Origin of the sequence: Rhodoferax sediminis (assembly GCF_006970865.1) — a bacterium.
Taxonomy (GTDB): domain Bacteria; phylum Pseudomonadota; class Gammaproteobacteria; order Burkholderiales; family Burkholderiaceae_C; genus Rhodoferax_A; species Rhodoferax_A sediminis.
The window spans coordinates 2139034-2195280 of the sequence record NZ_CP035503.1 but is presented as its reverse complement, the minus strand read 5'-3'; the positions used below and the strand labels follow the sequence as shown (position 1 = coordinate 2195280).

At 64.1% G+C, this 56247-nt stretch carries 53 protein-coding genes and 1 pseudogene (2 of these 54 cut by a window edge); 37 read left to right on the top strand and 17 right to left on the bottom strand.

The window, feature by feature from the left end; genetic code table 11:
• Positions 1 to 823, top strand: partial view of a phosphoribosylformylglycinamidine synthase gene (gene purL, locus EUB48_RS10575; protein WP_142818948.1) — the final stretch only. It extends 3299 nt beyond the left edge of the window; only the last 823 of its 4122 coding nucleotides appear in the window; its start codon lies beyond the left edge, outside the window; the stop codon is at positions 821 to 823.
• A gap of 16 nt (positions 824 to 839) precedes the next feature.
• Here the strand turns inward: purL and EUB48_RS10570 are convergent, their stop codons facing one another.
• On the bottom strand, positions 840 to 1940 hold the full coding sequence (locus EUB48_RS10570) for an NAD(P)-dependent alcohol dehydrogenase (protein ID WP_142818946.1): 1101 nt from the start codon (positions 1938 to 1940) through the stop codon (positions 840 to 842).
• A gap of 139 nt (positions 1941 to 2079) precedes the next feature.
• Between EUB48_RS10570 and EUB48_RS10565 the strand changes: the two are divergent.
• Positions 2080 to 2262, top strand: a pseudogene (locus EUB48_RS10565) (MFS transporter); the annotation flags it as partial.
• Positions 2263 to 2345: 83 nt separating this feature from the next.
• Here EUB48_RS10565 and EUB48_RS10560 read toward each other — a convergent pair.
• Positions 2346 to 3098 carry an alpha/beta fold hydrolase gene (locus tag EUB48_RS10560; protein WP_142818944.1) on the bottom strand — a complete coding sequence of 251 codons (753 nt, stop codon included), beginning with the start codon at positions 3096 to 3098 and terminating at the stop codon, positions 2346 to 2348.
• Between the two features lie 80 nt (positions 3099 to 3178).
• Between EUB48_RS10560 and EUB48_RS10555 the strand changes: the two genes are divergently transcribed.
• Entirely contained in the window at positions 3179 to 3964 is a 786-nt protein-coding gene (locus tag EUB48_RS10555) for an acetyltransferase domain-containing protein (RefSeq protein WP_142818943.1), read from the top strand.
• A gap of 59 nt (positions 3965 to 4023) precedes the next feature.
• Here the strand turns inward: EUB48_RS10555 and EUB48_RS10550 are convergent, their stop codons facing one another.
• The 5 genes from EUB48_RS10550 to EUB48_RS10530 form a co-directional block, all read right to left on the bottom strand.
• Positions 4024 to 4809 carry a peptidylprolyl isomerase gene (locus EUB48_RS10550; RefSeq protein WP_142818941.1) on the bottom strand — a complete coding sequence of 262 codons (786 nt, stop codon included), beginning with the start codon at positions 4807 to 4809 and terminating at the stop codon, positions 4024 to 4026.
• A gap of 72 nt (positions 4810 to 4881) precedes the next feature.
• On the bottom strand, positions 4882 to 5160 hold the full coding sequence (locus tag EUB48_RS10545) for a BolA family protein (protein ID WP_142818939.1): 279 nt from the start codon (positions 5158 to 5160) through the stop codon (positions 4882 to 4884).
• 11 nt (positions 5161 to 5171) lie between these two features.
• A complete protein-coding gene (locus tag EUB48_RS10540; protein WP_142818937.1) occupies positions 5172 to 5717 on the bottom strand; it encodes a septation protein A in 546 nt (181 codons plus the stop codon).
• Positions 5714 to 6124 carry a peptide-methionine (R)-S-oxide reductase MsrB gene (msrB, locus tag EUB48_RS10535; RefSeq protein ID WP_142818935.1) on the bottom strand — a complete coding sequence of 137 codons (411 nt, stop codon included), beginning with the start codon at positions 6122 to 6124 and terminating at the stop codon, positions 5714 to 5716. The genes EUB48_RS10540 and msrB overlap by 4 nt, the downstream gene beginning before the upstream one ends.
• A complete protein-coding gene (locus EUB48_RS10530; protein ID WP_142818932.1) occupies positions 6121 to 7623 on the bottom strand; it encodes a protein adenylyltransferase SelO in 1503 nt (500 codons plus the stop codon). Before EUB48_RS10530 ends, msrB begins: the two co-directional genes overlap by 4 nt.
• 120 nt (positions 7624 to 7743) lie before the next feature.
• On the opposite strand from EUB48_RS10530, the gene EUB48_RS10525 reads away from it, so the two are divergent.
• From EUB48_RS10525 to EUB48_RS10450, 16 genes are all read left to right on the top strand, one after another.
• A complete protein-coding gene (locus EUB48_RS10525; protein WP_142818930.1) occupies positions 7744 to 9387 on the top strand; it encodes a 3-(methylthio)propionyl-CoA ligase in 1644 nt (547 codons plus the stop codon).
• A 133-nt stretch (positions 9388 to 9520) separates the two neighbouring features.
• Positions 9521 to 10765, top strand: a complete 1245-nt coding sequence (locus tag EUB48_RS10520; protein ID WP_142818928.1) for a branched-chain amino acid ABC transporter substrate-binding protein — start codon at positions 9521 to 9523, stop codon at positions 10763 to 10765.
• A gap of 99 nt (positions 10766 to 10864) precedes the next feature.
• Positions 10865 to 11812 carry a branched-chain amino acid ABC transporter permease gene (locus EUB48_RS10515; RefSeq protein ID WP_142818926.1) on the top strand — a complete coding sequence of 316 codons (948 nt, stop codon included), beginning with the start codon at positions 10865 to 10867 and terminating at the stop codon, positions 11810 to 11812.
• A 4-nt stretch (positions 11813 to 11816) separates the two neighbouring features.
• Positions 11817 to 13109 (top strand): branched-chain amino acid ABC transporter permease, encoded by a 1293-nt coding sequence (locus EUB48_RS10510; RefSeq protein ID WP_142818924.1) that lies wholly within the window; start codon positions 11817 to 11819, stop codon positions 13107 to 13109.
• Entirely contained in the window at positions 13106 to 13876 is a 771-nt protein-coding gene (locus EUB48_RS10505) for an ABC transporter ATP-binding protein (RefSeq protein WP_077561011.1), read from the top strand. The genes EUB48_RS10510 and EUB48_RS10505 overlap by 4 nt, the downstream gene beginning before the upstream one ends.
• 88 nt (positions 13877 to 13964) lie before the next feature.
• Positions 13965 to 14660, top strand: coding sequence for an ABC transporter ATP-binding protein (locus tag EUB48_RS10500; protein WP_142818922.1), 696 nt, complete (start codon positions 13965 to 13967; stop codon positions 14658 to 14660).
• Positions 14661 to 14771: 111 nt separating this feature from the next.
• Positions 14772 to 16874, top strand: coding sequence for a 3-hydroxyacyl-CoA dehydrogenase NAD-binding domain-containing protein (locus tag EUB48_RS10495; protein WP_142818920.1), 2103 nt, complete (start codon positions 14772 to 14774; stop codon positions 16872 to 16874).
• An 8-nt stretch (positions 16875 to 16882) separates the two neighbouring features.
• Complete coding sequence (locus EUB48_RS10490) at positions 16883 to 18058, top strand: acetyl-CoA C-acyltransferase (RefSeq protein ID WP_142818918.1); 1176 nt, start codon at positions 16883 to 16885, stop codon at positions 18056 to 18058.
• 75 nt (positions 18059 to 18133) lie between these two features.
• Entirely contained in the window at positions 18134 to 19966 is a 1833-nt protein-coding gene (locus EUB48_RS10485) for an acyl-CoA dehydrogenase (RefSeq protein WP_142818916.1), read from the top strand.
• Positions 19966 to 20196, top strand: a complete 231-nt coding sequence (locus tag EUB48_RS10480) for a hypothetical protein (RefSeq protein ID WP_142818914.1) — start codon at positions 19966 to 19968, stop codon at positions 20194 to 20196. The genes EUB48_RS10485 and EUB48_RS10480 overlap by 1 nt, the downstream gene beginning before the upstream one ends.
• A gap of 54 nt (positions 20197 to 20250) precedes the next feature.
• The gene (locus tag EUB48_RS10475; RefSeq protein ID WP_142818912.1) at positions 20251 to 21042 is read left to right on the top strand and encodes an SDR family oxidoreductase; all 792 of its coding nucleotides are present in this window, start codon (positions 20251 to 20253) and stop codon (positions 21040 to 21042) included.
• A 24-nt stretch (positions 21043 to 21066) separates the two neighbouring features.
• Complete coding sequence (locus tag EUB48_RS10470; RefSeq protein WP_142818910.1) at positions 21067 to 21495, top strand: PaaI family thioesterase; 429 nt, start codon at positions 21067 to 21069, stop codon at positions 21493 to 21495.
• A 99-nt stretch (positions 21496 to 21594) separates the two neighbouring features.
• The gene (locus EUB48_RS10465; RefSeq protein ID WP_142818908.1) at positions 21595 to 22611 is read left to right on the top strand and encodes an NADP-dependent oxidoreductase; all 1017 of its coding nucleotides are present in this window, start codon (positions 21595 to 21597) and stop codon (positions 22609 to 22611) included.
• A 23-nt stretch (positions 22612 to 22634) separates the two neighbouring features.
• Positions 22635 to 24284, top strand: coding sequence for an isovaleryl-CoA dehydrogenase (locus tag EUB48_RS10460; RefSeq protein ID WP_142818906.1), 1650 nt, complete (start codon positions 22635 to 22637; stop codon positions 24282 to 24284).
• 29 nt (positions 24285 to 24313) lie between these two features.
• Positions 24314 to 25252 carry a glutathione S-transferase family protein gene (locus tag EUB48_RS10455; protein ID WP_142818903.1) on the top strand — a complete coding sequence of 313 codons (939 nt, stop codon included), beginning with the start codon at positions 24314 to 24316 and terminating at the stop codon, positions 25250 to 25252.
• Entirely contained in the window at positions 25249 to 26154 is a 906-nt protein-coding gene (locus EUB48_RS10450; RefSeq protein ID WP_142818900.1) for an SDR family oxidoreductase, read from the top strand. Before EUB48_RS10455 ends, EUB48_RS10450 begins: the two co-directional genes overlap by 4 nt.
• Positions 26155 to 26194: 40 nt before the next feature.
• Here EUB48_RS10450 and EUB48_RS10445 read toward each other — a convergent pair whose 3' ends face one another.
• Entirely contained in the window at positions 26195 to 26884 is a 690-nt protein-coding gene (locus EUB48_RS10445) for a DUF1223 domain-containing protein (RefSeq protein WP_244618403.1), read from the bottom strand.
• Positions 26885 to 27333: 449 nt separating this feature from the next.
• On the opposite strand from EUB48_RS10445, the gene EUB48_RS10440 reads away from it, so the two are divergent.
• The 4 genes from EUB48_RS10440 (at position 27334) to EUB48_RS10425 (ending at position 32584) form a co-directional block, all read left to right on the top strand.
• Positions 27334 to 28077: a LuxR C-terminal-related transcriptional regulator gene (locus EUB48_RS10440; protein WP_142821201.1), complete on the top strand. Its 744-nt coding sequence runs from the start codon at positions 27334 to 27336 to the stop codon at positions 28075 to 28077.
• A 139-nt stretch (positions 28078 to 28216) separates the two neighbouring features.
• Positions 28217 to 29551, top strand: coding sequence for a sensor histidine kinase (locus EUB48_RS10435; RefSeq protein ID WP_168226737.1), 1335 nt, complete (start codon positions 28217 to 28219; stop codon positions 29549 to 29551).
• A 107-nt stretch (positions 29552 to 29658) separates the two neighbouring features.
• Positions 29659 to 32019: a Tex family protein gene (locus EUB48_RS10430; protein ID WP_142818894.1), complete on the top strand. Its 2361-nt coding sequence runs from the start codon at positions 29659 to 29661 to the stop codon at positions 32017 to 32019.
• A gap of 70 nt (positions 32020 to 32089) precedes the next feature.
• Positions 32090 to 32584: a LapA family protein gene (locus EUB48_RS10425; protein ID WP_142818891.1), complete on the top strand. Its 495-nt coding sequence runs from the start codon at positions 32090 to 32092 to the stop codon at positions 32582 to 32584.
• Between the two features lie 34 nt (positions 32585 to 32618).
• Here EUB48_RS10425 and EUB48_RS10420 read toward each other — a convergent pair whose 3' ends face one another.
• Complete coding sequence (locus EUB48_RS10420) at positions 32619 to 33755, bottom strand: iron-containing alcohol dehydrogenase (protein WP_142818889.1); 1137 nt, start codon at positions 33753 to 33755, stop codon at positions 32619 to 32621.
• Between the two features lie 159 nt (positions 33756 to 33914).
• Between EUB48_RS10420 and EUB48_RS10415 the strand changes: the two genes are divergently transcribed.
• The 3 genes from EUB48_RS10415 to EUB48_RS10405 are packed head-to-tail and all read left to right on the top strand — an operon-like array spanning position 33915 to position 38729.
• On the top strand, positions 33915 to 34829 hold the full coding sequence (locus EUB48_RS10415) for an alpha/beta hydrolase (protein ID WP_142821200.1): 915 nt from the start codon (positions 33915 to 33917) through the stop codon (positions 34827 to 34829).
• Between the two features lie 10 nt (positions 34830 to 34839).
• Positions 34840 to 35697: a YbgC/FadM family acyl-CoA thioesterase gene (locus EUB48_RS10410; protein ID WP_142818887.1), complete on the top strand. Its 858-nt coding sequence runs from the start codon at positions 34840 to 34842 to the stop codon at positions 35695 to 35697.
• 26 nt (positions 35698 to 35723) lie between these two features.
• The gene (locus tag EUB48_RS10405; protein WP_244618402.1) at positions 35724 to 38729 is read left to right on the top strand and encodes a transglycosylase domain-containing protein; all 3006 of its coding nucleotides are present in this window, start codon (positions 35724 to 35726) and stop codon (positions 38727 to 38729) included.
• A gap of 67 nt (positions 38730 to 38796) precedes the next feature.
• On the opposite strand, the gene ygfZ is transcribed toward EUB48_RS10405, so the two are convergent.
• Positions 38797 to 39762, bottom strand: coding sequence for a CAF17-like 4Fe-4S cluster assembly/insertion protein YgfZ (gene ygfZ / locus EUB48_RS10400; protein ID WP_142818885.1), 966 nt, complete (start codon positions 39760 to 39762; stop codon positions 38797 to 38799).
• 46 nt (positions 39763 to 39808) lie between these two features.
• Here ygfZ and mltG point away from each other — a divergent pair, with 46 nt between their 5' ends.
• The 8 genes from mltG (at position 39809) to EUB48_RS10360 (ending at position 47136) form a co-directional block, all read left to right on the top strand.
• The gene (gene mltG, locus EUB48_RS10395) at positions 39809 to 40837 is read left to right on the top strand and encodes an endolytic transglycosylase MltG (RefSeq protein ID WP_420821444.1); all 1029 of its coding nucleotides are present in this window, start codon (positions 39809 to 39811) and stop codon (positions 40835 to 40837) included.
• Entirely contained in the window at positions 40834 to 41511 is a 678-nt protein-coding gene (gene tmk, locus EUB48_RS10390; protein WP_142818880.1) for a dTMP kinase, read from the top strand. The genes mltG and tmk overlap by 4 nt, the downstream gene beginning before the upstream one ends.
• Positions 41508 to 42503 carry a DNA polymerase III subunit delta' gene (locus tag EUB48_RS10385; protein WP_142818878.1) on the top strand — a complete coding sequence of 332 codons (996 nt, stop codon included), beginning with the start codon at positions 41508 to 41510 and terminating at the stop codon, positions 42501 to 42503. Before tmk ends, EUB48_RS10385 begins: the two co-directional genes overlap by 4 nt.
• A 13-nt stretch (positions 42504 to 42516) precedes the next feature.
• Entirely contained in the window at positions 42517 to 42876 is a 360-nt protein-coding gene (locus EUB48_RS10380) for a PilZ domain-containing protein (protein WP_077560975.1), read from the top strand.
• Positions 42877 to 42948: 72 nt separating this feature from the next.
• Positions 42949 to 43755: a TatD family hydrolase gene (locus EUB48_RS10375; RefSeq protein ID WP_142818876.1), complete on the top strand. Its 807-nt coding sequence runs from the start codon at positions 42949 to 42951 to the stop codon at positions 43753 to 43755.
• The gene (locus EUB48_RS10370; protein WP_142818875.1) at positions 43752 to 44411 is read left to right on the top strand and encodes an ankyrin repeat domain-containing protein; all 660 of its coding nucleotides are present in this window, start codon (positions 43752 to 43754) and stop codon (positions 44409 to 44411) included. Before EUB48_RS10375 ends, EUB48_RS10370 begins: the two co-directional genes overlap by 4 nt.
• A complete protein-coding gene (locus tag EUB48_RS10365) occupies positions 44411 to 45682 on the top strand; it encodes an efflux RND transporter periplasmic adaptor subunit (protein WP_244618400.1) in 1272 nt (423 codons plus the stop codon). The genes EUB48_RS10370 and EUB48_RS10365 overlap by 1 nt, the downstream gene beginning before the upstream one ends.
• Before the next feature lie 2 nt (positions 45683 to 45684).
• Positions 45685 to 47136, top strand: coding sequence for an efflux transporter outer membrane subunit (locus tag EUB48_RS10360; protein WP_142821198.1), 1452 nt, complete (start codon positions 45685 to 45687; stop codon positions 47134 to 47136).
• 587 nt (positions 47137 to 47723) lie between these two features.
• On the opposite strand, the gene EUB48_RS10355 is transcribed toward EUB48_RS10360, so the two are convergent.
• Entirely contained in the window at positions 47724 to 47918 is a 195-nt protein-coding gene (locus EUB48_RS10355) for a hypothetical protein (RefSeq protein ID WP_142818871.1), read from the bottom strand.
• A complete protein-coding gene (locus EUB48_RS10350) occupies positions 47918 to 48190 on the bottom strand; it encodes a hypothetical protein (protein WP_244618398.1) in 273 nt (90 codons plus the stop codon). Before EUB48_RS10350 ends, EUB48_RS10355 begins: the two co-directional genes overlap by 1 nt.
• Before the next feature lie 278 nt (positions 48191 to 48468).
• Between EUB48_RS10350 and EUB48_RS10345 the strand changes: the two genes are divergently transcribed.
• Together EUB48_RS10345 and EUB48_RS10340 are read left to right on the top strand one after the other, a co-directional pair.
• Complete coding sequence (locus tag EUB48_RS10345; RefSeq protein WP_142818866.1) at positions 48469 to 49014, top strand: phasin family protein; 546 nt, start codon at positions 48469 to 48471, stop codon at positions 49012 to 49014.
• Between the two features lie 118 nt (positions 49015 to 49132).
• A complete protein-coding gene (locus tag EUB48_RS10340) occupies positions 49133 to 49747 on the top strand; it encodes a thioredoxin fold domain-containing protein (RefSeq protein ID WP_142818864.1) in 615 nt (204 codons plus the stop codon).
• Between the two features lie 4 nt (positions 49748 to 49751).
• On the opposite strand, the gene EUB48_RS10335 is transcribed toward EUB48_RS10340, so the two are convergent.
• The 4 genes from EUB48_RS10335 to EUB48_RS10320 all read right to left on the bottom strand — a co-directional run bounded on the left by EUB48_RS10335 (position 49752) and on the right by EUB48_RS10320 (position 55184).
• The gene (locus tag EUB48_RS10335; RefSeq protein ID WP_142818861.1) at positions 49752 to 51398 is read right to left on the bottom strand and encodes a SulP family inorganic anion transporter; all 1647 of its coding nucleotides are present in this window, start codon (positions 51396 to 51398) and stop codon (positions 49752 to 49754) included.
• A gap of 28 nt (positions 51399 to 51426) precedes the next feature.
• Positions 51427 to 53934, bottom strand: coding sequence for a penicillin acylase family protein (locus tag EUB48_RS10330; RefSeq protein ID WP_142818859.1), 2508 nt, complete (start codon positions 53932 to 53934; stop codon positions 51427 to 51429).
• A gap of 29 nt (positions 53935 to 53963) precedes the next feature.
• The gene (locus EUB48_RS10325; RefSeq protein WP_142818857.1) at positions 53964 to 54923 is read right to left on the bottom strand and encodes an adenylate/guanylate cyclase domain-containing protein; all 960 of its coding nucleotides are present in this window, start codon (positions 54921 to 54923) and stop codon (positions 53964 to 53966) included.
• A 63-nt stretch (positions 54924 to 54986) separates the two neighbouring features.
• On the bottom strand, positions 54987 to 55184 hold the full coding sequence (locus EUB48_RS10320; protein ID WP_142818854.1) for a hypothetical protein: 198 nt from the start codon (positions 55182 to 55184) through the stop codon (positions 54987 to 54989).
• A gap of 116 nt (positions 55185 to 55300) precedes the next feature.
• Here EUB48_RS10320 and EUB48_RS10315 point away from each other — a divergent pair, with 116 nt between their 5' ends.
• A complete protein-coding gene (locus tag EUB48_RS10315; protein WP_142818852.1) occupies positions 55301 to 55621 on the top strand; it encodes a hypothetical protein in 321 nt (106 codons plus the stop codon).
• A 44-nt stretch (positions 55622 to 55665) separates the two neighbouring features.
• Here the strand turns inward: EUB48_RS10315 and EUB48_RS10310 are convergent, their stop codons facing one another.
• A protein-coding gene (locus EUB48_RS10310; protein WP_142818850.1) for an LD-carboxypeptidase crosses the window boundary here: on the bottom strand, positions 55666 to 56247 show its 3' portion. Its footprint extends 429 nt past the window's final position; 582 of the gene's 1011 nt are visible here — the last part of the coding sequence; its start codon lies beyond the right edge, outside the window; its stop codon occupies positions 55666 to 55668.

Here is a 56247-nt window from a genome sequence, read left to right as displayed (position 1 = left end):
CCATGTCCAGCTTGCACCAGGCGCTCTTGATAATGTAGCAGCGCCATATCTGAACCTGAGCCGGCCCAGGGTGGCCGTGCTGCGCGAGCAGGGCGTCAACTCGCATGTGGAAATGGCCTATGCCTTCACTGAGGCGGGTTTTGAAGCCTTCGACGTGCACATGACCGACCTGCAGACCGGCCGCGCCAACCTGCGCGACTTCAAGGGCGTCGTGGCCTGCGGGGGGTTCAGCTACGGCGACACGCTGGGCGCGGGCATCGGCTGGGCCCGCTCCATCACCTTCAACCCGGCGCTGGCGGAGCAGTTCAAGGCTTTCTTTGCGCGGCCCGACACCTTCGGCCTGGGCGTGTGCAACGGCTGCCAGATGTTTGCCGAGCTGGCCGACATCATCCCCGGCGCGCAGGACTGGCCGCGCTTCACCACCAACCAGAGCGAGCGTTTCGAGGCGCGACTGTCGATGGTGGAAGTGCTCGATTCGCCCAGCCTGTTCTTTGCGGGCATGGCCGGCAGCCGCCTGCCGATCGCGGTGGCGCACGGCGAAGGCCTCGCCAATTTCAGGCACCGGGGCGACGCCGCCCGCGCGATCGCCGCGATGCGATTCACCGACAACACAGGCAGAGCCACCGAGGCCTACCCGTTCAATCCCAACGGCAGTCCCGGCGGGCTGACGGCGGTCACGACGCAGGACGGCCGCTTCACGGCCATGATGCCGCACCCCGAGCGCGTGTTCCGCAATATCCAGATGAGCTGGACCTCGGGCGACCCGAGTGCCTTCAGCCCCTGGCTGCGGCTCTGGCAGAACGCGCGGCGCTGGGTGGGCTAGTGTCGCGGCCGGCGTGTCAATGCGGCTTGATGGCCACCTTTAATACACCGTCGCGCTGGTTGGCAAACAGCTCGTAGGCAGCCACGATGTCGTCGAGCCTGTAGCGGTGCGTCACCATCACGCCCAGGTCCACGCGGCCCGATGCCACGATGTTGAGCAGGCGCCGCATGCGCTCCTTGCCGCCGGGGCACAGCGCTGTGTTGATCTTGTGATCGCCCAGGCCGGCGGCGAAGGCCGATAGCGGGATCGTCAGGTCGCTCGAATACACGCCCAGGCTGGACAACGTGCCGCCGGGCTTGAGCACGCGCAGTGCCGACTCGAACGTGCCCTGCGTGCCCAGCGCCTCGATCGACGCATCCACGCCGCGCCCGCCGGTCAGCTTCATGATCTCGTCGACCACGTCGCAGTGCTTGAAGTTCAGCGTGACGTCGGCGCCCATCTTCTTCGAGATGGAGAGCCGGTGCTCGTTGCTGTCCACCGTGACGATGGTGGATGCGCCCAGCAGGCGCGCGCCCGCCGTGGCGCACAGGCCGATCGGGCCCTGCGCGAACACGGCCACGGTGTCGCCGATCCGGATGTTGGCGTTCTCCGCGCCCTTGAAGCCGGTGGACATGATGTCGGGGCACATCAGCACCTGCTCGTCCGTCAGGCCGTCGGGGATCGGTGCGAGGTTGGCCTGTGCGTCGGGCACCAGCACGTATTCGGCCTGCGTGCCGTCGATCAGGTTGCCGAAGCGCCAGCCCGCCGTGGCCTTGTAGCCGTGGCAGCCGCACAGGCCGCGCGCCACCAGGTAGCTGCCGTCCTGCGAGGGCACGCCATCCTGCGCGGCGTAGGAGTTGAAGTTGGGACAGATGGCGCCGGCGATCACGCGCTGGCCTTCGCTGTAGCCCTGCACGGCGCTGCCGAGCTTTTCGATCACGCCGACGGGCTCATGACCAATCGTCAGGCCCTTGGCCACCGGATACTCACCCTTGAGGATGTGCACGTCCGTGCCGCAAATGGTTGTGGTGGTGATGCGGATCAGCGCATCGTTCGGGCCCACGCCGGGAATCGGCTTGTCGGCCAGCTCGATGCGGCCCGGTTCGATGAATATGGCGGCTTTCATCATGGCAACCATCGGTATCTCCTTGTCCGTGATGCACGGTATGCGGAAGAGGTCAATCTAGCACCGGCGTGGGCGGCGCGGCGCATCCCCGATCGCCAGCGTCTGACCCATGTCAAACACCCAGGCGAAAAGGTCGCTCATCACCATGCGGAATATCGGCGCGATCATTGGCGGGCCGATCTTCGGTTCGCTGTCGGAAAAGCTGGACCGGCGGCGCGCGATCTGCATCGCCGCGTTGATCGCGCTGCCGGTGATACCGTTGTGGGCGTTTGCCAGCGGCGTGCCCGCACTTGCACAGGGAACCTTCCTGATGCGGGTCTCCGTGCAGAGCGGCTGAGGCGTGATTCCGGTCAGAACGGGTCGCAACGGCGCATTGACGGCGCCTCGCAATATACCGGCAGTCCCAAAGCCGTCCCGTCAGCCGCGCAGGAATTTCTCGATGCTCGTGGCCAGCGCGATCGGCGTCTCGTTCATGGGGTAGTGGCCCGCGTTGCCCATCACTTCCAGCGTGGCGTTGGGGTACCACTGCATGTAGGTGTCCGCCATCGCCCCGGCGCCCAGGAGCGGGTTGTGCTCGCCGACGATGACCTTGATCTGCACCGGGTTGCCCTCGATCTGCGCGTGAAAGTCGGTCTTCGCCCAGGCCGTCAGGTAGGCCTCATAGGCCGCCTCGTCGGACTCGGCCAGCGACGAGGCCACCATCTGGTCCAGCCAGACGCTGGTCAAGCGCAAGCCGGTGGTCATGTCGAGGAGGCGTTTGCGCGCCTCTGCATCCTTCGTTGTACGCGAGAAAAAAGCCCAGCTCGCATTGTCAAGCGCCATGCCGCTGGGTGACACCGGTGCGATGGCCACCAGTTTCTCGACGCGGGCCGGCGCATCCACCAGCACGCGCTGGATCGCACTGCCGCACATCGAATGGCCTATCAGGGAAAAGCGCTGCCAGCCCAGGCCATCGGCCAGCGCCAGCGCGTCCTGTGCGATTTGGTCCAGCGTGTAGGGGCCGCCGCTGCCCCTCATGCCGCCGTAGCCGCGGCAATCCATGAAGGCGTAGCTGAAGTCTTGCGTATCCAGCACGTCCACCAGCGGCCCCCAGCCCCTGGCGTGGCCAAACCAGCCGTGCAGGGCAATGACCTTGCGCGGGCCCGTCCCGATCAGCAGATGTGTGTTCATGGAGTGAGGTCTCCTTGGGCTGTTGGTGTGAAGTGAATTATCCGCATCCTGATCGACCATGGATCGGTTATGGTTTGCCGATGAACCCGGCGCCCATTTCACCGACTGCGTCCCGTCACCGCTTCGACGGCGTGGATGCCCTGCGCGGGTGCGCCATCGTCTGGATGACCGTATTTCATTTCTGTTTCGACCTCAACCATTTTGGCTACCTGCGGCAGAACTTCTATGCCGACCCGTTCTGGACCTGGCAGCGCACGGCCATCGTGAGCCTGTTCCTGTTCTGCGCCGGGCTGGGGCAGGCCATCGCCGTGCAGCAGGGGCAGAGCTGGCCGCGCTTCTGGAAACGCTGGGCGCAGGTCGCGGGGTGCGCGGTGCTGGTCACGGCGGGCTCGTGGTGGATGTTTCCCGATAGCTTCATCTATTTCGGGGTGCTGCATGGCATCGCCGTGATGCTCATCGTGGTGCGCCTGTCCGCACCTTGGGGGCGCCGCCATCCGCTGGGCCTGTGGCTGCTCGGGGCGCTCGCCATTGCTTCTAGATTCATAGCCGCCTATGCACTCGGGACAGGGGCTTTGGCTCATTTTGCTGAAATTTTCAACGCCAGGTCGCTGAACTGGCTGGGCCTCATCACACGCAAGCCCATCACCGAAGACTACGTGCCGGTGCTGCCCTGGCTGGGCGTGATGTGCTGGGGCATGGCCTGCGGCCAGTGGCTGTTTCGAGCCCGCCCGCACTGGCTCGGCGCCGCTATTCCCCGCCCAGCGGCGCAGCTGGCCTGGCTGGGCCGCTGGAGCCTGTCCTGGTACATGCTGCACCAGCCGGTGCTGATCGGCCTGGTGGCGCTGGCGGCCTGGGTGGCGCCATAAAAAAACGCGACCCAAGGCCGCGTTTTCAAGGACCACCGGGGCGAGGGGCCCCGCAAGGCTTATTCGATCTTCGCTTTGGCGCGCAGCTCTTCCTGGAATGCGGCCAGCTTTTGCTGCTCCAGCTGCTGCACGATTTGCGGCTTGACGTCTTCGAGCTTGGGCAATTGGGCGGTCCTGACGTCGTCCAGACGGATGATGTGGTAGCCGAACTGGGTCTTCACGGGCGTGTCGGTGGTCTGGCCTTTCTTCAGCTTGACCATGGCGTCCGAGAACTCCTTGACGTAGCTGCCGGCATTCGCCCAGTCCAGGTCGCCGCCCTTGGCGCCCGAGCCCGTGTCTTTCGACGATTTTTTGGCGATGTCTTCAAACTTCGCGCCCTTCTTGAGCTGGGCAATGATGGCCTTGGCCTGGTCTTCGGTGTCCACCAGGATGTGACGCGCGTGATACTCCTGGCCGCCGTTGGTGGCCGCGAACTTGTCGTACTCGGCCTTGACGTCGGCATCGGTCACCGGGTTCTTTTTCTGGAAGTCGGCAAACAGGTCGCGAATCAGGATGGTCTGGCGCGCCAGCTCCATCTGGTTCTTGAAATCAGGGGTGACGTCCAGGCCGCGCTTTTGCGCCTCCTGCATGAAGACTTCGCGGGCGATGACTTCGGTCTTGATTTGCGCGGCAATTTCAGGCGTGATGGGCCGGCCCGAGGCGGCCACCTGTTGCGCCAGCGCATCCACGCGCGCCTGCGGGACGGCCTTGCCATTCACGATGGCCACGTTTTGCGCGGCAGCGGGCAGGGCCAGTGCGCCCATGACAGCAGCGGCTGCAAAGGCGGACAGAAAATGCTTCTTCATAAAGTTTCCTCAAGGATGCTGGGGGGATAAAACGTGGGATGCCGCCGGGGCGGCAGTGTTCAGAGTGCGACGTCAGAGCACTTCAATGGCGATGGCGTGGGCGCCCTGGTCAATGAATTCTTGCAGCGCATCATACACAAGGCGATGCTGCGCCACGCGAGTGCGGCCGGTAAACAGGGGTGACGAAATGCGCACCCTGAAATGCGAGCCGAAACCCGCCTCGTTGGCACCGGAATGACCCGCGTGGGCGGCGCTCTCGTCGAGCACCTCCAGTTGCGTGGGCACCAGCACCTGCTGCAGTTGCCGGGCCATTGCCTGCGCGCTGACCGGCGCGATTTTGGTGGGGGGCATGTTGGTGCTGCTCATGAGCCGCTGGCCTCGTCGGTCTTGATGTATTTGCCCAGGAACAGCGCCTGGCCGATGACGAACAGCGCCATCAGCCCGAGCCCGCCGAACAGCTTGAAGTTGACCCAGGTGTCCAGGTCATAGTGAAAGGCCACCCACAGGTTGAGCACGCCCATGGCCGCAAAGAAGCCGGTCCAGCTCCAGTTCATCATGCGCCAGGCGCTCTCGGGCAACTCCATCTGGGCGCCCATCAGCGATTTGAGCAGGTTCTTTTTGAAGATGAGCTGCCCCACCAGCAGGGCGCCGCCCATGATCCAGTACAAAACGGTGGGCTTCCACTTGATGAAGGTGTCGTTGTGCGAGATCAGCGTGGCGCCGCCGAACAGCACGATCACCCCCAGGCTGATCCATTGCATGGGCTCGACCTTGCCGTGCTTGTAGTGCAGGTAGCCGATCTGGATCAGCGTGGCGGCGATGGCCACGGCCGTCGCGACATAAATGCCCGCGAACTTGAAGGCCACGAAGAACAGGATGATGGGGAAAAAGTCGAGGAGGAGCTTCATTTGGGCTTGAAGTCCAGGGACGCCGAGTTCATGCAGTAGCGCAGTCCGGTCGGGGCCGGGCCGTCTTCAAACACATGGCCGAGGTGCGCGCCGCATGCAGCGCACAGGGTCTCGGTGCGCTGCATGCCCAAGGTGCGGTCCACGTGCTCCTCGATGGCGGTGGGCTCGGCCGCCTGCGAAAAGCTCGGCCAACCGCAGCCGGCATCGAATTTGGTGCTGGAGTCGAACAATTTGGCGCCGCAGCAGACGCAGGCGTAACTGCCGGGTTGCCAATGGTCGTCGTACTTGCCGGTGTGGGGCCGCTCGGTGGCGGCGTGGCGCGTGACCTCGAAAGCGACCGGTTCGGCCCCTTTTTGCGCCAGCAGCGCCTTCCATTCGGCGTCGGTCTTCTCAATCTTGTGGCTCATGATGAACAGCTGATCTCGATGGTGGATGCCCAGTCGGGCGGGAAGTCGGCGTAGCTGTCAAACCCCGGGTGCTCGTCGAACGGGGTTTCCAGCAGGTTTAGCAAAGTATGGACTCCGGAAAAGTCCTTTAGTTTCGCCTGGCGAATGGCTTGCTCGCCCAAGTGGTTGCGAAGGACGAATTTCGGGTTGGTTTTGAGCATCAAATCGGCCGCTAGACCATAACCTACCTTGGCAAGCCGCTCTGAATATTGTAGTAACCAAGTGTCAAATGCGGGTCGATCCAGAAACAGGTCGCGCACCGAATCGTCGGGCACCGGGGCATCACTCATCGCACGGCCACCGACCCAGTGGCTCAGCCGGCGCCAGAAAATCGTGTAGTCGACATTGTCTTTGGCGAGCAGCTTGAAAATGGACTCGATCAGTTCCATGTCGCCGGGCTGCTCGTCGGTCAGGCCCAGCTTGGCCCGCATGCGCGCGCCCAGCTCGGCCGGGAACACGGTTTTGTACGATTCGAGCGCGGCCAGCGCCAGTTCCTGCTCGCCAATCAACGGCAGCAGCGCCTGGCCCAGGCAAAACAGGTTCCAGTAGGCGATGTTGGGCTGCTTGTTGTACGCGTAGCGGCCCTGATGGTCCGAGTGGTTGCAGATGTGCGCCGGGTTGAAGGCGTCGAGAAACTGGAACGGGCCGTAGTCGATCGTCAGGCCCAGGATGCTCATGTTGTCGGTGTTCATGACGCCGTGGCAAAACCCCACGGCCTGCCATTGCGCCAGCATGCGCGCGGTGCGCTCGCTGACCATTTCCAGCAAGGCGGCGTAGGGGGTGCCGGCAAACTTGTCTGTCTCCCGGCACGCCGGGTAAAAACGGTCGATCACGTAGTCCGCGAGCGTCTTGAGCTGCGCATATTGCTCGCGCGCCGAAAAGTGCTCGAAATGGCCAAAACGGATGAAGCTCGGCGCAGTGCGGGTGACGACCGCGGCGGTCTCGACTTCTTCGCGACGCACCGGCGCATCCGAACCGGTCACGCATAGCGCACGCGAGGTCGGAATGCCAAGCCCATGCATGGCCTCGCTGCACAAAAATTCGCGGATGCTGGAGCGCAGCACCGCGCGGCCGTCGCCCATGCGGGAGTAGGGCGTCAGGCCGCTGCCCTTGAGCTGCACCTCGTAGCCCGAGGCGGTCTCGCCCAGCAAAAGGGCGCGGCCGTCGCCCAGTTGGCCGGCCCAGACGCCGAACTGGTGCCCGCTGTAGACGCTGGCCAGCGGCTGCGTGCCCGCAATGGCCTGGTTGCCCGAAAACGCCTCCAGGGCATCCTGTGATTCGAGCCACGACGGGTCCAGCCCCAGCTCGCGCGCCACGCTGGCGCTGCGCCCGACCCAGTAGGGCGCGCTCAGGGGGCGCGGCGGCAGCAGGGTGTAAAAGTCGGTGCCCAGCGCCGCAAAGCTGTTGCGCCAGTTCAAACCAAGCTCCACTTCCGGGGCAAAATCTTCAACCATGTTCATGCCCGTATTGTCCCGCAGTTGACCGGTGGCAGGCGGACGCAGGGCAATTCCCCATGCGCGGCGCACCTGGCTGCGCGATACTGTTGCACATCAGTTTGTTACATAAAAAGGAGAGACCCCATGCTGGGATTGATGCAGAACGAACCCTTGTTGATTTCCTCGTTGATCGAGTTTGCCGAGCGCCACCATGGCGACGCCGAAATCGTGTCGCGGCGGGTCGAGGGCGACATTCACCGCTACACCTACAAAGACGTGGCCGCGCGCGCCCGTCAGGTCGCCAATGCGCTCGATGCCATGAAGCTGCCGCAGGGGGATCGGGTGGCCACGCTGGCCTGGAACGGCTATCGCCATCTGGAGCTGTACTTTGGCGTGAGCGGCTCGGGCCGCGTGCTGCACACGCTGAACCCGCGCCTGGCGCCCGAGCAGATCGCCTGGATTGCCAACCACGCCGAAGACCAGGTGCTGTGCTTTGACACGACGTTCCTGCCGCTGGTGCAGGCGTTCCACGGCAAGTGCACCACGATCAAACAGTACGTTGCACTGTGCGATGCCGACAAGCTGCCCAAGGACAGCGGCATCCCGGGGCTGATCAGCTACGAGGCGTGGATTGGCGCGCAGTCATCCACCTACCACTGGCCCAGTTTCGATGAAAACACGGCCTCGAGCATGTGCTACACCAGCGGCACCACGGGCCACCCCAAGGCCGCGCTGTACAGCCACCGCTCCACCCTCCTGCATGCTTATGCCGCCGCGCTGCCGGACGTGATGTGCCTGTCCGCCCGCGACGCCATCCTGCCGGTCGTGCCGATGTTCCACGTCAACGCCTGGGGCATTCCGTACTCAGCCGCCATGACCGGCGCCAAGCTGGTGTTTCCGGGCCCGGCGATGGACGGCAAGTCGATCTACGAGTTGATGGAGAACGAAAAGGTCAGCTACGCCGCCGGCGTGCCGACGGTGTGGCAGATGCTGCTCACGCATATGAAGGCGGGTGGCTTGCGCTTCTCCACCCTCAAGCGCACCGTGATTGGCGGCTCGGCCTGCCCGCCGGCCATGATTGATACGTTCAATGAAGAATATGGCGTGGAGGTGTTGCACGCCTGGGGTATGACCGAAATGTCGCCGCTGGGCACGCTGTGCACGCTCAAGAACAAGCATCTGGATTTGCCCGCTGACGAGAAGATGAAGATCCGCCTCAAGCAGGGCCGCGCGATTTTTGGTGTCGACATGAAGATCGTCGACGCCGACGGCAAGGAATTGCCGTGGGACGGCGTGGCCTTTGGCGACCTGTACGTCAGGGGTCCCTGGGTGGTGCGCGAATACTTCAAGGGCGAGGGCGGCAACCCGCTGGTAAAGGATGAGAACGGCGTGGAATGGTTCCCCACGGGCGACGTCGCCACCATCGACGCCGACGGCTACATGCAGATCACCGACCGCAGCAAGGATGTGATCAAGTCCGGCGGCGAGTGGATCAGCTCGATCGACATCGAAAACATCGCGGTGGCGCACCCCGCTGTGGCGATGGCGGCCTGCATTGGCATCAGGCACCCCAAGTGGGACGAGCGCCCGATCGTGGTCGTGGTCAAAAAGCCCGGCATGGAAGTCACGGCGGCGGAGCTGCTCAAGTTTTACGAGGGCAAGACCGCCAAATGGCAGATGCCCGACGACGTGGTGTTCGTCGATGCCATCCCGCTGGGCGCCACCGGCAAGATGCTCAAAACGAAGCTGCGGGAAATACTCAAGGACTACAAGCTGCCGAATACCTGAGATTCAAAAGTGGCCGGCAAGTTCCACAGCAACGACAGTCACGCAGGCGATAGAACATAGGGCAATCCCTGTATGTTGCAGTGCACGAAACTGATTACGCTCACACGTTCTTACATCCACTCGGAGACATCTGATGAAGTTTGCTTTGAAACTTGTGGCCGCATCCGCAGTCATGGCTATGGCTGGCGCCGCTTTTGCGCAAAGCGGCCAGACGGTCAAGATTGCCATGATCGAGGGACTGTCCGGCCCCTTTGGCAACGTGGGGCAAAACCAGCTCAAGAGCTGGCAGTATGTCGCCAACTATTTCGCCGGCAGCCACAACCCGGCAGGTGTGACTTTCCAAATCAACCCCTTTGACTCGGGAGGCTCTCCACAGGGTGCCGTGACCCAGCTCAAGGCAGCCATTGATCAGGGCTATCGCTATGTGACTCAGGGTAACGGGTCGGGTGCAGCGCTGGCGCTGTCGGAAGCCGTGACCAAGTACAACGAGCGCAACCCCGGCAAGGAGGTCGTCTACTTCAACTATGCAGCAGTCTCGCCGCCCCTGACCAACGAGGACTGCAGCTTCTGGCATTTCCGCCTCGATGCCGACACCACCATGAAGATGGAGGCCCTGACCACCTTCATGAAAGACAAGCCGGAGGTCAAGAATGTGTACATGCTGGACCAGGACTACTCGCACGGCCACGAGGTGTCCAAGTACTTCCAGTTGGACATGAAGCGTAAGCGGCCAGACGTGAAAATTGTCGGTGACGACTATGTGCCAATCGGTAAGGTCAAGGACTTTTCGCCCTATGTGGCCAAGATCAAGGCGTCGGGTGCCGACGCCATCGTGACCGGCAACTGGGGTGCCGACTTGACGCTGTTTGTCAAGGCCCTGGGCGAAGCCGGTCTGAATCTGCCGATGTACACCTACTATGCCGGCGTCACCGGAACGCCGACGGCGCTCGCCGCCCTGGGCGACAAAACCCAGGTTTACGTGGTGGCCTACGGCTACTCCCAGACGACCGGCGATCTGGGCAAGGTTGTGGAGGGCTTCAAGAAAAAGTACAACGACGATTTCTACACATTTGCCATCTACAACGGTATCAAGCTGCTGGACGCCGCCATGCTGAAGGCCAAGTCGATCGATCCGGTCAAGGTGGCGTTTGCCCTGGAAGGCCTGCAGGTCCCGAGCTTCGCCGGGGACGTCACCATGCGCAAGTCGGACCACCAGTTGCAGCAGAGCCTGTTCATTACCAAGTGGGAAAAGGTGAGCAAGAAGTACCCCTACAGCAACGAGAACACGGGCTACACGTTTGCCCCGGTCAAGCAGTTCGAGCCGTACGTGTCAAGCACACCCACCAGCTGCCAGATGAAGCGCCCCAGCCAGGGCTAAGCCAGCAGCGGCGGGACGAGCCGGGATTGCAAATGCCGTCCCGGCTTTTTTATTTCTGATCTACTCTGCAACCACGGCCACTGACCAGACGGGGACTCCATGGAGTTTTACATCATCTCGATTTTGAACGGGCTGAGCTACGGGCTGCTCCTGTTCATGCTGAGCTCTGGGCTCACGCTGATCTTCAGCATGATGGGCGTGCTCAACTTTGCTCATGCCAGCTTCTACATGCTGGGTGCGTTTTTCGCCTACAGCACGACCCGGGTGATCGGTTTCTGGCCGGCCCTGATCATCTCGCCGCTGCTGGTGGGCCTGATCGGTGCGGCGTTTGAAAGGTACTGCCTGCGCCGGGTCCACAAGTTCGGGCATGTGCCCGAGCTGCTGCTCACGTTCGGGCTGAGCTACATCCTTGTGGAGCTGGTGCAACTGGTGTGGGGCCGCGGTCCGGTCGACTACCGGATTCCGCCCGCGCTCAGCGGCCCGTTGTTCACGTTGTATGGCTTGCAATTTCCGATGTATCGCGGCTTCATGATGCTGGTCGCGCTGTTGATGCTGCTCAGCATCTGGCTGCTGCTGACGCGCACCCGCATCGGCCTGGTGATCCAGGCCGCACTGACCCATCCGCAGGCGGTCGAATCGCTGGGCCACAACGTGCCGCGCGTCTTCATGCTGGTGTTTGGCGGTGGCGCGGCGCTGGCGGGGTTGGCCGGTGTGATTGGCGGCAACGCGTTTGTCACGGAGCCCGGCATGGCGGAAGCGGTTGGTTCGATTATTTTTGTGATTGTGGTGGTGGGCGGCATGGGCTCGCTGGCGGGGGCCTTCCTGGCGTCCCTGCTGATCGGCATCATCCAGACATTGGCGGTCGGCATAGACAGCTCCATGCTTGGAGGCGCCAGCATGCTGGGTCTGCACATCACGCCGGACACGTTCGGCTATGCGCTGTGGAGCATGCGGCTCAGCCAGGTGGCCCCGATCCTGCCCTACCTGTTGATGGTACTGATCCTGATCTTCCGGCCCAAGGGGCTCTTGGGTACACGGGAGGGCTGACCGCATGCGATCCAACGTCTATCAATTCAAACCGCTGAACGTCGGGCGATTCATCATCTGGTCAGGCTTTGCCCTGGCGCTGGTGGTGGCGCCACTGGTCTTTACGAGCAGCCTGAGCCAGACCATGCTGTGCCAGATGGGCGTGGCCATCATCGTCTGCCTGAGCTACAACATGCTGCTCGGGCAGGGCGGCATGCTCAGTTTCGGCCATGCCGTGCACTCGGGGCTGGGCGCCTTCCTGGCCATCCAGGTGCTCACCCTCGTGGATGCCGGCACACTGCATTTGCCCGTCAGCCTGATTCCGCTGGTCGGTGGCTTGGGCGGCCTGGCCTTTGCGGTGCTGCTGGGTTGGGTGACCACCAAAAAGTCCGGCACGACGTTTGCCATGATCACGCTGGGGATCGGCGAGCTGGTGGCGGCGATGTCGCTGATGTTTCCGGGTGTGTTTGGCGGCGAGGGTGGCATCTCGGGTGACCGTGTCGCGGGCCTGCATCCGCTGGGCATCACATTTGGTCCGCAAATTCAGCTGTACTACCTGATCGCGATCTACACCTTTATTTGCACGGGGTTGATGTTCGCCTTTACCGGCACGCCGCTGGGCCGCATGCTCAACGCCGTGCGCGACAACCCCGAGCGGGTGGAATTCGTGGGCTACGACACGCAGAAGGTGCGCTACTTCGCCTTTCTCATCGCCGGCTTCTTTGCCGGCATTTCAGGCGGACTGGCGGCCTTGAACTTCGAACTGGTAACGTCCGAGGTGGTCAGCAGCTACCGTTCGGGCGCGTATTTGCTATTCACCTTCCTGGGTGGGGCCACATTCTTCTTCGGCCCCATCATTGGCGGCATTCTGATGGTACTGGCGACCGTGGTGCTTAGCGAGTTGACCAGGGCCTGGCTGCTGTACCTGGGACTGGTGTTCCTGTTCATGGTGATGTATGCCCCCGGCGGCATTGCCAGCCTGATCATGATGAACGTGCGCGTCGCCTCCTTTGGCAAGCTGCGGCCATTGCTGCTGCATTACCTGGCGCTGGCGGCGACGGCGTTTGTCGTGCTGGTCGGCGCTGCCGCCCTGATCGAAATGGTGTACCACGTGCAACTAAACGCCGGCCAGGGTTCGGGCGTGCCATTCATGGGGCTCACGCTCGATTCCAGCTCGCTAGCCAGTTGGCTCGGCGCGGGCTTCGTGATGGGGGTGGGTATCGTTCTGTTCGAGTTCACCCGTCGGCAATTTGCCCGCAAATGGAGCGCCGTACAGGAGTACATCGAAAAAGAAACCAAGCGCCGGGAGGCCCTATGAGCTTCGCACTCGAATTGAAAGACCTGCGCAAGAGTTTTGGCAAGACCGAAATCATCCGCGGCGTGAATCTGGCCGTGACGGCTGGCGAGCGCGTGGCCATCATCGGGCCGAACGGTGCCGGCAAATCCACACTGTTCAACCTGATCAGCGGCCGCTTCGAGCCCACCAGCGGCGATGTGCTGCTGAACGGCCACCGCATCAACGGCAAGCGGCCGTTCGAGATCAACCGCCTGGGCCTGTCACGCAGCTTCCAGATCACCAACATCTTTCCCAAGCTCAGCGTGTTCGAGAACCTGCGCTGCGGCGTGCTCTGGAGTCTGGGCTACAAATACACTTTCCTCAAGTTCCTGGCGAATCTGGATGACGCCAACGAGCGCGCCGATGCCTTGATGAAAATGATCCGGCTCGACAGGAAACGGGATGTGCTGGCCATCAACCTGACGTATGCCGAGCAGCGCGCGCTGGAGATCGGCGTGACCATCGCGGGCGGCGCCAATGTGATCCTGCTGGACGAACCCACGGCGGGCATGAGCAAATCGGAGACCGCGCGTTTTATCGGACTGATCAAGGAAGTCACCGCTGGCAAGACCCTGCTGACGGTGGAGCATGACATGGGCGTGGTGTTCGGCCTGGCCGACAAGATCGCCGTGGTGGTGTATGGCGAGGTCCTGGCCTTCGACGTGCCCGAGGCGGTGCGTGCCAACCAGCGCGTGCAGGAGGCCTACCTGGGCTCCTCGGTGGCAGACCAGCAGGCGGGAGGGCATTGATGGTGCCCCCACACTCATCACTTCGTGTAATCGCTGCCCCCCAAGGGGGCGCAAGCCTCCCTTGGGGCGGCCCGGCGGGAGTCCAGACATGCTAAAAATCGATAACCTGCATGCCTTCTACGGCAAGAGCCATGTGCTGCACGGCGTCTCGTTCGAAGTCCACCCCGGCGAAATCGTGGCGCTGCTGGGGCGCAACGGCTCGGGGCGTTCCACCACGGCCAAGGCCATCATGGGCCTGGTGCATTGCGAAGGCTCGCTGCGCTGGAAAGACCAGGAGACCTTGGGTAAAAAGGCCTACGAGATCGCTCATTCAGGCATTGGCTATGTGCCCGAGAGCCGCGACATCTTTCCCCGGTTGACGGTGCAGCAGAACCTGCTGCTGGGTCAAAAAGGCAAGGGCAAGGGCAGTCGCTGGTCGTTCGACGACATGTACCGGATGTTTCCGCGCCTGAAGGAGCGCCAGAACACCGAGGCCGGCGTGTTGTCGGGCGGCGAGCAGCAGATGCTGACCCTGTGCCGCACGCTGATGGGCGACCCGGACCTGATCATCATCGACGAGCCCACCGAAGGTCTGGCGCCCAAGATCGTCGAGCTGGTCGGGGAGTACCTCAAGACGCTCAAGGAGCGTGGTATTTCCGTTTTGCTGATCGAGCAGAAGCTGACCATCGCCATGGCGATTTCCGATCGCGCACTGGTGATGGGGCATGGCAGCATCGTGTTCCAGGGCACGCCCGCCACGCTGCGGGCCAACAACGATATCCGCAAGGAATGGCTGGAAGTTTGAGTTGCGCGTAAGCTTGTCCCTGCCGGGACAATGAAGCGTTGCGGTGCAACATAAAGCTTCTAGAATCAAAAGCGAACGTTCGTTCTTTTTCTTCTTTTAAGGAACACCAGCATGACGGCAGAATACAAAGTTCACGGCGATGTTGCCGTGATCACCCTGAACAATCCCCCGGTCAATGGCCTGGGGCATGCAACCCGGCTCGGCATCACCGATGGCCTGTCCAAAGCCAATGACGATGCAGCCGTCAAGGCCATCGTCATTACCGGCGCGGGCAAGGCCTTTTCGGGCGGCGCCGACATCAATGAATTCGGCACGCCCAAGGCCTTGCAGGAACCCAATCTGCTGAGCGTGATCCTGGCCGTCGAGAACTCGTCCAAGCCGGTGGTGGCCGCAGTCCATTCGGTGGCTATGGGCGGCGGGCTGGAACTCGCGCTGGGCTGCCACTACCGCATCGCCGCACCGGGCTGCAACGTGGCCTTGCCCGAAGTCAAGCTCGGCCTGATTCCCGGTGCCGGCGGCACGCAGCGCCTGCCGCGTGTCCTCGGCGTGGAAACGGCCCTCAACATGATCGTGAGCGGCGAGCCCGTCAAGAGCGAGATGCTGGCCTCGCTGCCAGGTCAGAAGCTGTTCGACAAGATGGCCGCCTCGGCTGAATCGCTGCCGGAAGAGGCGCTGGCCTATGCCCGCTCCGTCGCCAGCGCGCGTCCGCTGCCGCTGGTGCGCAACCTGCCGTGCAAGCACCCGCTGGGCGATGCCTACTTCCAGTTTGCCCGCAACATGGTCAAGGGCATGGCGAAGAACTTCCCGGCACCCGGCAAATGCGTCGATGCGGTCGAAGTGGCCACCAGGCAGAAATTCGATGCCGGCATGCTGGCGGAACGCGAGATCTTCATCAACCTGATGTGGACCCCCGAATGCCGCGCACTGCGTCACGTCTTCATGGCCGAGCGGGCCGCCTCGAAAATCCCCGATGTCCCTGCCGATACACCGCAACGCGCTATCAAATCAATAGCGGTCATCGGTGCCGGCACCATGGGCGGCGGCATCTCCATGAACTTCCTCAACGCCGGCATCCCGGTGAAGATGCTGGAGATGAAGCAGGAAGCGCTGGACCGCGGCATCGCCACGATCCGCAAGAACTACGAATCCCAGGTCAAGCGCGGCAAACTCAAACAAGACAAGTACGAGCAGCGCATGGCCTTGCTCTCCGCCACGCTCGACTACAACGACCTCAAGGACGCCGACATGGTGATCGAGGCCGTGTTCGAGGAAATGAGTGTCAAGCAAAAGGTGTTCGAGAAGCTCGACGAAGTGATGAAGCCCGGCGCGATCCTGGCCTCCAACACCTCCACGCTCGACGTGAACAAGATCGCCGCATTCACCAAGCGTCCGCAAGACGTGATCGGCACCCACTTCTTCAGCCCGGCCAACGTCATGAAGCTGTTAGAGGTGGTGCGCGGCGCGAAGACGGGCAAGGACGTGCTGGCTACGGTCATGGCACTCGGCAAGAAGATCAAGAAAACCTCGGTGGTTTCCGGTGTCTGCGACGGCTTCATCGGCAACCGCATGATCGAGCAGTACGGCCGCCAGGGCGGCTTTTTGCTGGACGAAGGCTGCACGCCCTCGCAGGTGGACAAGGCCATCGAGAAGTTCGGCTTTGCCATGGGTCCGTTCCGCATGGGCGACCTGGCCGGCAACGATATTGGCTGGGCCATCCGCAAGCGCCGCTACACGGAAAAGCCCGACATGAAGTACAGCAAAACGGCCGACCTGCTCTGCGAGCTGGGCCGCTTCGGGCAAAAAACCGGCGCCGGCTGGTACGACTACCAGGCCGGTAAGCGCGATGCCATTCCGAGCAAGCTGGTGGAAGACATGATTGCCGAGCACCGCAAGTCGCTGGGCATCACGCCGCGCAAGATTTCCGACGAGGAAATCGTGCAGCGTCTGGTGTACTCGCTCGTCAACGAGGCCGCCCGCATTCTCGAAGAAGGCATTGCGTCCAGGGCCAGCGACATCGACATGGTCTACCTCACCGGTTACGGTTTCCCGCTCTGGCGCGGTGGCCCGATGCTGTACGCCGACCAGGTCGGCCTGTTCAACGTGGTGCAGGCCATGCACCGCTTCGCCCGGAACCCGCTGGACGACGCCAAGTTCTGGCAACCCGCGCCGCTGCTGGCCAAGCTGGTTGCCGAAGGCAAGACGTTTAATCAATAAGGACCATCATGACCTCAGCCGTAATCGTCTCCACCGCCCGCACGCCCCTCGCCAAGAGCTGGAAGGGTTCCTTCAACATGACGCACGGTGCCACGCTGGGTGGCCATGCCGTGCAGCACGCCATCGCGCGCGCCGGCATCGAGCCCGCCGAAGTCGAAGACGTGATCATGGGCTGCGCCAACCCCGAGGGCGCGACCGGTGCCAACATCGCGCGCCAGATCGCGCTGCGCGCGGGTTGCCCAGTGACGGTATCGGGTGCCACCGTGAACCGCTTTTGCTCGTCCGGACTGCAGACCATTGCCCTGGCGGCGCAGCGCATCATCGCGGGCGAAGCCGACGTGTTCGTGGCCGGTGGCGTGGAGAGCATCTCGTGCGTGCAAAACGAGATGAACAAACACATGCTGGCCGACCCGTGGCTGGTGAAGAACAAGCCCGAGATCTACTGGAACATGCTGCAAACGGCCGAGCAAGTCGCCAAGCGCTACAACATCAGCCGCGACGCCATGGACGAGTACGGCGCCATCAGCCAGCAAAAGGCCACGGAGGCGCTGGCGGCAGGTCTGTTCACGGCCGAAATCGCGCCTATCACCGTCACGATGGGCGTGGCGGACCCGGTGATGGGCCTGCGCAGCAAGGAAGTCACCGTCACCAATGACGAAGGCATCCGCGCCGGCACGACCAAGGAAGGCATCAGCGGCATCAAGCCTGCGATTCCCGGCGGCGTGATCGCGGCCGGTAACGCCAGCCAGTTCTCCGACGGCGGCGGCGCCTGTGTGCTGATGAATGAAACCCTGGCCGAGAAAAAAGGCCTCAAGCCGCTGGGGCGTTTCCTTGGCTTTGCCGTGGCCGGCTGCGAGCCCGACGAGATGGGCATCGGCCCGGTCTTCGCGATCCCCAAGGTGCTGGCGCGTCTGGGCCTGAAGATTGGCGACATCGACCTGTGGGAGCTGAACGAGGCGTTCGCCGTGCAGGTGATCTACTGCCGCGACAAGCTCGGCATTCCGAACGAGCGGCTGAATGTCAATGGCGGCGCCATCGCTGTCGGCCATCCTTACGGCGTGACCGGCCAGCGCCTGACCGGCCACGCGCTGATCGAAGGCAAGCGCCGCGGGGCCAAGCGCGTGTGCGTGACCATGTGCATTGGCGGCGGCATGGGCGCTGCAGGTGTTTTCGAGGTGCTGTGAGGCGCGGCGCTCCTGGTTTTATAGCTGCCGGCGCAGGTAGATACTGGGCTGGCGGCAGTTTTCATTCGAAATACCATGGCCCTTCGTCCCACCCTCGACTTCCTGCTTTATGACTGGCTCGACGCGCCGTCGCTGCAGCAACGCGAGCGTTTTGCCGATCATTCGCGCGAAACCTTTGATGCCGTGCTCGACACCTGCGAGCGCATCGCACGCGAAAAATACGCGCCGTTCAACCGCACCGTGGACACCCAGGAGCCGCAGTTTGACGGCGAGAAGGTGGTCCTGCCCCAGGCCACGCACGATGCGCACAAGGCCTTTGTCGAATCCGGCATGCTCAGTGCCGCGCAGGACTACGACATCGGCGGCATGCAGTTGCCCTACACGCTGCAGGCGGCCGCCAACAGCTTCTTTGCGATGGCCTCGGTGAGCATCGGCTCGAACATGCTGACCAGCGGCAACGCGAATCTGCTGATGGTGCACGGCACCGAGATGCAAAAAGACGTGTTCGCCAGGAACGAGTTCTCGGGCCGCTGGGCCGGCACCATGTGCCTGTCCGAGCCGCAGGCCGGCTCCAGCCTGAGCGATGTCGCGACGCGGGCCGTGCCGGATGGCCCCGACTTCCAAAGTGACCCGCTGGGACCGCGCTACCGCCTGACCGGCAACAAGATGTGGATCTCTTCAGGCGACCATGAGCTGACCGAGAACATCGTGCACATCGTGCTCGCCAAGATCCCCGACGAGAACGGCAAGCTGATTCCCGGCACGCGCGGCATCTCGCTGTTCATCGTGCCGAAAAAGATGGTCGATTCCAAAGGCCAGTTGACCGGCGAGCGCAACGACGTGGCGCTGGCGGGCCTGAACCACAAGCTGGGCTGGCGCGGCACCACCAACACGCTGCTCAACTTCGGCGAAGGCAAGTACCAGCCGCAGGGCAAGGGCGGCGCCATCGGCTACCTGGTTGGCCAGCCTGGCAAGGGCCTGCACTGCATGTTCCACATGATGAACGAGGCACGTATCGGCGTCGGCCTGGCGGCCACCATGCTGGGCATGGCGGGCTATCAGGCATCGCTGGAGTATGCGAAAAACCGGCCGCAGGGCCGGCCCGTGGGCCCGGGCGGCAAGGATGCGGCTAAGGCGCAAATCCGCATCATCGAACACGCCGACGTCCGGCGCATGCTGCTGGCACAAAAATCGTACTGCGAAGGCGCGCTGGCGCTGGAGCTGTACTGCGCGCGCCTGGTGGACGAGCAGCGCACCGGAACTGCGCAGGCGGCCGACGAGGCGCGCCTGCTGCTCGAAGTGCTGACCCCGATCGCCAAGAGCTGGCCCAGCGAATGGTGCCTGGAGGCCAACTCACTGGCGATCCAGGTGCACGGCGGCTATGGCTACACGCGCGATTTCCCGGTCGAGCAGTACTGGCGCGACAACCGCCTGAACATGATCCACGAGGGCACGCACGGCATCCAGGGCATGGACCTGCTGGGGCGCAAGGTGCTGATGGAGGAGGGCCGCGGCCTGCAATTGCTGGCCGCGCGCATCAAAGCTACCCGCGAGCGCGCCGCGCAGGTACCTGAGCTGGCGCAGCATGCCCAAGCATTGGGGCAAGCGTTGCAGCAGGTCACGAGCGCCACCCAGGCCGCGTGGGCCACCGGCCAGCCCACCGACGCGCTGGCCAATGCCGTGCCCTACATGCAGGCCTTTGGCCACACGGTGCTGGCCTGGATCTGGCTGGACGTGGCGCTCGCGGCGCTGCGCGCGGATGCTACCAAATCAGTAGCTTCAACTGCGGGCCAGTTGGGGGCTGCAAGGTATTTTTATCATTATGAGCTGCCCAAGATCGGGGCCTGGCTGAATGTCGTCGAAAGCCGTGACCTGACCTGCGCCAGCCTGCCCGAAGATGCATTCTGATGGGGCTTTTCAAGGAGTCCGGCGCGACCGCGTCCTCCAGGAGCATTGCGCGTTTGCAGGCGCTGATCTGGGTGTTGATCTACGGCGGCCTCTTGACGCTGGTGCTGGGCGTGTTCACCCGACGCGGCGCCGGTCCGCTGGGCTGGTCGCTGATGGTTGTCGGCGCGCTCGTGGCGGCGGTGGGCGTCGTCCTGATTTACGTCCGCTCACGTTTGAAAGAAGACCGATGATGCCAGTGCACTTACATTTCATTTTTAGCCATTGAACACACGCTGGAGACCCACATGACTCGCACCATTCAACAACTGTTCGATCTCAAGGGCAAAACTGCCCTCGTCACCGGAGGCTCGCGCGGCCTGGGCCTGCAAATGGCGTTTGCGCTAGGCGAGGCCGGCGCGCGAATCATGCTGAGCTCGCGCAAGGCCGAAGACCTCGAAGTGGCCGTGGCCGACCTGCAGGCCGCCGGCATCGACGCACGCTGGATCGCCGCCGACTGCGCCAAGGAAGCCGACATCCGCCGCCTGGGCGACGAGACCCTGCAGCGCATGGGCGCCGTCGACATCCTGGTCAACAACGCGGGCGCCGCCTGGGGCGCGCCGGCCGAAGACCACCCGGTGGAGGCCTGGGACAAGGTGATGAACCTGAACATCCGCGGCTACTTCATCCTGAGCCAGCACGTCGCCAAGACCAGCATGATCCCGCGCAAGTCAGGCCGCATCATCAACCTGGCCTCGATCGCCGGCCTGGGCGGCAACCCGCCCGAGATGCAGACCATTGCCTACAACACCTCCAAGGGTGCCGTGATCAACTTCACGCGCGCGCTGGGCGCCGAATGGGGCAAGTACAACATCACCGTCAATGCCATCTGCCCGGGCTTCTTCCCGAGCAAGATGACGCAGGGCACGCTCAAGGCAATGGGCGAGGAGAAACTGGCGGCCCACGCGCCGCTGCACCGCCTGGGCGACGACGAAGACCTGAAGGGCCTGACGGTGCTGTATGCGTCGGATGCCGGCAAGCACATCACCGGCCAGTGGCTGGCGGTCGATGGCGGCGTATCGATCGTGACCGGTGGCTGATTGATGGCTGAGCAGGAGCAGCGGATGAAATTCGGCGTCGAGATCCCGTTCGTCAACCACCTCGGCTTCGAGCTGGCGCTGTTCGACGGCGGCTATTCCGAACTGCACTACGAGGCGCGGCCCGAACACCTCAATTCGTTCTCCGTCACGCACGGCGGCGCCAGCATGACCCTGCTGGATGTGGCCATGGCGGTGGCCGCCCGCAGCGTGCAAAAAGACATGGGCGTGGTCACCATCGAGATGAAAACCAGCTTCATGCAACCGGCGCGCGGCCCGCTCACGGCGAAAGGCCACCTGATGCACCGCACCGCCACCATGGCGTTCACCGAGGGCACGATTTACGACCGGGAGGGGCGCATCTGTGCCCATGCCACCGGGACGTTCAAGTATGTCAAGCGCCTGCCCGTCGGGGCCAAGGGCAGTCATCCGTTGAGCGTGATTTCCACCGACTGATCAACACTATTTATAGAAAATAGTGCTGTAGCCCTTTACCCACGGGCGCAGTCAGCTCTTATTTTTGTAGTACCCCAAATAACCCACCAGGAGCGTTCCATGCCGCACAACAAGCAGATTCTTCTCGACAACCGTCCCACCGGCGAAGCCGTCGCCAGCAATTTCAAGCTCGTCAGCAGCGAGACCCCTGCGCTGCAGGACGGCCAGGTGCTGGTGCGCCACCACTACCTGAGCCTGGATCCGTACATGCGCGGGCGCATGAACGACAGCAAGAGCTACGCGGCGCCGCAGCCGCTGGGCCAGGTGATGCAGGGCGGCACCGCCGGCGAGGTGGTGGAATCGAAAAATGCCAAATTTTCCTTGGGCGACAAGGTGGTCGGCTTTGGCGGCTGGCAAGAATACAGCGTGGTCGATGCCGGCCAGGTCGGCATGCTGCGCAAGGTGGACACGGCACACATTCCACTGAGCGCCTATCTCGGCGCGGTCGGCATGCCGGGCGTCACCGCCTGGTACGGTTTGATGAAAATTTGCGAGCCCAAGCCCGGCGAAACCGTGGTGGTGAGCGCTGCCAGCGGCGCCGTGGGCAGCGTGGTCGGCCAGCTGGCCAAGGCGCGCGGCTGCCGTGCCGTGGGCATCGCCGGCGGCAAGGACAAGTGCGATTACGTGGTGCAGGAACTGGGCTTCGATGCCTGCGTGGACTACAAGGCGCACAAGGACCCGAAATCCCTGTATGCGGCGCTCAAGGATGCCACGCCGAACGGGGTTGACGGGTATTTTGAAAACGTCGGAGGCGTCATCATGGACACCGTGCTGGCGCGCATGAACGCCTTTGGCCGCATCGCCCTGTGCGGCATGATCGCCGGCTACGACGGTCAGCCCCTGCCACTGACCACGCCGCAACTGATCCTGACGAATCGGCTCAAAGTGCAAGGCTTTATCGTGAGCGAGCACATGGAACACTGGCCCGCGGCGCTGACCGAACTCGGCACCCTGGTGGCGACCGGCAAGCTCAAGTTCCGCGAATCCGTGGCGCAGGGCATCGAAGCCGCGCCCGAGGCCTTCCTGGGTCTGCTCAAGGGCAGGAATTTTGGCAAGCAGCTGGTCAAACTGATCTAGGGCCAGCGAAAAAGGAGGGCGCCATGGACACTACGCACGAGGTCTTCAACCAGAGCACGCCGCTGGTGAACTACAACCCGTTCAGCGGCAACCAGGCGATGCGCGATGCGCTGGCGTTCAATGCGCCCACACTCGATACCGCCCCGCTGCAGGCGCTGGGCGCGCAATGCGGGTCTGCCGCCATGCAGACGCACGCGCGGCTGGCGAATGTGCATGCGCCCGAGTTGCACACGCACGACCGCTTTGGGCGGCGCCTCGATGAGGTGGAGTTCCACCCGAGCTACCACGCGCTCATGGCGGCGGCGGTGGGCGCGGGGTTGCACGGCTCGCCGTGGGCGGAAGGCGCTGACGCCAAAGGACATGCGCATGTGCGGCGAGCCGCCGGCTTCATGCTGTTCACCGAGCTGGAACCCTCCATCCTGTGTCCGATCTCGATGACCTACGCCGTCACGCCCGCCTTGCGCAGCAACGCGGCAATCTACGCCGACTGGGGCTCCAAACTTGCCAGCCGCGCCTACGACCCGGCACCGAAGCTGTGGCGCGACAAGCCCGGCCTGACCATGGGCATGGGCATGACGGAGAAGCAGGGTGGCTCCGACGTGCGCGCCAACACGACGCGAGCCGTGCTGGAGGGCACGGACGCCTGGGGCCAGCGCTTTGCAGTGACCGGCCATAAATGGTTTTTCTCGGCGCCGATGTGCGATGCCTTCCTGATCCTGGCGCAAACCACGAGCGGCCTGTCCTGTCTGTTCCTGCCGCGCGTGCTGCCGGACGGCAGTCGCAACAACATCCAGATCCAGCGCCTGAAGGACAAGCTCGGCAACAAGGCCAATGCCAGCTCGGAAGTGGAGTTCCAGCAGGCCAGCGCCTGGTTGGTGGGCGAGGAGGGGCGTGGCGTGCCGCAAATCCTGGCCATGGGCAGCATGACGCGGCTGGACTGCGCGCTGGGCACCAGCGGCCTGATGCGCCAGGCGCTGAGCATCGCACTGCACCACACGGCGCAGCGCCAGGCCTTTGGCAAGCCGCTGATCGAGCAGCCGCTGATGCGCAACGTGCTGGCTGACCTGGCGCTGGAGAGTGAAGCGGCCACCGCACTGGCGCTGCGGCTGGCGCGCTCGTTCGACAAATCGGGGGACGCGCACGAGCAGGCCATGGCGCGCCTGCTCACGCCCGTTGCCAAGTTCTGGATCTGCAAACGCGGCAGCCCTTTTGCGCAGGAAGCCATGGAATGCCTGGGCGGCAACGGCTATGTGGAGGAGGGTGGCGAAGGCATCATGGCCCGCATCTACCGCGAGATGCCGGTCAACTCGATCTGGGAGGGCGCGGGCAACATCATGGCCATCGACCTGCTGCGCGCGTTGCGCAAGGCCGATGCTGTGGCCGCGCTGGCACAGGAACTGGCACCCGCCAGGGGCGCGCATGCGGCGCTGGATCGCCTGGCCGCGGCGCTGCCCACGCGCGTCGAACAGATGGCGAGTGAGGTCGAAGCGCGCCGCCTCGCGCAGGATGTGGCGCTGGCCGTGCAGGCGGCGCTGCTGTACCAGAGCGCACCTGCCGCCGTGTTCAGCGCGTTTTGCGATTCGCGCCTGGATGGCAACTGGGGCCAGACCTTTGGCACGCTGGGTGCGGCCACGGATTTTGACGCGATCATCGCGCGCGCGATGCCCACCTGAAACTTGCGCCAACTCTCAAGAGATAAATCATGAGCGAGCTGATTCTTCACCACTACCCGACCTCTCCGTTCTCGGAAAAAATCCGCCTGATTCTGGGTTACAAAAGGCTGGCCTGGAAGTCGGTCATCATCCCGGCCATCAGCCCGAAGCCCGACGTGGTCGCGCTCACCGGCGGCTACCGCAAGACCCCGTTTCTGCAGGTCGGCGCCGACATCTACTGCGATACCGCGCTGATTTGCGACATCCTCGAGCATCGCCAGCCCACGCCCACGCTATACCCTGCGCACAACAAGGGCGTGGCGCGCGTGCTCGCGCAATGGGCCGACAGCACGCTGTTCTGGACCGCCATGGCCTGGAGCTTCAGCCCGGCAGGCGCGGCCCAGGTGTTCCCGGGCGCACCGCCCGAGGTGCTCAAGGCCTTTGCCGAAGATCGCGCCAAAATGCGCGTGGCCGTGCCGCGCCTGCCACCGCCCGATGCGGCGGCCGCTTGCAAAAGCTATCTGCGCCGTCTCGCCAACATGCTCGAGGAGCAGTCCTTTCTGCTCGGTGCCGCGCCGTGCATCGCCGACTTTGCGGCCTATCACCCGCTGTGGTTCACGCGGCACCGTACCCCGGCCATGGCCGGCATCCTCGACCATACGCCATCCGTGCTGGCCTGGATGGACCGCATGGCCGCCATCGGTCACGACCAGGAACAAGCCTTCAGCGCCGCGGAAGCCATCGCATTGGCCGCCCAGTCCACGCCCGCGCCGCTCAAGAACGAGCCGTTCCAGGACGAGCACGGCATCGCGCTGGGCAGCCAGGTGGTGATCACCAGCGAGAGCTTCGGCCCGGAACCCACCCAGGGTGAACTGATCGCCGCCACCCGCATGCACTACACGCTGCGCCGCAGCGACGAGCGCGCCGGCACGGTGCATGTGCACTTTCCGCGCATTGGCTACATCCTCAAGAAAGCACCTTCCGCATGATCACCGACTTCAAAGGCAAGACCGCCGTTCTCACGGGCGCTGGCTCGGGCTTCGGCCTCGAATGCGCCCGCATCGGCGCCAGGCTCGGCATGAACCTGGTGCTGGTGGATGTGCAGCAGGACGCGCTCGACAAGGCCGCGGCCGAAATGCAGGCCGCCGGCGCGCCCGTGCTCGCGCGCAAGGTGGATGTGTCGAACGCCGCCCAGATGGAAGCGCTGGCCCAAGCCGTGCAGCAGCGCTTTGGCGCGCCGCACCTGGTCTTCAACAACGCGGGTGTGGGCTCGGGCGGCCTGATCTGGGAGAACTCGGTCCGGGACTGGGAATGGGTGCTGGGGGTCAACGTCATGGGCGTGGTGCACGGCGTGCGCCTGTTCACGCCCATGATGCTGGGCGCCGCCAAAAAAGACCCCGCCTGGCGCGGCCACATCGTCAACACCGCCAGCATGGCCGGCCTGCTGAACCCGCCCAACATGGGTGTCTACAACGTCAGCAAGCACGCCGTGGTCAGCCTGTCCGAGACGCTGTACCAGGACCTGTCCCTGGTGACCGACCAGATCAGCGCCAGCGTGCTGTGTCCGTTCTTTGTCGCCACCGGCATCAACCAGAGCCACCGCAACCGTCCCGGCGATATGGCGGGCGAAAAACCCACCAAGAGCCAGCTGGTGGGCCAGGCCATGACCGACAAGGCGGTCGGCTCCGGCAAGGTCACGGCTGCCGACGTGGCTCAAAAAGTATTTGATGCGGTGGCCGCCAACCAGTTCTACATCTACAGCCACCCCAAGGCCATCGGCTCGGTGCAAACCCGGCTGGAGGACATCCTGCAGGCGCGCAACCCGACGGATCCTTTTGCCGACAAGCCCGAAATCGGGGCAGCCTTGCGCAAGGCGCTGCGGGCCGACTGATCCGCGCGGATTCCGGCCGCGCCGGGAGTTCGGTACAGCGTCAGCAGCCGGCTGACACCGCCTGCAGCGTGCTGCCCGTTTTCGGATCGAACACCACCAGGTTGACCTGCCGCGCGTGCCCGGGGCTGGGTACAATGCTGCGCAGGGTGAGCCTTTGCGGCATGGCCGGGTCGGTCCTGTAGTTGCCCGCCGGCGTGTACTGGCGCACCACGAAGTCGTGCCGCAAGAATTCACCTGCGTTTTCACCCGCCTTGACCCTGGAGTTGTAGCCGTTCTCGGTGATGGTCCAGTAGGCGCTCCAGGTTGCAGGGGCGCCGCTTCCTGGCGTGACGATGGCTTCAAACTGGTCGTCCCCCCGTTGCTTGAGCGCGATGCTGGCGCGGGCGGCCTGGGCGGACGCGGGCGCATGCGTTCCAGACGTTGCCCAATCGGGCCAGTCCCTGCCATTCAACACGGCCTGCGGGGTGTAGATGGAGCGCTGCTGGTTCCAGGCCGCCACCTGTCGCTGGCGCTCGGCATAGGCGGGCGAGGCAAAACGGTCGACCCAGCCGATGGTGTCCCAGTAGCCCACGTGAAAGGCCTCGATCACGGCGGCCTGGCCTGCACCGCGCTCTTTGAAGCTTGACAACCATTTGTCCGCCGGCGGGCAGGAACTGCAGCCCTCGGAGGTATACAGCTCAATCACGGGCGTGAGGGCCGCGCCCGATTGCATGACACAGCCGTTCTGCATGGAAAAAGAGGCGGTAGCCCCCATTGATACTACACAGACAGCTATCAATTTGATAGTAACTTTCATCAAGACCGCCTCATCGTGGTGGATGCCTGCGAATGAGTCGGCGCAGCACCGCTTTTTCTTACGCCGCCGCCCGGAAATGGCGGCCGTGTTTTCGGTCCTTTAAATGAGAGCCTTTCAACGGTAACTTTTGTAAAAGATGAAGTCCCTGCGATCTTTGTTGTGGAATTTTGTATCGTTCTCAAATAGTGTTGACTTAAGACAACGTGATCGCGTCCTCAAACAGTATCCTGAAATATTGGAGTTGTATGAAAACTGTCGCAAAGGTGTCACAATTTCTCCACAAGATGCGCTAGCTGCCAGATGTTAAAGATCACGGTAACGAATGATCTACATAAGGGGGTTTTATGGGTGATCGAAGCCAACTGGAAAGTGAGCCCGGCGTCATGCGCCGGGAAAACCGGGGTGCTATCCAGCAGTTTGCACTGCGGAGCGACTCCTCCCTATGGCCAAATTTTCTGAATGGTCAGCCGGGTCAGCCGGTGCGTGTGCTGCTGGTCGATGACGACCCCCACTTTCGCAGGGTCATCGCGCAGGAACTGGTGGCGGATTTGCGGGTCAGCCTTGTGGCTCAGGGAGGCAGCGCACGCGAGGGGCGCCGCCTGATTGCGCTGCACGAGTTCGACGTGATGATGATCGACCTGAACCTGGGTGATGGTTCGGGGTTCGACCTGATCGACTACATGAAGTCGATTCGTCCGGCAGCCGAGGCAGTGGTCATTTCTGCCATGGAGGACGAACAGCACGCCCTGCATGCGTTCGAGCTGGGCGCCACGGGCTACCTGCTCAAGAATTCGTGGTTCGGCAACTTCTCTCAGGCGGTGTTGCAGGTAGTCAATGGCGGTGCGTCGATCACACCGAACCTGGCGCGCCGGCTGCTGCTCAAGCTGGACCACGCGCAGGGTGATGCGCAAATGATCAGGGTCTCCAGCAAGCCCGACAAATTGTCCGACCGTGAAAAAGAAGTGCTGAGGATGGTGGCCAACGGCTACACCAGCGCCGAGATTGGCGCCCGGCTGACGATCAGTTGCCAGACGGTCAACTCGCACATCAAAAACATCTATCGCAAGCTGCAGGTGCGCACCCGTGCGCAAGCGGTCAGCTTTGCCGGGGCCCGTGGCCTCTTGTAGCGCTGTATTTTTATGGCGGCGCCGGACTGCAGGCGCATCGTTTCAGCAGGCAAGCCCCATGTTCGCAACCTCCCGGCGGTCAGGTGCCGGTGCCCGCTGGCCCGTTGAACACGATGAGGACAAAGTGGACCCACAAGCCATGACGCTGACCGCCTGGTGCCGCAAGCGCAGCCGGTTCGACCTGGCGCTGGCGCTGGCCTTGGCGGCACTTGCCGTCAATCTGGGACTGTCGCGCTACGCAGGCGGCGCCGCCGCGGGTACCCCGTCCACTTTCTGGCTGGATATCAGCTACCAATGGTGTGTCGCAGCCGTGGTATTTTTCCTGCTGCAAAGCGCCAGCATCGAGCGCGAGTGGCTGTATTGGCTGTGTCTGTCGCAGGCTCTCGTCGGCACGGTCGTGCTGGGAGGGATGGGCTTGCACGGGCTGCGCAGCCTGCAGGGGCGGATCCCCCTTTTCCAGGCCTGGCAAATCCTCAATGTAGGGTTTTTCCTGCTGCTGGCCGCGGGGATCTGCTATTTTGTGGCCCGCCGGGGCGGCCCCCATCGATGGTTTGTGATGGGCACGACGCTGCTGGGTCTGGGTATTGCGCTGAACGATGTGCTTCATGCGGAGACCCTGCAAACGGGAACGGCGTTCGGGCACTACCTTTATCCCGCCTTTCTTCTTCTGGTGTGGCTGGTCATGACCGGTCGCGGCACCGACAGCCACAGCGCGATCGATGCGCAGCAGACAGGGCATCTGCAGGCTTTGAGCCGGCTGCGGGCCGAGCAGGCGAGCCACAGCGACCTGCTGAGCCGGCGTGCCATAGAGAGCGAACGCAAGCGCATCGCCAGTGATCTGCACGACGGGGTGGGCTCGCAACTCGTCAACCTCATCGCCACGCTGGATCCCCATTCTCCGCAACAGCAAGCCATGGCCATTGCGCTGGAGCAGTGCCTTCTTGACCTGAAAATCATGGTCGACTCCATCGACGGGGAACACGATTCGATCATCGATGCGCTGGCCCGGTTGCGCTATCGCGTCCAGCCCTCGCTGGACCGGCTCGGGATTCACATGGCCTGGAGCATGCAGGACACTGGGGAGCTGGCGCTGGTCACGCCCGACCAGGTGCTGCAACTGCTGCGCATCAGCCAGGAGGCGCTGTCCAACGTGATGCGCCATTCCCGGGCGTCGGCGGTCGAGGTGACCTGCCGGTATCTGCCGTACAGCCAGTGCCTGCTGCTGGAGATATGCGACAACGGGCGGGGTATCCAGGCGGCTATGGCGGACCGACGCGGTACCGGAAAAGGCCTGTCAGGCATGCGCCAGCGCGCCGAATCCATCGGCGCCAGCATTGAGTTCTCCCGCTGTCAGGGCGATCGAATGGGGACCCGCATCATGCTGTTGCTGCCGGTGTCGGCGCAGACAGACCCGCATGGTGCCGGTGCCCCCGCGACGCGCGGCCCCGTCCGTCCCTTGAGCGATATGGCTTGACGCGCCCGGGGCGTCCAGGCGGGCACGCAGGTGCCCTGTGGCAAACTTCCGTCCATCGATTCACTTCACATTGGATGCCCCGGCGCCGGGCCGGGGTTGCTACTACCATGCAGAAAATCATTCGTCAGATCGCCAACGAAATCAAGGTTCGGGACGATCAGGTCCAGGCCGCCGTCGATTTGCTCGACGGCGGCGCCACGGTGCCCTTCATCGCGCGCTACCGCAAGGAGGCCACCGGCGCCCTGGACGATATCCAGCTGCGCGAACTGGAATACCGCCTCGGTTATCTGCGCGAACTCGAAGGCCGGCGCGACGTCGTTTTGAAGAGCATCAACGAGCAGGGCAAACTCACACCCGCACTGCGCGCTGCGATCGAGGCGGCCCCGACCAAACAGGACCTGGAAGACCTGTACCTGCCGTACAAGCTCAAACGCCGCACCAAGGGCCAGATCGCGCGCGAAGCGGGCATCGAGCCGCTGGCCGACCGGCTGTTTGCCGACCCGGCGCTGGATCCCGCTGTCGAGGCCGCCGCCTTCACGCGCCCTGCCGAAGTATTGGACGACGGCAAGCCCGGCCCTGATTTTTCCACCGTGCCCGCCGTGCTGGACGGTGTGCGCGACATCCTCTCCGAACGCTGGGCCGAAGACGCCGCACTGGTGCAGAGCCTGCGCGAGTGGCTCTGGACGGAGGGCCTGTTCAAGTCCAGCCTGATGGGCGGCAAGGACGAGAACAACGCCGACGTGGCCAAGTTTCGCGACTATTTTGATTACGACGAGCCGATCGGCCGCGTGCCGTCGCACCGCGCCCTGGCGGTATTCCGCGGGCGCGCGCTGGAGATTCTGGATGCCAAACTGGTGCTGCCTGTCGAAGCGGAGCCGGGCAAGCCGTCCGTCGCGGAAGGGCGCATCGCCATCCACCTGGGCTGGAGCCACCGGGGCAGGGCGGCAGACGACCTGATCCGCAAATGTGTCGCCTGGGCCTGGCGCGTGAAGCTCAGCCTGTCCACCGAGCGCGACCTGTTTGCGCGCCTGCGTGAAGGCGCCGAAAAAGTCGCCATCAAGGTATTTGCCGACAACCTGCGCGACTTGCTGCTGGCCGCGCCGGCAGGCCCGCGCGTCGTGCTGGGGCTGGATCCGGGGATCCGTACCGGGGTCAAGGTCGCGGTGGTCGATGCCACCGGCAAGCTGGTGGAAACCGCCACGGTCTTTCCGCACGAGCCGCGGCGTGACTGGGACGGTTCGCTGCACATCCTGAGCCGGCTTTGCGAAAAACACGGTGTGAACCTGATCGCCATCGGCAACGGCACGGCCAGCCGCGAGACAGACAAGCTGGCGGGCGATTTGATCAAGCAGCTGGCGAAACTGCACGATGGCGCGGAAATCCAGAAAGTGGTGGTCAGCGAAGCCGGCGCGTCGGTATACAGCGCCAGCGAGTTCGCGTCACAGGAAATGCCCGACGTCGACGTGAGCCTGCGCGGCGCCGCCAGCATCGCGCGGCGGCTGCAGGATCCGCTGGCCGAACTGGTGAAGATCGACCCCAAGAGCATTGGCGTCGGCCAGTACCAGCACGACGTGAACCAGAGCGAACTGGCGCGCACGCTGGACGCGGTGGTGGAAGACTGCGTCAACTCGGTCGGGGTGGACCTCAACACCGCCAGCGTGCCGCTGCTGTCGCGCGTGTCGGGACTGAGCGGCTCGGTGGCCAAGGCCGTGGTGCGCTGGCGCGAAGCCAACGGCGCCTTCGCAAATCGCCAGCAACTCATGCAGGTGACGGGTCTGGGCGCCAAGACCTTCGAGCAGAGCGCAGGTTTTTTGCGCATCCGCGGCGGCGACAACCCGCTCGACATGACCGGCGTGCATCCCGAGACCTATCCCGTGATCGAGAGAATCATCGAGAAAACGGGCAAGCCGGTGGCCGAACTCATGGGCCGCGCGGAGATGCTGGGGACGCTCAGGCCCGAGCTGTTTGCGAACGAGCGGTTCGGCGTCATCACCGTCAAGGACCTTCTGTCCGAGCTGGAGAAGCCCGGCCGCGACCCGCGACCCGACTTCAAGGTGGCGCGCTTCAACGACGGGGTGGACGACATCCGCGACCTGCAGCCCGGCATGATCCTGGAGGGCACGGTGAGCAACGTGGCCGCGTTTGGCGCTTTCGTGGACCTGGGCGTACACCAGGACGGACTGGTGCATGTGAGCCAGCTGGCGCACAAGTTTGTCGAGGACGCGCGCGAGATCGTCAAGACCGGCGACATCGTGAAGGTCAAGGTCATGGAGGTGGACATCGAGCGCAAGCGCATCGGCCTGTCGATGAAGCTGGGCGACGCTCCGGCTCGCAGGGATGGGCCGCGCGACAACCGGTTTGAAGGTGCGGGGCGCGGCCAGCAGCCACCACGCCAGCGGGGCGCGAGCGCGCCGCAATCCACGGCCATGGCGTCAGCGTTCTCCAAACTGCAGGGGCTGCGCAAGTAGCTGCTACAGGTTTGGTAGCCACGAACGTATACTGAAAACTCTGCCCCTTTGGGGCTGCAAGAGGCCCATCATGTCGATCCGTTCCCTGCTGCTGTTGATTTTTGGTCTTGCGCTCGCCGCTTTTGCGGTGGTGAACTGGGGCCTCATCGTGCAACCCACCGAGTTGTCGCTGTTGGTGAGCACGGTTAGCGCGCCGTTGGGGCTGGTCCTGCTGGGATTCATGCTGGTCATGGCGGCGATATTCATTGCCGTGATCGCCACTATGCAGACCACGCTGCTGATGGAAGGGCGCCGCCACACCAAGGAGTTGGCGGCGCAGCGCGAGCTTGCGAACAAGGCCGAAGCGTCGCGCTTCACCGAGCTCAAAACCTTCATCGCGGAAGAGCTGGTGCGGCTGTCTCGGGAGCGCGTAGAGGGTGCGCAGCAGCTGCAAACGCGCCTGGATGGTTTACAGGCGACGCTGGTGCAACGGGTCGATGAGCAAGCCAACTCGCTGGCGGCCTCGCTCGGCCAGCTGGAAGATCATGTGCGCGGCGTTGCTGCCCGCCCGGGTGGAATCGCCTGAGCGGGCAGCCAACCGGCCGCTTCGTGGCGGCTCGCTACAGGGACTGCAGCAGCATCTCGCGGTAGTCCTCGGGCGTCGCCAGGCGCGGATTGGTCTTGTGGCAGTGGTCGGCCAGGGCGCCGCGGATCACGTCGTCGAACTGGCTCTCTTTCACGCCCATGGCGGCCAGTCCCTTGGGCAAACCGAGCCGCGCATTCATGGCTTTGATGGCGTCGGGAATGTCATCAGCCGACTTCAGGCCCATGGCGTAGGCCATGCGTCCAAGCCGGTTTTCTTTCCGGACCGACTCGGCGCTCGCGTTGAACTTCACCACAGCCGGTAAAAAGACGGCGTTCAAGGTGCCGTGATGCAGTCGCGGATCGACGCCACCCAGGCTGTGGCTGAGTGAATGCACGCAGCCCAGCCCCTTCTGGAACGCCATCGCGCCCTGCATCGACGTGCTCATCATGTTCAGGCGCGCTTCGCGATCGAGGCCGTCGCGCGTGGCACGCTCGATGTGGGTCCAGCCGCGCGCCAGGCCGTCGAGCCCGATGCCGTCGGCTGGCGGGTTGAAGGCCGGCGCCATGAAGGCTTCCATGCAGTGCGCAATGGCGTCCATGCCCGTGGCGGCGGTCAGCATGGGCGGCAGGCCGAGCGTGAGCTCCGGGTCGCAAATGGCGGCCTTGGGCACCAGATGCCAGGAATGAAAACCCAGCTTGCGGTGGTCGTCCAGAATCACGATCGCGCCGCGCGCCACCTCGCTGCCGGTGCCGGCCGTGGTGGGCACCGCAATCAGCGGCGCCACGCGCTCGGTGATCTTGAGTGAGCCGCCCTCGATCGTGGCGTAGGTCTTGAGCGGGCCTTCGTGCGTGGCCGCGATCGCCACGCCCTTGGCGCAGTCGATCGACGAGCCGCCGCCCACCGCGATCAGGCCGTCACAGCCATTGGCCTTGTATACGGCCACCGCGGCGCGCACGGCTGCCTCGGTCGGGTTCGAAGGTGTCTGGTCGTAGACCGCCATCGTCACGCCGGGCAGCGCATCCTGCACCTTTTGCAACAGGCCGGCCGCCTTGACGCCGGGGTCGGTCACGATCAGCGGGCGCGTGATGCCGACGCGCTGGCATTCCTGCGCGAGCAGCTTGAGCGCGCCAAATTCAAACTGGATCTGCGTCACGAAGTTGATGAAAGCCATGATGGGTCTGCGTTGTACGATGGAACCTTGACTGTAACGGACACTGCAAAAAATGAGATGGAAGAAAACCCTGCTGGCAATGCGATTCGCCCCGGCCGGACGGAGCAACGGCCAGTGAGTGGCCCACCGTTCAACCCGCGCGCCTTGCTAACGCCGGTCATGCGCGATGTGCTGGACCGCATGGCACGCGCCAGGCGTCCCCCCATGCACCTGCTGTCGCCGCAGCAGGCGCGCACCGCCTACGAAGCCGGTGCGGGCGTGCTGGAAATTACGGCTCCCAAGCTGGCGCGGGTGGAAGACTTCAGCATTCCCGCGCGCGACGGCCATGCGCTTCCCGCGCGACTGGTGGCCCCATCAACCGGGCGGCTGCCCGTGCTGCTGTATTTCCACGGCGGCGGCTTCACCATCGGCAGCATTGCTTCGCACGACGTGCTGTGCCGCCAGCTCAGCCACCTCGCGCACTGCGCGGTACTTTCGGTCGATTACCGGCTGGCGCCCGAACACAAGTTCCCGGTGGCGGCGCACGATGCCTGGGACGCCACGGTCTGGCTTGCCGGGAACAGTACGTTGCTGGGGCTGGACGGCACGCGCATGGCGCTGGGCGGCGACAGCGCAGGCGGCACGCTGGCCGCGGTCTGCGCCGTGCTGGCGCGCGATGCCGGCCTGCCGCTGGCGCTGCAGCTGCTGTTTTACCCCGGCTGCGCGGCGCACCAGGACACGCCGTCGCACACCACGTTTGCGCAGAGCTTCGTGCTCGAAGAAGCGCACATCACCTGGTTCTTCAACCAATATATTCGAACAAAGGCCGACCGTGACGACTGGCGCTTCGCCCCGTTGAATGCGCCCGACGTGGACGGTGTGGCGCCCGCATGGGTCGGGCTCGCCGAATGCGATCCGCTGGTCGACGAGGGCGTGTTGTACGCCGACAAACTGCGCGCCGCGGGCGTCGCCGTCGATCTCGAAATTTACCGCGGCGTGACGCACGAGTTCATCAAGATGGGGCGCGCCATTGCGCAGGCGCGCCAGGCCCATGCGGACGCCGCCGCCGCTCTCCGACAGGCTTTCAACCCTTAATGGACGGACCATGAATCGACAGGACTTCCGATTTTTCCACCGGCTGCGCGTGCGCTGGGCCGAAGTGGACATGCAAAAAATCGTTTTCAACGCGCACTATCTGATGTATTTCGACACCGCCATCTCCGACTACTGGCGTGCACTGGCCTTGCCGTATGAAGCCACCATGCTGCAGATGGGGGGCGATTTGTACGTCAAGAAAGCCACGGTCGAATTCCACGCCTCGGCACGCATCGACGACCAGATCGACATCGCCATGAAGTGCGCGCGCGTTGGCACTTCGTCGATGCTGTTCGGCGGCGCGATCTTCCGAGGCGACGAGCTGCTCATCACCGGTGAGCTGGTCTACGTGTTTGCCGATCCGGCCACGCAAACCTCCAGACCGGTACCCCCCGCGCTGCGTGACATCCTGTTGGGGTTCGAGGCCGGGCAGGACGTCGCCGTCGTCAAGATAGGCAAGTGGTCCGAACTGGGCCAGGACGCCGCGCGCGTGCGCACCGAAGTGTTTGTGCAGGAGCAGCGCATTCCGGCCGAGATGGAGTGGGACGAGGCCGACCGCAGCGCGCTGCATGCGGTGGCCTACAACCGACTGGGCCAGCCGCTGGCCACCGGGCGCTTGCTGCAGCACGCGCCGGGCGTGGCCAAGATCGGCCGCATGGCGGTGGACCGCGCCGTGCGCGGCTCGCAGCTGGGCCTGCGCGTACTGCAGGCCTTGATGAACTGCGCCCGCGAGCGCGGCGACCACGAGGTGCTGTTGCACGCCCAGCGCAGTGCCGAGGGGTTTTATGCGCGCGCGGGTTATGCTGTACGCGGTGATCCGTTCGACGAAGTCGGCATTGCGCACGTAGAAATGTTCATGCCGCTTTGAGGTTTGTCTCGGGAGAGGATGCTGTAGTGGCGCGACGCGCGTGGGTCAAATACGTCTTGCTGGCCGCATTTTTTGCGCTGGCCTATGTCGTTTATCAACTGGTTTCCACCGAGCTGCAAACCTCGCGCTGGCAGGCGCACCATCTGGCGCAACTCGGCAGGAAGCTCACCGTGACGGTCGCGCCCGGCCCCAGCGATGCCATCCGGTTTCCGGGTCCGGGCCCCTACGACGAGCGGCTGGGCTATGCACAGCTGCCGGAGTTCACCGCGCGGCTGCGTCAGCGCGGTTTTGCCATTGCCGAGCAGGCTCGCATGTCGCCGCGCATGACCGAGCTGGTCGACGACGGCCTGTTCACGCCGTACCACGAGAAAACCCAGGCGGGGCTCGAGTTGTTCGACTGCAACGGCCAGGCGCTTTACGCCCAGCGCTACCCGCAACGGGTGTATCCCAGTTTCAGTGCGGTGCCGCAGGTGCTGGTGCACAGCCTGCTGTTCATCGAAAATCACAACCTGCTGAACCCCGAATACCCGCTGCGCAACCCGGCCATCGACTGGCGCCGCTTCAGTCGCGCCAGTGCTGACCAGGTGCTGCACCTGTTCTCCAGCAGCCGCGCCACGCCGGGCGGCAGCACGCTGGCCACGCAGATCGAGAAATACCGTCATTCCCCCGACGGTCAGACCGGCACCGGCGCCGAGAAGCTGCGTCAGATGGCCAGCGCCTCGGTGCGCGCCTATCTGGGCGGCGAGGTCACGCTGCCCTGGCGCGAGCAGATCGTGCTGGACTACCTCAACACCGTGCCGCTGTCGGGCAGCGCCAGCCACGGCGAGGTGCAGGGCCTCGGCGACGGCTTGTGGACCTGGTACGGCGACGATTTTGCCGAGGTGAACCGGCTGCTCCAGAGCATGGACGGGTCCGTTGTCTCCGCGCGGCAGGCGCAGGTGTTCAAGGAAGCGCTGTCGCTGATGATCGCGCAGCGCCGGCCGTCCCCCTACCTGCTGCAGGACCGCGCGGCACTCAACACCATGACCGACCGCTACCTGCGCCTGCTGGCGCGCGCCGGGACCATCCCACAGGCCTTGCGCGACGCGGCGCTGGCGGTGCAACTGCAGCAGGCCCGCCCGGTGGCGCCGCGTGCCAGCGAGTCGTTCGTCGAGCGCAAGGCCGTCACCAGCCTGCGCACGGGCCTGTCGGCGCTGCTCGGTGTCGACTCCCTGTACCACCTGGACCGTCTCGACCTGCGTGCCGGCAGCACCATCGACCAGGCGGCCCAGCAAGCCATCACCGACGCCTTGCAGCGCGTGCGCACACCGGACGGTGCCCGCGCCGCCGGCTTGTATGGCCGCAACATGCTGCAGGCCGGCGACGACCCCGGCCGGCTCACGTTCAGCGTCACGCTGTACGAGCAGCAGGGCGGCGCGAACCTGCTGCGCACGCAGGCCGACAGCGTGGACCAGCCGTTCGACATCAACAGCGGCGCGCGGCTGAACCTCGGCTCGACCGCCAAGCTGCGCACCCTCGTGACCTATCTGGAGATCATCAGTGCGCTGCACCAGCGCCTGGGCGGCTTGAGTCCCGCAGAACTGCGCCGCCTGCCGGTTTCCGCGCAGGACGTGCTGAGCCGCTGGGCCTCGGATTACCTGACCCGCACGCCGGGTGCCAGCCTGCAGGCGATGCTGGAGGCCGCGATGGAGCGCAAGTACTCGGGCAACGCCGGCGAAGCGTTCGCCACGGGCGGCGGACTGCAGAGCTTCGAGAATTTCGAACCCTGGGAAAACACGCAGGAGTTCACCGTGCGCGTGGGGTTCCAGAATTCCGTCAACCTGGTGTTCGTGCGGCTCATGCGCGACATCGTGCGCTACGAGATTCACCAGATCGAGCCGGGCGTCGACCAGTGGCTGGCCGACCCCGACTCACCCCAGCGGCGTGAGTACCTGGCACGCTTTATCGACCAGGAGAGCAGCACCTTCATGCGGCGCTTTTACGGCCAGTACCAGGGCAAGACGGTGAAGCAGGCGCTCGATCTGATGTTCGCGGGCAAGCGGGTCTCGCCGGTGGCGCTGGCGGTGGCGCTGCGCAGCGTGGATCCCTCCCTGGGCGAGGCCCAGTTCGGGCGCGAAATGCGCCAGCGGCTGGCAGGGCCGCCCCTGTCCGACGATGCCCTGCACAAGCTCTATGTGAAATATGGCGTCGACAAGTTCTCGCTGCGCGACCGCGGCTACCTGGCGCACGTGCATCCGCTCGCGCTGTGGCTGGTCGAAGCCCTGCGTCGCCAGCCCAACGCATCGCTCAAGCAGGTGCTGGACGACAGCGCCACCGTGCGCCAGGATGTCTATGCATGGCTGACGCGGGCGCGCATCAGCAACGCCCAGACCAACCGCATCCGCCAGCAACTGGAGGTGGCTGCCTTCGTGCGTATTGGGCAGGCCTGGCGCCGGCTCGGCTATCCCTTCGGGAACCTCACACCGTCGCTCGCCACGGCCGTCGGCGCTTCCGGCGACCGCCCCGCGTCGCTGGCGGAACTGATGGGCCTGATCGTGGGCGACGGCGTGCAACGCCCCATCCGGTCGCTGCACAGTCTGGACTTTGCCGTCGGCACGCCGTATGAAACCCGTTTTGTGGCGCAGGCACAGCCGCAGCAGCGGCTGCTGGCGCCCGAAATCACGACCCTGGTGCGCCGCTCACTGCAGGACGTGGTCGAGGGCGGCACGGCCAAGAGCCTGCGCGGCACGTTCACAGAGGCGGTCGGCGGCAAGACCGGTACCGGCGACCAGCGTTTCGAGACCTACGGCCCGGGCGGGCGCCTGCTCGGCTCGCGCCGGGTGAGCCGCTCGGCCACGTTCGTGTTTTTTGTCGGCGAGCGGATGTTCGGCACCATCACCGCCTATGTGCACGAACCCTATGCCGCGCGCTACAGCTTCACCAGCGCAATGGCGGTTCAGTTTCTCAAGTCGGTGGCACCCACGGTGCACGCCATGGCGGCGGGCTCCGGCGGCACGGCGACGCCGCTCACCTGCCGGTCGGAGCCCGGTTGATTGACACGTGACGACCGGGCGATGAGGCGGCCGGGCGGGGGCCGCCACCGCACTGGGCGGGCGCGCCCTAGATGTCCAGCAGCAGCGGGTAGGGCAGGGCTTGCAAGGCCAGCGCGGGTCCGCCGGGCGCGCCCAGGTGCAAGGTGCCCGATTCGGTGGCGCTGATCTGCAGCGACACCAGTGCATCGAAATCCCCATGCGGTGCCGCGGCTGCCTGGGCCACCAGGCCGCAGGGCTGGGTGGCGTCGGCGCTGTGAAAAACCTCCTGGCCAGGGCTGGGCGGCGCGTCGCAGTGCACCAGATACGCCCGGCGCTTGAGCGTGCCGCGAAACTGGCTGCGCGCCACCACCTCCTGGCCCGGGTAGCAGCCCTTCTTGAAATTGACCCCGCCGACCGACTCGTAGTTGAGCATTTGCGGCACAAAAGCGTCGATGAGGGGCGTGGTGAGCGTGACGATGCCGCTGCGCACCTCGCTCCACAGCCACAGTTCGGTGGCGAGCGGCGTCCCTACCGGCGCGGGCTCGCCAACGGGCGCGATCCACAGCGCCCGCGGCTGGCCGTCCGCCGGGTACAAGGTCACCACGTTTGCAGAGCCAAAATCGGCTTTAGCCCAGACGGTATGGGCGCCACCAGCTATTTCTTTCGTAGCATCCCCGGCCAGCCCGAACAGGCTGAAATCCGCGGTCGCATCCGTCAATTTAGCCTTGGCGCGCAGCACGAACATCGACAGCCGCTTGAGCGTGGGCGCGAGCAGGTCGCGGCTGCAGACCAGCAGAATTTCGGTCGGGCTGCGCTTGAAGCCGATGAAGCTGGCCTGCATGCGCCCTTTGGCCGAGCAGAACGCGGCAAGCCGGGCCTCGGACCGATCGAGCAGCGAGAAATCCTGGGTCAACTGGCCGTGCAGGAACGTAGCGGCATCTTCGCCCGCGACCCGGATAACGCCCAAGTGGGGCAGGGGTGCGACGCCGTTCAGGGGCACAGTAGCGGCGTCTGGTGATGAAGAAGCGGCAGTGGTGGGCAGGGAGACAGTCATGGGGTGAATTATCATGCCCGGATCATTTCCACGAGGCGATAGGGCTGTGCGTCGATTGTTGTTGGGACTCTTTTTCTTGCTGGCGCTGGGCGCGGGCGCTGCCGCCTGGTGGCTGCACCAGCCGCTGGTGCTGACCCCTGCCCGGATGGTGCCCGGCACGACCAGCCTGGACCTGTCGATCGAACCCGGCACCACGCCGCGCGGCGTGGCGCAGGCGGTGGCCGACGCCGGCGTGCAGGTCAACCCGCAGGCGCTGTTCTGGTGGTTCCGGCTGTCGGGCCAAGCCCGCAGAATCAAGGCCGGGAGTTATGAGATCAACCCCGGCGCCACACCGCGCAGCGTGCTCGGCATGCTGGTGCGCGGCGAGGAGACGCTGCGCACGGTCACGCTGGTGGAAGGCTGGAACTTCCGGCAGTTTCGCGACGCGCTCGCAAAAGCAGAGCAGCTCAGGCCCGACACGCAAGGGCTGAGCGATGATTCCATCATGACCGCGCTGGGGCGTCCGGGCCTCAGCCCCGAAGGCCGGTTCTACCCCGACACCTACAGCTACGCCAAGGGCTCGAGCGACCTGGCTGTGCTCAAACGCGCGATGCGCTTGATGGACACCCGGCTGGCGTCGGCTTGGGCGCAGCGTTCGCCCGACCTGCCGATCAAGACCCCCGACGAGGCGCTGGTACTGGCCAGCATCGTGGAGAAAGAAACCGGCCGGGCCGGCGACCGGCCCATGATTGCCGGCGTGTTTTGCAACCGGCTGCGCCTGGGCATGATGCTGCAGACCGACCCGACCGTGATCTACGGCCTGGGCGCCAGGTTCGACGGCAACCTGCACAAGAGCGACCTGCTGCTGGACACGCCCTGGAACACCTACACCCGGTCCGGCCTGCCGCCGACCCCGATCGCCATGCCCGGCAAAGGCGCCTTGATGGCCGCCGTGCAGCCGCTGGCGACCAAGGCGCTGTATTTCGTGGCGCGCGGCGATGGCTCGAGCCAGTTCAGCGCGTCGCTGGACGAGCACAATCGCGCGGTCAACCAATTCCAGCGCGGCCAAAACCCGCGGAGCCCTCAAAACCCATGATCAAGCCCGGCATTTTCATCAGCTTCGAAGGCATCGACGGCGCCGGCAAGTCGACCCACATCGAGGCGCTGGCCGCGGCCTTTCGCGCGCAGGGCAGGGCGGTCACGTTGACGCGCGAGCCGGGCGGCACGCCGCTGGCCGAAAAGCTGCGCGCCATGGTGCTGAACGACCCAATGGATGCGCTGACCGAGGCGCTGCTGATCTTCGCGGCGCGGCGCGACCACCTGGTCCAGGTCATCGAGCCGGCACTGGCGCGCGGCGACGTGGTGCTGTGCGACCGCTTCACCGACGCCACCTTTGCCTACCAGGGCGGCGGGCGCGGCTTCGATCTCGGCATGCTATCAGTTCTGGAGCAGTGGGTGCAGTCTGTGCAAGGGCTGCCGGCCGATATGATCCGTCAACCCGACATGACGGTGTGGTTCGACCTGGCGCCCGAGATCGCAGCGCAGCGCCTGTCGGGTGCGCGCGTGCCCGACAAGTTCGAGGCCCAGCCGGTCGAATTTTTCCGCCGCGTCGCACAGGGCTATGCGCAGCGCGCGGCGCAGTCGCCGCAGCGTTTCGCCCGCATCGACGCGGCGCGGGACCGGCACCAGGTCTGGCAGCAAATCACCAGCGCGATGGTGCGCCGGGGCTGGCTCGCCATCATGGTGGCCGCGAATGGAGGGCCAAAATGAGCGACGCCCTGGCCCCCTGGCTGCAGCAGCAGCTCAGCGCGCTGCTGGCCCAGCGCGGCCATGCCTGGCTGCTGCACGGCCCGTCGGGGCTGGGGCAGTACCGGCTCGGGCTGGAACTGGTGCGCGCCTGGTTGTGCGAGGCGCCCACGCCGCAAGGCGCCTGCGACCAGTGCGGCAGCTGCCACGCCATCGAGGTGCGCACCCATGCCGACCTGTGCGTGCTGATGCCCGAGACCGTGATGATGGCGCTGGGCTGGCCGCTCGGCGAAAAGGCCCAGGCCGATATCGACGACAAAAAGCGCAAGCCCAGCAAGGAGATCCGGGTCGATGCCATGCGCGACACCGTGGAGTTCTCACAGCGCACCAGCGCGCGCGGACGCGGCAAGGCGGTGCTGGTGTATCCGGCCGAGCGCATGAACAACGTCACGGCCAACGCCCTGCTCAAGACGCTGGAAGAGCCGCCCGGCGACGCCCGGTTCGTGCTGGCCAGCGAGGCCGCGCACCAGTTGCTGCCCACCATCCACAGCCGTTGCCTGGGCCACACCATGCTCTGGCCCGATGAAGCATCCGCGCTCGCGTGGCTGCAGCAGCAAGGCGTTGGGGCCGCGGATGCCGCCGCCGTGCTGCGCGCCGCGGGTGGGCGGCCGGACGACGCCCTGCAGTTCCTGCAGAGCGGGCTCAACCTTAAAACCTGGTCGCTGCTGCCGCGTGCGATGGCCCGGGGCGACGCCAGCGCCCTGGCCGGCTGGGCGCCCGCGCAAGCGGTCGATGCGCTGCAAAAACTGTGTCACGACCTGCTGGCGGGCAGCGTCGGCGGCGCGCCGCGCTACTTCAACCCGGCGGACCTGCCGATCGCGAGCACCGCCGCGCTGGCGCGCTGGTCCAGGGAATTGGCGCGCACCGCGCGCACCGTCGAACACCCCTTCAATGCCGGACTAATGCTGGAAGCCCTTGTAAGCCAGGCCCGCAACGCACTAAACTCAAACGCTTGAGCTACCCCACGGCATGAGCACTTCACATTCTCCCCCCCGGCCCAGCGTCATCCAGCTGGCCATCAAGGAAAAAGCCGCGCTGTATGCGGCCTACATTCCCATGTTCACCGAGGGCGGCATTTTCATCCCCACGGCGCGTGAGTACCGGCTGGGCGACGATGTCTATGTGCTGCTGTCCCTGCCCGACGACCCGCAGCGCTACCCCATCGCCGGCAAGGTGGCCTGGGTGACGCCGGCCAAACCGTCGGGCAATCGCACCCAGGGCGTGGGCGTGCGTTTCCCGCACGACGAGAAATCCCGCCTGCTCAAGCTCAAGATCGAAGAGATGCTGGGTGCGCACCTGGGCTCGGACCGGCCGACACAAACCGTTTGATCGCCGCGCTACACCTTCCATAGCTGGTTGCGTAGAGCGGGCAAGGGCTACAGCCTTTTTTCCCTAAAAATAATGTTTACCGACTCCCATTGCCATCTCGCCTTTCCCGAGCTGCTGGCCCAGCTGGCCGAGATACGCCGCGCCATGGCCGAAGCGCAGGTCGACCGGGCGCTGTGCATCTGCACCACGCTGGAAGAGTTCGAGGCGGTCCATTCCCTGGCAACGACCTACGACAACTTCTGGGCCACGGTCGGCGTGCATCCCGACAACGAGGGCGTGCGGGAGCCCACGCTGCAGGATTTGCTGGAGCGCGCCGCCCTGCCGCGCGTGGTTGCCATTGGGGAGACCGGGCTGGACTACTACCAGATGGACGAGCGCAAGGGCGGCCGCGGCGTGGCCGATATGGAATGGCAGCGCAGGCGCTTTCGCACCCACATCCGCGCTGCGCGCCAGTCGCGCAAACCGCTGGTCATCCACACCCGCAGCGCATCAAGCGACACGCTCGCCATCTTGCGGGAGGAGGGCGAGGAGGGCGCCAGCGGCAGTGCCGGCGGTGTTTTTCACTGTTTTACCGAGACGGCGCAGGTGGCCCGCGCCGCGCTCGACATGGGCTTTTACATCTCGTTTTCGGGCATCCTGACCTTCAAGAACGCCCAGGATCTGCGCGATGTGGCGGCCTTTGTGCCGCTGGACCGCCTGCTGATCGAGACCGACAGCCCGTACCTGGCGCCCGTGCCGTATCGTGGCAAAACCAATAACCCGTCCTATGTGCCGTACGTGGCGCAGCAGCTGGCCCAGCTCAAAGACCTGCCCGTGCAAGATATTGCGCACGCCACCAGCGCCAATTTCGAGCGCCTGTTCAGCGGAGTCAATTCATGAGAAATTACTTTAAGATAATTATTTACCTGATTGTTTTAATTGGATTTAATTGCGCGTCGGCTAACTCCTACAACGATTTCTTCGTGGCGATCAGGCGGGATGACGCCAGCACCATCACGGCACTCGTCGCGCGCGGGTTCGATCCGAACACGCCGGACCCCAAAGGCCAGAATGGCCTGTTGATGGCGCTGGCAGAGCCCGCGCTGAAGGCCGCGCAGGCGCTCCTGGATGCACCCAAAATTGACGTGAATGTGCGCAACCAGCAGGACGAGAGCCCGCTCATGATCGCCGCGCTCAAGGGCGAACTCGACATGGTGCGCGAACTGATCGCCAAGGGGGCCGACGTCAACAAGCCCGGCTGGGCGCCGCTGCATTACGCGGCAACCGGCGGCCACCTTGAAATCATGAGCCTGCTGCTCGACAACAGCGCATACATCGATGCAGCGTCGCCCAACGGGACCACGCCGCTGATGATGGCCGCGTCCTACGGCACGCCCGCGGCCGTCAAGCTGCTGCTCGATGAGGGAGCCGACCCCACGCTGAAGAACCAGAAAGGGCTGAGCGCCATCAATTTTGCGCAACGTGCCAACCGGCAGGATTCGGCCGACCTGATTGCCGCATTTGTACGCGCCGGGCAGCCCAAGGGCAAGTGGTAGTGGAAGCCGAGCAAATCAAGGTGGCCCATGCGCCAGCGCCAGGGGCACCCCACCGCTATCGTCAATATCTGGCTCCGGCATTTGCGTTGTCGGTCGCGCTGGCGCTGGTCGCTGGCTTGTATTTGCGGAACGGGCGCCCGCGCGTTCCCGTCGCTGCCGCGCCTGCCCCCCCGCCGCCCGTCAAGATCAAAACTGTGGAAGTCCAGCGCGGTGATATCGAACAGACCGTTCTCGCGTCCGGCAAGCTGCAGTTGTTCCGCTATGCCGATTTGGGCGCGCCAATATCGGGTGAGATCAGCGATGTGTTCGTGGCGGTCGGCGATGGGGTAAAGGCTGGCAAGCTGCTGATCAAGATCGCACCGAATGTGTCGGTAGCACGGCTGGAAGGCAACCAGGCGCAACTGGCCGGATTGCGCGCCGGATTGGCCGAGCAGCAGGCACAGCTCGATTTTGCCCAATTGCAGTTCAAGCGCCAGACGCAGCTGAAAACGGACCACGCCACGAGCGATGAATCTTTCGAATCCAGTCGCGCTGCCATGACGGCAGCCACCGCGCGCGTGGAAGCCATCAAGGCGCATATCCTGGAGACTGAATCCGCCACCCGGGATGACGATGAAGCGCACAAACATACCGAGGTGACGGCGCCTTTCTCAGGCACGGTCGTCGCGCTGACGGCACGCCCCGGACAGGCGGTAACTGCGCATCAGCAGGCGCCGGCGTTGGTGCGCATCGCGGACCTGTCGAAATTGACGGTGCAGGCGCGCGTCGCCGAAATTGATGTGCCGCACCTGCACAAAGGCACCAGCGCGAGTTTCACCACGCCCGGCTATCCCGGCAAGCACTGGTCTGGCAAGGTTCGGCAAATCGTTCCCGTGCCGGCCGACGGGTCGGGCGAGCAGGGCAGGGACACCTTTTACAACGTCCTGTTCGAAGTCGGCAACGCCAATCTGCGATTGATGAGTGGCATGAGCACGCAGGTCAGTTTTGCCATCGCGCATGCGCATGACGCCATAATCCTTCCTGTCACGGCACTGGGCAAGCCGGACAGCGATGGCCTGTACAGCCTCAAAATTCTTGACGCGAACCGGCATCCTCAATTACGCAGGGTTCGCATCGGGATCCGGAACCAGCATCAGGCGCAAGTGTTGGCGGGTTTGACGCCTGGAGAGCAGGTTGTCATCGACATGCCGGCTGCATCCGCGTCAAACACACCGGCAGCAGCAGGCCACCGGATCGCCGTCCATCCCGTGACTCACCTCACACCCCATTGAAAATGCGAAATTTCCGGATAGCGTATGTATTGAATCTGTCGGTCATCGTGCCGGCCGGTTTGCTGCTTGGCGGATGCGCCCATGTCAGTGATCCGCACGAACCGGCGCTGGCGATGGAGGTCCCTACGGGGTGGGGACAGCTGTTAACCAACGGCGGGCAGATCTGGCCCGACAGCGATTGGTGGAAGCGGCTGGGCAGCGCCGAGTTGACCGGGCTGGTCAATGAAGGAAGAACCCGCAATCTGGAGATTGGCGCGGCGGTCGCGCGGGTGCGTCAGGCCGAATCGGCGGCGCGTATCGCAGGCGCCCCCTTGCTGCCCAGCGTGGACTTTGCCGCCGGCGCCAGCCGGACCTCGCAAATCCCCTGGGGACGAGGCACAAACGCTGTCAGCAGCATGCTCGAAATCGGCTATGAGGTCGATTTCTGGGGCAAGAACAAGGCGGGCCTGGCCGCTGCGCAGGCGTCCCTCGACGCCAACCGCTATGACCGTGAAACGGTGGCCCTGACCGTGACGACCGGCATCGTGTCGACCTATCTGCAGGTCTTGTCGTTGCGCGACCAGTTGGTGATCGCCCGGGAAAATGTCGCCAACGCGCAGCGCGTGCTGAAATTGGTCGAGGCGCAAAGCCGCGCCGGTGCGACATCGCCGCTTGATCTGGCAAGGCAGCGTTCCGTCGTGGCCGGAGAACAGGCCGTGATTCCCAGTCTGCAGCAGCAGGAGCGCGAAGCGCGGGCCGCGCTGGCCGTCCTGCTGGGTCGTCCGGCCCAGTCCTTCACGGTTTCCGGACAGGGCTTGGGCAACATCCTGTTGCCGGAGGTATCGCCGGGCTTGCCGTCGGAGTTGCTGGCGCGCCGTCCCGATATCCGGCGCGCCGAGGCCAACCTGGCGGCAGCCAACGCCAACGTCATGATGGCGCACGCGGCGCTTTTTCCCAGTATCAACCTATCCGGTTCGGCGGGCGGACAAAGCAGCGCGCTGCTTTCGGTGGTGAACGCACCCAACCTGTTGATGAATTTTGGGGCGGGATTAGTGGCGCCGATTTTTGACGCGGACCGCCTTGAAAACCAGCAGGCATTGGCGCTCGCCCAGAAACAGGAACTGTTGCAGATATACCGTTCGACCGTGATTGCCGCTTTCGCGGAAGTCGACAACGCGCTCGGGCAGATTCGCAATCTGGCCGAGCAGGAAAAGCTCAAGCAAACGGAATGGGAGCAGGCACGCCTGGCGTTCCACCTTTCGGAGGCGCGCTATCGCGCTGGCGCCGAAGACTTGATGACGGTGCTCGACACGCAACGCTCGCTCGCCGGGGTGCAGAACGAATTGGGTCAGCTCAAGCTAAAGCGATTAAAGGCTACCGTGTCGCTCTACAAAGCCCTGGGCGGCGGCTGGAAGGATGAAACCGGCCATAACGCCCGAAGCCGGGCTGACACGGCTGGCGTCATTCCCGGTTGAAAAGATTTGATCGTTCACGGGCTCACCATGCCAAAGCCCGGGCCGGCATAGTTCGGGGTTCCTGATCCGACGGTGCCGACGGCCGGCGCCCTCAAAGCGTGCGCGCATCCCGGAACGGGCCGGGATGGTTTCCCACTCGCTGCGCGGCGCTCTGCTTCCCATCAGTTTGCGCATGGCCGCACTGTCTATGCGCACTGCAGCCGGGCGCGACCATACCGCGCAGATTTCATGCCGCTCGGCGGGCGTGAGCCAATCCATCTGCACCAGTGTGCGCCGCTGCCAGCTTCTTCGCGCGGCCTTGTCGCGTGTCGTGCGGATGTGAAAGAAAATGGTGGCGAGGCCCAAACTTGGCTTGGTGCGTGAGCGTCCTTGCATTGGAAATGCCTCTTCAGATGACGCTATTTGTATTTTATACGATGTATATTATGTTAAATTACAAAAATGAAGATTTATGAGCATTGCTTTGCTGTTGTCGGAACAACCTATCCCTGCCAACGCGATTACCTCCCTCTGCCCCTCAGCAACGCGTTTGAGTATCCTGGCGCGAGCCGATGGGGATTCTCATTCTTTCGATCGCTCCGACTTGCTCAATCGCCCTTGAGCTTCTTGACCAGGGCCGCCCCGGTGAGCAATTCCAGCTGCGCCTCCAGCCGGATAACCCGGCCCGTGAGGTCTTCGATCTTGTTCTGCTGATGCTTCATTGCCTCAACCAGGCGGTCGACCTTATCCTCCAGCTTGATCACGGAGGTAAAGGCTCCCCAAATCTTTTCCGTAACTCCCATCAGGCGGTCCTGCGTGCAGAGGCCTTTGCAGCCTTGGCTTCCATCGCTGCAATCCGGTTATTGCTGGCTTGGATGAAGCTCAAGGCGTCATCGATCGCCGCACCAGCGCGGTCAGCGGCTCCTTTGGCCGCGTCCGCGAGTGCGCCAAGTTCCGCGTCCGATTCGCTCGATTCGTAGGCGAACGCGCCGCGCCGCATCAATTCAGAAACCGGAATGTCCAGCTTCTTCGCCTTGGCGGCGATGATTCTCTTGTCCTGCGCCGTCGCCTGCACAACGATTCGCTCTACAGCTGCTGCCATTTGAACTGCTCCAACGGAGTTAATATGTACATGGACATTGTATGTACATACCGGCGACACGTCAACCTGGCGAAACTGCCATGCAAGCTGCGGCTGGAGGTTTCGCCGATAGACCGAGATCCCTAATGAGGGGACGGGATGCGCAAAACATCACCATTGACCCCGGGCTATCCCTATAATTCATCCATGCTGCACTGCAACATAAATGAAGCAGGCACCCGATCCGTTTAACCAGACCCAAGGAAATAGACATGAACAACACCGCTGAACAATTCATCGCCACCAGCAAAGCAAATGCGCAAGCACTCGAAGGCCTGGCGTCCCAGGCTCACGCCAGCATCGAAAAGCTGGTCGAGCTGAACGTGACCGCCTCCAAGGCTCTGCTGGGCGAGTCGTTCAGCCATGTCCAGGCCGTTCTGGGCGCCAAAGACGCCCAGGAGTTTCTGGCTTTGCAATCTGGCGCGCTCAAGCCGCTGGCTGAGAAATCTGTCGCCTACTTCCAGCACGTCCAGACCATTCTGGCCGCAGGCGGCGCAGAGTTTGCCAAGGCCGTAGAAGCCAAGACGGTTGAAGCGCAAAAGGCGTTCAACGGCGTGGTCGAAAACCTTGCAAAGAACGCTCCCGCTGGAACCGAATCCGCTGTTGCCGCTTTCAAGAGCGCGCTGACCGCGGGTCAGTCCGCCGTCGAGTCGGCACAGGCTTCGGCCAAGAAGGCAGTGGAAGCGGCCCAGTCGCAGTTCACGGCAGTGACCACGCAAGCCGTCGATGCGGTTAAAAAAGCCACGCAGGCAGCGTAAATAACAGGCTGCCTCGGGGTAGTGACAATCAGATGGCACCTACGGGTGCCATTTGTATTTTGGCGCTTGGTATGCTCTGCGTTTCTTGCCCAAAGCCCTCTCCACTCTCTTGACCATCATGAACACCCAGTTCCTCTGCGCCGCGGTCGTAGCGGCGTCCCTTCTACTTGCCGGCTGCAACAAGGCGCCCGGCACAGCGGGTGCCGACACCGCCGCGAAGGCGGCGTCTCAGCCCGTCTCCATTGCCGCCATCACGGCCGACGCCAAAGGTTTCACGGTGGGCGCGCCAATGAGCGCGCATACGGTCTACGTCTTCTTCGATGCCCAATGCCCGCACTGCGCGGAATTGTGGGACGCCGCAAAGCCGCTGGTACCCCAGGCGAAATTCGTCTGGATTCCTGTCGGCCTGCTGAACCCGGCGAGCACAGAGCAGGGCGCCGCCCTGCTCGCCGCCAAAGACCCGGCCACCGCGATGGATGCGCACGAAGCCTCGATGCGCGCCCATCAGGGCGGCATCACGGCCAGCGGTGACATGGACGCACAAAGGGCCGAGGTCAAGAAAAACACCGACTTGATGACCCGTTTCGGTTTTGGCTCCATTCCGACCATCGTCGGAACCAACGCCCAGACCGGCGCGCTGGTAACGCAGGAAGGCGCTTCCGGGACCGCGGCACTTGCAACGCTGCTGGGGTTGCAGATTCCCGCCGCGGCCCTCCCCGCCCCTGCCAACTAGGGGATCAGCGCCCCTCTTGCAGCAGCCGGGTCGCACTGGCTACCGCGTCCGCAACACTCCAGAACAGCCGGTTCTCGAAGAGGGCCGGCTCCATCTTCAGCAATAGTTGGCGCACCGGATCTTTCACCCGTGCCAGCAGCAGCGTTTTCCCGCGGCGTTCGAGCACGTGACACAGATCCACCAGGCATTCGGCCGCCGTGCTGTCCAGGTCCGCGCTTTGCTCCAGGCTGAGAATCAACACCATGAGGTCGCTGCGCGCCTCCAGCCGCGCCATGGTTTCAACCAGCACGCCTTCGGCACTGGCAAAGAAAAGCGGCTCCTCCGGGCGCAGGATCAGTATTTTGTCGCGGGGCCGGGCCTCCGGATGGCTATCACGATCGATGTAGTTGCGGGTCTGATCCAGCTCGGCCAGCTCCCTGACAATCGGCTGGCTGAACGCGCGGATGGCCGAGGCCAGCGACAGCGCAATGGCGATCAACATGCCATGCAACAGACCGAACGCGAGCACGGCGGCAACCGCCGCGAGCGCGACGTACTGATCCCGATTCACGCGCCAGAGGATCAGCAGCGGCCCCGGGCTCAATGCGTGCATCAGGGCGCTGATCACGGCGGCGGCAAGAACAGGTTGGGGGATATGCTCGATCAACGGCTTGCCAAACAGCACGAGCAACAGCACCGCCGCGGCGCAGACCACGGCCGCCCCCTTGCTTTGCGCCCCGGCCGCTTCATTGGCTGCGGTGACCGAAAAGCCGGCGCCAACGGGCATCCCCTGCAACAGGCCGGAAACCAGGTTTGACGTGCCGATGGCCCACAGCTCGCGGTTGGGCTCGATCGCATCGCCGTGGAGCAGTGCCATGCTGCGAACGCTGCCCCAGGATTCCGCAAAAACAATGACCAGCAGGCCGCCCGCCAACTCCGCAATGCGCAGCCAGCGGTCCATCGACAATTGCGGCAGCCCCACGGTGGGTAGCGTCAAGGCGATGGGCCCCACCGTTGCAACGTGCAGTTCGTTCAGATCCACCGCGTAGGCCAGGCCGATGCCCAGGGCCAGCACTGCGAGTGCCCCCGGCACTTTGGGCCGGCGCGCCAGTAGCAGCATCAGCGCGAGCGCCCCGCCGCCGACCGCCACGCTCCAGAGCGCCCAATGATTCGCCTGCGCCAGCAATTCAGCCAGCAGCCGGACAGGATTGTCGCCGCTGGCGTTGACGCCGACGTCGAAGCCCACCAGGACCGGCAACTGGTTGATGATGATGGTCAGCGCCAGCCCGAACGAAAATCCGTGCAGTACCGGGCGCGAAACGAAGGCCGACAAGCGGCCGAGCCGGGCACCGGCCACCAGCAGCAGGCCGACGCCGGTCATGATCACCAGTCCGACTGCCAATGCGGTGCTGTCGGCATCTCCGGTCGGGTTCAGCGAGAGCACCGCCGCAGCGAGTAAGGCCGCGGTCGATGACGTGGGCGCCACTACGGCGAAGCGGCTGCCGCCGACCATCGCGTAGCAAACCAGGCCCGCCAGCGCCGCAACGATGGCGTGTTGAATGCTGAGATGCGCGATGGCCGCATACGCGACGGCTTGCGGCAGCAAGATGCTGGCAACCGACAACCCCGCCACCGAATCAGCCGGGATCGAAGCGCGCAAGGGACGTGTCATCGGGCCGGGAAGATTCGGGATCAGCCGTTCAGGGCGTCATGACCAGGCGATGGCGGATCTCGGGCGGGTTCATCCGTAGCGGCCGATATTGCACGCCGGCCCACGCGGGGCTCATGTCGCGGTAGCGCCTGGAGAACACCAGCCCGCTCTGCCCCGTCTGGTAGATGAATTGTGAATTTTCCAGGTTGGACAAGTCGTACACAGCGCGCAGCGAGGCCGCGTGACGGCTCGCAAACGGCATCTTTTCTTCATTGGCCCAATACTGCCCCACGTTGATGGTGTAGGTGTCGCCGCCGGTCGGCACCGTGACGTCGAAGAAGCGCGCGAGCAGCGCCACGCTGCCAAACGGGCGGTGCGTGCTGATGGCCGGGTGCGCCTGGCCCCATTGCCATTTCGCCACGTCGGTGCCATACAAGGCCTGCAACCGATCGAGTGCGCGAGTCAGTGCGGCGCCAGATTGCGCCTGGCACGTCTGCGGTGCACACCACCAGGCGTCGTTGTGCAGCAGCACGTCTTCGACCGTGGTGCGGAAGTCGCGCTTGCCGTACATCGCCGCAAAGCGCGCCGGCCCCAGCCTGGGCGCAATCAGGCCGCGCGTGAGTTCGTCGGCCCATACCGCAAAAATCAGCGCCGCCGAACTGTCGGCGCGTATCGTGCTGTCGAAGGTTTTGAGCTGCTGCTGCGCCGCGCCGGCCAGGGGATGCGCCGATACCGTCTTTTGCAGATACGGCAGCAGTTTCTGCGTGGCCAGCGACAACTGGTCGCCCTGGATTTTCTGCAGGCTGGCCATGTCATGGAGGGGTGTGGCGGCCAGCAGTTGTTCGATGCGGTTGAAGCGGTACGGCACCACCCAGTCCTGGCCCATGAAGTACGGATAGCCGGGCGGCGTGATGCGCTGGTTGGCCGAGGCGTACCAGCCTTTGGCGTCGATCTGCGCGGCACCGGCCTGTGGTGTCTCGCTGGCGGGGATCCAGCCGGCCCAGTCGTATTTTGCGAGCCAGCCGGGCGACGGCGCCACGCCCATGATGTCGTTGTCGGGGCGGCGCAGCGGCACCTTGCCGACGGCCTTGTACGCCACGTTTCCGCCCACATCGGCCATCACCACGTTTTGCATGGGCGAGTGGTTGTCGGCGTAGGCCTTGAGCAGCTCGTCGACCGATCGGGCCTGGTTGGCCTTGACGCCGGCCTCCATGGTCCGGTTGTCGGCATCGAGCGCGCTCCAGCGCAGTGCCACCGCGTACTTGCCCAGATCCAGCAACCCCGCGTAGGCTTTCTGCGCGTCGCTGAGCACCGGGCCGTGGCGGGTCTCGCGCACCGCCAGCACGACGTCGGGCTGGTTCTTGACCTTGATGACTTCCTGCCGGGTCTGGAAGTCGGCCCAGACCAACTGGCCATCCACGTCCGGCGTACGGTATTGCTTTGGGTTGGCGGGGTTGATCTGCTCCAGGTACAGGTCCTGCACGTCCGGGCCGGTGTTGGTGAAGCCCCAGGCCACCTTGTCGGTACGGCCCAGCACCACGAACGGCAGGCCGGGCAGCGTGGCCCCGATCACGTTCAGTCCGGGCGCCTGCAGCGCAGCAAAATACCAGATGGCGGGCGCGCTCAAACCCAGGTGCGGGTCGTTGGCGAGCAGCGGTTTGCCGCTGGCGCTGTGCGTGCCGGCCACCACCCAGTTGTTGCTGCCCTTGCCTTCAACGGTACCGGCGCTCTGCGAAAAATCGGCAGCCCATTGTCGCAGGCCTGCCGAGAAGTTTGAATCAAAAAGGCCGTTGGCCCTTATAGAGTCTTGGCTTTCAGCTATTGATTTCGTAGTGGGTGGCGTCCCGGTGCGGTACACACCAAGGTCGGCATACAGCTCGGCCAGGTCCGTTTTGGAGGCCGGCGGCTCGCCGGGATAGGGCGGAAACAGTTGCCACAAATGCTCGGTGCTCAACACCTTGGCCGCCGATAACCGGGCGAACTCGGTGCCCCAGTTGCCGCCCAGATCGAGCGCCATCATGATCGACCAGCCCACGCTGTCCTCAGGCGTCCAGGCGGCCCCCGAGGTGCCGCCCGGACGAACCCCCAGGATCTGAAACTCGGGGCTCAATGCCTGCGAGGTGTTGGCGTAAAACGCGTTGATGCCGTCACTGTAGGCCTGCAGCGACTCTCTGGCCTCTGCCGGCAAGCCCGCCAGTTGGGCGCGGGCCGCACGCATGACACCGAGTGTGCGCAGCAGTTTGTCGGTGTCCAGCGTGGCCGGCCCCAGCACTTGCGACAACTCGCCGTGCATGACACGGCGATTGAACTCCAGCTGCCAGCCGCGCTCCTGCGCATGCACGTAGCCGAGCGCAAACCAGGCGTCGCGCGCCGATCGGGCCTTGATATGGGTCACATCGGAGCCATCGCGCTGCACCGTGACAGAGGCGGCCAGGCCGGGGGTTTTCAGCTCACCGTCCAATTGCGGAAAAGTCCGCCAGGCATAGATGCCCGCGGCCACGACCAGCAAAACCAACAACCCCAGCAGCGCCCAGGCCGAGCGTTTCAACCAGGTCATTTTGTCTCGCCTCCGGAAAGTGATCAAAGTCAGGTCAGGCCGGCGCGGTGCGCCAGGGCCACCACGCCAGCCGACAGATGGAAGGCAACGGTCGGCACCGTGAAGTCACTGAACGGTGCACCCAGCGCCATCTCGCCGGCGCCCAGCAGGACGCACTCCTGGCGGCGCAGGGGCAATTCGGTGGGTGCATCCGTGCCATTGGAGGTGAAGCGCACCCAGGTGCCGTAGCTGCTGATGTCCGCCAGCACGAACGCACCCTGGCGCCATTCGATTTTGGCGTGCAGGCGCGACACGCGCGGGTCGTTGATCACGAAATCGGCTTCGGCCACTCGCCCGATATGGATCGGCAAAGTCGATGCGTTGAATGAAGCATTGACATCCAGCCAGGACAAATCGATCTGGCCTGGCAGTGTGCCGCCGGGCGGCGCGGCGGCCTGCTCGAGCCCCCCTGCGATGGTCAGGAAATCGGTCGCCACTTCCGATTGCCATTCAATGCGGTAGATCACGCGGGCCTCGGTTTTACCCTTGAGGTTGATTGGCCCCAGGCTGCGAAACCGCACGTCTTTGGATAACAACTGCTGGATCACGGTGTCGGTTGCCCAGATCTGGCCGGCGCCCGACATGTCGCTCAGCCGCGAGGCCACGTTGACGGCATCGCCATAACAGTCGCCATTGACCTCGACAATTTCGCCGCACGCCACGCCCACCTGCAAGTGCATGTGCAGATTGGCGGGCCACGCTTTGATGCGTTTTTGGTGCACGCGCTGCATTTCAATCACCGCGGCGACCGCCCGGCCGCCTTCGGGAAACACGGCCAGCACGCCGTCCCCCAGCATCTTGACGACGCGGCCAGAATGGGCCTCGCACACCTGTCCAATCCAGTGCGTCAAGCGGGTAATGGCTTGCGTGGCTTTGGCATTGCCCAGCGTTTCGAAAACGCCGGTACTCCCGGTCAAATCAGCAAAAACGACAGTGGTTGGGGCATCCATGCAATGGATATTCGACTTAAAGGTTGTTACTAAAGTTAATGAGTTTAGGGCATTAAGGTTCGCTCAGGTTGTGTTGGGGATGGCGGGAATTCGAATCCCCCGCCATCCCTGAACCCCTGCTCTTGTGGCCATCACCTGACTGAGGATGGCCATACCACTTGCTACAGAATATCCCGGGTAAGCCAAAAGCATCAAGCTCCAGAAAGCACTTTCGGTGTATTTGTTAAATCCTTGATTTGATTGTTGTTTTTTTATAACCATATTGATGTCATTTTTCTTGCCTTCAGGGCCTTGTGAGCTTACTGTAGCGCCATTAAAAGAGACTTACTCAGTCGTTGGAGTAATGAATGCGTCAATTAGCGTTGAGATTTTTTAGCATGTATGGCCTGCTGGCACGACCTGCCTGGGCGTCAAAAACGGTCGCTGCCGGCCGCATGGAGAGTATCCGCCACGCCATGCTGGATGCCTTGGGCGAAACCGGGGATGACAGCTTTCCCCAAACCATGCGCAAACTGCGTTTTGCCCGTGACGTGCAGGGCCTGTGGTATTTGCGTGGCGAAATCATGGAAGCGCTGGCCAGTCTGCATGGCGAAGCCTCGGCCCAGCAGCAGGTCGAACATCTAAGTGTCCTGTTCCAGGGCCTGCTGCCCGGGGGGCTGTCTTCGCGGGTCAGCCCGCTCAAGCAACTCAACCACTGAATCGGAGCAGCGACGCCGGCAGGGCTCCCCCGCCTGCGCCCAACTCAATGGTGGTGCCCCCACAGCAAAAAGGCATCGCGCCCGTCGACGGCCAGCTCCACATGCGCGCCGACCGGCAGCAACACCTTGGTCGGTACATGGCCAAACGGTAAATTGGTGAGGACGGGTATTTTGACCTGGCTGCGCAGCCAATGCACGACCGTTTGAAGTTTGAAGCCTTTGTCGTGCGGCACCAGTTTGTACTCGGTGAACTGGCCCAGGACAATGGCCTTTTGAGCCCCCAGAATGCCTGCGTGCAACAGTTGCGTGAGCATGCGCTCGATGCTGTAGGGGTGTTCCGCCACATCTTCGAGAAACAAGATGCCGCCCTTGATCTGCGGCAGAAACGGCGTGCCCACCAGGGAGCTCAGCACGGCGAGGTTGCCGCCCCAAAGTGCCGCATGTTTCACGGTAAAAGAGTCGCTTGCCTTGGGTGGGCGTGATTTTTCAGCTACTGAAGTTGTAGCAACCGGGGCGGCTTCGCGCAATTGGCGCCAGCCTGCGCCCTCCCCCTGGCCGGTGATCATGTCGTCGAAACACGCCTCCATGATCTCGTCGGGGCCGAGGCTTTTGACGCCCCCGCAGCT

Bases quoted from the DNA above. Each gene is read 5' to 3' on its own strand.
- EUB48_RS10410 (WP_142818887.1), top strand. From the start codon at position 34,840: ATGAATCGACAGGACTTCCGATTTTTCCACCGGCTGCGCGTGCGCTGG.
- EUB48_RS10515 (WP_142818926.1), top strand. From the start codon at position 10,865: ATGGAGTTTTACATCATCTCGATTTTGAACGGGCTGAGCTACGGGCTG.
- msrB (WP_142818935.1), bottom strand. From the start codon at position 6,124: ATGAGCCACAAGATTGAGAAGACCGACGCCGAATGGAAGGCGCTGCTG.
- EUB48_RS10345 (WP_142818866.1), top strand. From the start codon at position 48,469: ATGAACAACACCGCTGAACAATTCATCGCCACCAGCAAAGCAAATGCG.
- EUB48_RS10530 (WP_142818932.1), bottom strand. From the start codon at position 7,623: ATGAACATGGTTGAAGATTTTGCCCCGGAAGTGGAGCTTGGTTTGAAC.
- EUB48_RS10370 (WP_142818875.1), top strand. From the start codon at position 43,752: ATGAGAAATTACTTTAAGATAATTATTTACCTGATTGTTTTAATTGGA.
- ygfZ (WP_142818885.1), bottom strand. From the start codon at position 39,762: ATGACTGTCTCCCTGCCCACCACTGCCGCTTCTTCATCACCAGACGCC.
- EUB48_RS10385 (WP_142818878.1), top strand. From the start codon at position 41,508: ATGAGCGACGCCCTGGCCCCCTGGCTGCAGCAGCAGCTCAGCGCGCTG.
- EUB48_RS10545 (WP_142818939.1), bottom strand. From the start codon at position 5,160: ATGCCCCCCACCAAAATCGCGCCGGTCAGCGCGCAGGCAATGGCCCGG.
- EUB48_RS10355 (WP_142818871.1), bottom strand. From the start codon at position 47,918: ATGGGAGTTACGGAAAAGATTTGGGGAGCCTTTACCTCCGTGATCAAG.
- EUB48_RS10430 (WP_142818894.1), top strand. From the start codon at position 29,659: ATGCAGAAAATCATTCGTCAGATCGCCAACGAAATCAAGGTTCGGGAC.
- EUB48_RS10450 (WP_142818900.1), top strand. From the start codon at position 25,249: ATGATCACCGACTTCAAAGGCAAGACCGCCGTTCTCACGGGCGCTGGC.
- EUB48_RS10540 (WP_142818937.1), bottom strand. From the start codon at position 5,717: ATGAAGCTCCTCCTCGACTTTTTCCCCATCATCCTGTTCTTCGTGGCC.
- EUB48_RS10425 (WP_142818891.1), top strand. From the start codon at position 32,090: ATGTCGATCCGTTCCCTGCTGCTGTTGATTTTTGGTCTTGCGCTCGCC.
- EUB48_RS10555 (WP_142818943.1), top strand. From the start codon at position 3,179: ATGAACCCGGCGCCCATTTCACCGACTGCGTCCCGTCACCGCTTCGAC.
- EUB48_RS10330 (WP_142818859.1), bottom strand. From the start codon at position 53,934: ATGACCTGGTTGAAACGCTCGGCCTGGGCGCTGCTGGGGTTGTTGGTT.
- EUB48_RS10455 (WP_142818903.1), top strand. From the start codon at position 24,314: ATGAGCGAGCTGATTCTTCACCACTACCCGACCTCTCCGTTCTCGGAA.
- EUB48_RS10440 (WP_142821201.1), top strand. From the start codon at position 27,334: ATGCGCCGGGAAAACCGGGGTGCTATCCAGCAGTTTGCACTGCGGAGC.
- EUB48_RS10475 (WP_142818912.1), top strand. From the start codon at position 20,251: ATGACTCGCACCATTCAACAACTGTTCGATCTCAAGGGCAAAACTGCC.
- EUB48_RS10320 (WP_142818854.1), bottom strand. From the start codon at position 55,184: ATGGTTATAAAAAAACAACAATCAAATCAAGGATTTAACAAATACACC.
- EUB48_RS10335 (WP_142818861.1), bottom strand. From the start codon at position 51,398: ATGACACGTCCCTTGCGCGCTTCGATCCCGGCTGATTCGGTGGCGGGG.
- EUB48_RS10375 (WP_142818876.1), top strand. From the start codon at position 42,949: ATGTTTACCGACTCCCATTGCCATCTCGCCTTTCCCGAGCTGCTGGCC.
- EUB48_RS10490 (WP_142818918.1), top strand. From the start codon at position 16,883: ATGACCTCAGCCGTAATCGTCTCCACCGCCCGCACGCCCCTCGCCAAG.
- EUB48_RS10520 (WP_142818928.1), top strand. From the start codon at position 9,521: ATGAAGTTTGCTTTGAAACTTGTGGCCGCATCCGCAGTCATGGCTATG.
- EUB48_RS10380 (WP_077560975.1), top strand. From the start codon at position 42,517: ATGAGCACTTCACATTCTCCCCCCCGGCCCAGCGTCATCCAGCTGGCC.
- EUB48_RS10570 (WP_142818946.1), bottom strand. From the start codon at position 1,940: ATGGTTGCCATGATGAAAGCCGCCATATTCATCGAACCGGGCCGCATC.
- EUB48_RS10460 (WP_142818906.1), top strand. From the start codon at position 22,635: ATGGACACTACGCACGAGGTCTTCAACCAGAGCACGCCGCTGGTGAAC.
- EUB48_RS10560 (WP_142818944.1), bottom strand. From the start codon at position 3,098: ATGAACACACATCTGCTGATCGGGACGGGCCCGCGCAAGGTCATTGCC.
- EUB48_RS10525 (WP_142818930.1), top strand. From the start codon at position 7,744: ATGCTGGGATTGATGCAGAACGAACCCTTGTTGATTTCCTCGTTGATC.
- EUB48_RS10315 (WP_142818852.1), top strand. From the start codon at position 55,301: ATGTATGGCCTGCTGGCACGACCTGCCTGGGCGTCAAAAACGGTCGCT.
- EUB48_RS10415 (WP_142821200.1), top strand. From the start codon at position 33,915: ATGCGCGATGTGCTGGACCGCATGGCACGCGCCAGGCGTCCCCCCATG.
- EUB48_RS10550 (WP_142818941.1), bottom strand. From the start codon at position 4,809: ATGAAGAAGCATTTTCTGTCCGCCTTTGCAGCCGCTGCTGTCATGGGC.
- EUB48_RS10445 (WP_244618403.1), bottom strand. From the start codon at position 26,884: ATGCAGAACGGCTGTGTCATGCAATCGGGCGCGGCCCTCACGCCCGTG.
- tmk (WP_142818880.1), top strand. From the start codon at position 40,834: ATGATCAAGCCCGGCATTTTCATCAGCTTCGAAGGCATCGACGGCGCC.
- EUB48_RS10495 (WP_142818920.1), top strand. From the start codon at position 14,772: ATGACGGCAGAATACAAAGTTCACGGCGATGTTGCCGTGATCACCCTG.
- EUB48_RS10340 (WP_142818864.1), top strand. From the start codon at position 49,133: ATGAACACCCAGTTCCTCTGCGCCGCGGTCGTAGCGGCGTCCCTTCTA.
- EUB48_RS10325 (WP_142818857.1), bottom strand. From the start codon at position 54,923: ATGGATGCCCCAACCACTGTCGTTTTTGCTGATTTGACCGGGAGTACC.
- EUB48_RS10435 (WP_168226737.1), top strand. From the start codon at position 28,217: ATGACGCTGACCGCCTGGTGCCGCAAGCGCAGCCGGTTCGACCTGGCG.
- EUB48_RS10500 (WP_142818922.1), top strand. From the start codon at position 13,965: ATGCTAAAAATCGATAACCTGCATGCCTTCTACGGCAAGAGCCATGTG.
- EUB48_RS10360 (WP_142821198.1), top strand. From the start codon at position 45,685: ATGCGAAATTTCCGGATAGCGTATGTATTGAATCTGTCGGTCATCGTG.
- EUB48_RS10480 (WP_142818914.1), top strand. From the start codon at position 19,966: ATGGGGCTTTTCAAGGAGTCCGGCGCGACCGCGTCCTCCAGGAGCATT.
- EUB48_RS10465 (WP_142818908.1), top strand. From the start codon at position 21,595: ATGCCGCACAACAAGCAGATTCTTCTCGACAACCGTCCCACCGGCGAA.
- EUB48_RS10505 (WP_077561011.1), top strand. From the start codon at position 13,106: ATGAGCTTCGCACTCGAATTGAAAGACCTGCGCAAGAGTTTTGGCAAG.
- EUB48_RS10420 (WP_142818889.1), bottom strand. From the start codon at position 33,755: ATGGCTTTCATCAACTTCGTGACGCAGATCCAGTTTGAATTTGGCGCG.
- EUB48_RS10510 (WP_142818924.1), top strand. From the start codon at position 11,817: ATGCGATCCAACGTCTATCAATTCAAACCGCTGAACGTCGGGCGATTC.
- EUB48_RS10470 (WP_142818910.1), top strand. From the start codon at position 21,067: ATGAAATTCGGCGTCGAGATCCCGTTCGTCAACCACCTCGGCTTCGAG.
- EUB48_RS10485 (WP_142818916.1), top strand. From the start codon at position 18,134: ATGGCCCTTCGTCCCACCCTCGACTTCCTGCTTTATGACTGGCTCGAC.